Source organism: Pseudomonas sp. SZ40 (assembly GCF_052958135.1).
The window spans coordinates 228,561-285,032 of sequence record NZ_JBQWIF010000003.1 but is presented as its reverse complement, the minus strand read 5'-3'; the positions used below and the strand labels follow the sequence as shown (position 1 = coordinate 285,032).

The window sequence follows — 56,472 nt, the reverse complement described above, 5'->3', positions numbered from 1 at the left end:
GAGCCTGCCGAGGAAGGTGACCCCAGGCGTTTCGCCCGCCAGTTGCTCGTAGCGCTTGTACAGTTCGGCATTTTCCGGGCGCGGGATCGGGTAATAGGGGTCGCCTTCGGCCGACGGGTATTCGTAGGTGATGCTGGTTGCGGCGTGCTGCTGGCCGGTGAGGTGCTTGTATTCGCTGATGCGTGTGTGCGGCACCGCCTCGTCCGGGTAGTTGACCGTCGCCACCGGCTGGAAGCGTTGCTGGTCGAGGGTGTGGTGCTCGAACTTCAGCGAGCGGTAGGGCAGCTTGCCAAAGCAGTGGTCGAAGTATTCGTCGACGGGGCCGCAGTAGATCAGGTGCCCGTGCTCGACCTCGTCCCGAATCTGCCGGTAGTCGGTGTTCAGCCTGACGCTGATGTTCGGGTGATCGAGGATGCGCTCGAACATGCGCGTGTACCCGTGCAGCGGCATCTGCTGGAAAGTGTCGGTGAAGTAGCGGTCATCGGTATTGGTTCGCGTCGGCACCCGTGCGGTGACCATCTTGTCCAACTGCGATGGGTCCAGGCCCCACTGCTTGCGGGTGTAGCCGCGGAAGAATTTCTCGTACAGCTCGCGGCCGATCTGGTTGACCACCACGTCTTCGCTGGTGTGGATGGCGGCTACCGGCTCGGCACGACTGGCCAGGTAAGCGGCGGCGTCTTCGTCGCTTTGCAGGTTCAGTCCATACAGGGCATTGAGCGTGGTGCGGTTGATCGGCACCGGCACCTGCTGGCCATCGACCACCGCCAGCACGCGGTGCTCGTAGGGGCGCCATTCGGTGAAGCGCGACAGGTAGTCGACGATGCGCTGGGCATTGGTATGGAAGATGTGCGGGCCGTAGCGATGCACCAGCACGCCGGCTTCGTCGTAATGGTCATAGGCGTTGCCAGCGATGTGCGAGCGCCGGTCGACCACCAGTACGCGCTTGCCCAGGCCGGCCGCCAGACGCTCGGCGAGCACGCTGCCGGCGAAACCGGCGCCGACGATCAGGTAATCGAACGCCCGCGGGCTGTCTTCGTCATGTTGATGGTCGTTGCGCGATGCGGCGTTTCCGGGATTCAGCGGATGCATTCGATCATCTCCTTCATGTCGGCCTGGGTACGATCCCAGGACCTACCTGCGAGCACGCGGTCAGCGGCGCTGAACATGGCATCGTGATCGGCGGCCAGGGCGAGTGCCTGTTCACAGGCAGCGACGAATTCCTCGGCGGTACCGGCGATCAGCACCAGGCCGCAATCGCCGTAGCTGCGCACCACATCGTTGATCGGCGTGGACACCACCGGGCGGCCTGCGGCCAGGTATTCCGGGGTTTTGGTCGGGCTGATGAAGCGTGTCGACGGGTTCATGGCAAAGGGCATCAGCGCCACATCCCAGCCTGCCAGGTAGCGGGGCAGCTCATCGTAGGTCTTGCTGCCGAGGTAATGAATGTTGGCCTGTTCGGGCAGGCTGGCCGGGTCGATCTTGACCACGGGGCCGATCATCACCAGTTGCCAGTCGGGGCGCATCGTCGCCACGGTGCGTAGCAGCTCGATATCGAAACGCTCGTCGATCACGCCATAGAAACCCAGGCGCGGGCGGTCGATTTCGGCCTGATCCGGCGGATCGCTCTGGGCCTGGCGTGCAGCCGCGAAATGGGCGATATCCACGCTGCTGGCAAAGGCGTGTGCGTTGGCGTGCAGCGTGCGCTTGGCCTCCCAGATGCTGTGGCCGCCGGTGAACACCAGATCGGCACGGGCGAGCAGATCGCGCTCGCGCTCGACCAGTTCCGGCGGGGCGCCCTGGAAGGCCGAGAGCTCGTCCATGCAGTCATAGATGGTCACCCTTGGTTGCAGATGGGCCGAGAACGCCAGGCTCATGGGCGTGTAGTACCAGAGCAGCAGGTCATCGACCTCCAGCCTGGCCAGGTAGATGTCCAGCAGAGCGCGGATGGCGGTATTGCTCGCCTGGGTATCCAGGCCATGTGGCAGGCGCGGTACCAGCACCTGGACGCCTCGTTCATCGGCGCGCACTTCCAGCCAGGGCAGGGCTTCATCGCTGCCGATCGGCTCCTCGAAGAACAGTACGTTGTAGTCACGCACGAAGCGCGACATCAGGTGTTGCGGGCGCTGATAGACGAAGCTCCAGCGCAGGTGCGAGAGACACAGCAACGTGGGGATGGCGGGGTCGAAGATGACAGCGGCTTCGGCCTCGTTCGACGGCCTTTGCGACGTGCCGATCTGCCCTTGAAAGGATCCTGCCCAGCTCATGTTCGTGCCTCCTCGAGTAGCCCCACAAGCGAAGCGCCGGGGCTCTGGCACGGCCGTTTCGCTTAACCGGACGAGTGCGAGGGGTGGACGGTGGGTGGCTCTGGGCAGTTCAACAGATCGGCTGAAAGGTCAGCGAATCACGCGTTCATCCCTTGACCTGAACTAGTACGAAGCGGCCCTCGTCGGACCCTGTGTAGTCGATCTTCTTCCTGCCATGCAGGCGACCCGTGTCGTAGTGCACATCCATGGGCGGTTTCAACCGAGCGACCTGATCCCATAGGAGACAACCATGATATTGGTCACAGGAGGTGCCGGTTACATAGGCTCCCATGCAGTGCTGACGCTGCTGCAGGCCGGGCATGAGGTCGTGGTACTGGATAATCTGTGCAACAGCTCGCGAACGTCGCTGGAGCGCGTGGCGCTCATCGTTGGGCGCAGGCCGCATTTCATCAAGGGTGACATCCGCAATCGTGGCCTGCTCGACGATCTGTTCCGACGCTGGCCGATCACCGCGGTCATGCATTTCGCCGGTCTGAAGGCCGTTGGCGAAAGCGTTCGCGATCCGCTGCGCTACTACGAAACCAACGTGGCAGGCAGCATCACCCTGTGTCAGTCGATGGCCGACGCGGGCATCTTCCGGCTGGTGTTCAGCTCCTCGGCCACCGTGTATGGCGAGTCGGTCAGCATGCCGATACAGGAGGACTGCCCCACCGGCATTCCGACCAACCCCTATGGGCAGTCGAAGCTGATGGCGGAAAACGTCCTCAAGGCGCTCGCCCATTCCGATCCGCGCTGGTCGATTGCACTGTTGCGTTACTTCAATCCCATCGGCGCCCATGAGTCCGGGCTGATCGGCGAGGATCCCAACGGCATCCCCAACAACCTGCTGCCCTACATGCTGCAGGTGGCGGTCAGGAGACAGCCGCAGCTGAGCATTTACGGTGATGATTACCCCACCAGTGACGGCACCGGGGTGCGCGACTACATTCACGTGATGGACCTGGTCGAGGGCCACCTGCTGGCCCTCCAGCGGCTCGCGCACAGCCGTGGCGCCACGGTCTGGAACCTGGGTACGGGGCAAGGCTACTCGGTGTTGCAAATGGTCCGCGCCTTCGAAGCGATCATCGGCCGTGCGTTGCCCTTTCGCATCGTCGCCCGCCGCCCTGGCGATATCGCCCAGTGCTGGGCCGACCCCAGCAAGGCCAGGAGCGAGCTGCAATGGAGCGCCGCGCGGGGCCTGCATGCCATGCTCGCTGACTCATGGCGCTGGCAGAAGAGTAATCCCCAGGGCTATCGGGCGAGCGCAGCCAAGATGCCAGTGACGGAACTGGCCAGCTAGGTTCCGGTGCTCGGCGCCTGGAGCCCGGCTTCGTGCGCGATTTCACGGTCTTTGCCGAGCAACCTTGAGCGCCTGCCTGAGCCACTGGAGAATTTTACCCTTTGGCTTTCTGTGCCAATGCGCTCAACCACGGTAGGATGGGCGCCAGTTGCCGATACGGAGCGCGTGCTCCGCACGCCGATGGATCGCCGGGCGCTGTCGAGTGTCGATAGCAGAGACGCCGTGCATCATCCGATCAATCACCACCGCCTGAAGGATTACCGCGTGTCGCCAGCCAGCCTCAACCGCCTTCAGATGGGCTCCAGCCGTTCGCAAGGGTCCGCCCCACGATGATCATCAACGCCCTGGTTTTTTTCGTCACGCTGACCGCCATGGAAGGTGTGGCCTATTACGCCCACAAGTACGTGATGCACGGCTGGGGGTGGGGCTGGCATCGTTCGCATCACGAGCCGCGCGAAGGCTGGTTCGAGAAGAACGATCTGTACGCGGCGGTATTCGCCGGGCTGGCCATCGCGCTGATCGCCCTCGGTACCCAAGGCATGCACCCGCTGGAGTGGATCGGCGCGGGCATGACCGCCTACGGGCTGCTGTATTTCGTTGTCCATGACGGTCTGGTGCATCACCGCTGGCCCTTTCGCTTCGTGCCGCGCAGCGGCTACCTCAAGCGCCTGTACCAGGCACATCTGATGCACCATGCGGTGGATGGCAAGGAGCGCTGCGTGTCCTTCGGTTTTCTCTACGCGCCGTCTACGGCGCGTCTGAAGGCTCAGTTGCGGGCGATGCATGACGGGCCGCTGCGCAAGACGGATGCGGACGTTGCCACAGGTTCCCGGGGCGAGCCGGCCAGCGCGCGAAGCGACTCGTAACCGCCCGCCACAATCCGGTCAGTACGGCGCCGATCTTCTCCGCCTTGGAGGTGGAGATGCGCGCGTCCCAGGCGTGATCGCCAGCGTCCAGCACCTTCATGCCGATCTGCCGATAGACCGCCGCCGCCGTTGCCACCGCCCAGGCCGAGCGCCAGGGTAGGGCGCTGAGACCGGCTTGGGCGCTGGCGTAATAGGGTTCGGCCAGCTCCACCAGGCGTTGGCCGAGCACGGCGACGGCGGGGCGGTGATGAATGTCGGCGACCTGATCACGCGGCACGCCCAGTTCCTCCAGCCACTCTTCAGGCAGGTAGCAGCGACCCACGGCAGCGTCATCGACGATATCCCGGGCGATGTTGGTCAGCTGAAATGCCAGGCCGAGGTCGCAGGCGCGATCCAGGGTCGGTTCATCTCGGGTGCCCATGACCCGCGCCATCATCAGCCCCACCACCCCGGCTACGTGGTAGCAGTATTGCAACGTGTCGTCGATGCTCCGGTAGCGGCGCTCCAGCACATCCATTTCGAAACCTGCCAGGTGCTCCTGGGCATGCTGCTCGGGAATGTCGTGAGCGCGCACCACCTGGCGAAAGGCGGCGAAGGCGGGGTCGTCCAGTTGCGTACCGGCATACACCGCGCGGGTCTGGGCCTTGAGATGCGCGAGGCGCTGCTCGGCTTCCTGGCGGCTGATGGGCACCGCGTCGTGGCCGGCTTCCTGACCGTCGATCACGTCGTCGCAGTGGCGGCACCAGGCGTAGAGCATCACCGCGCTGCGTCGGGTCGGTTCGTCGAACAGCTTCGAGGCTGCCGCGAAGCTCTTCGAACCCACTGCGATACTCTGGTTGGCGTGCTCGATCAGCGCCTGATCGTCCGGGGCCGCGGCGTTCATGGCTGCAGGTCCTCGATCATCAGGCCGGCAGTGGCCTTGGCCGAGCCGATCACGCCGGGAACACCGGCGCCCGGGTGGGTTCCCGCACCGACCAGATAGACGTTTTCCAATTGCGCGTCGCGGTTGTGCGGGCGGAACCAGGCGCTCTGCTGCAGCACCGGCTCCAGGGAGAACGCCGAGCCCTGATAGGCATACAGCTCATCGCGGAAATCATTGGGCGTGAAGATCCGGCAGGTCACCAGGTCCTCGCGCAGCCCCGGGATGTAGTGTTCCTCGAGGTAGGCGAGGATGCGATCACGGTAGCGCGGGCCCTCGACCTCCCAGTCGATCGGCGCATTGCCCAGGTGCGGTACCGGCGACAGCACGTAATGACTGGAGCAACCCTCTGGCGCCAGGCTGGGGTCGGTCACGCAGGGGGCGTGCAGGTACAGGGAGAAATCCTCGGCCAGGGTCTGGCCGGTGAAGATTTCCTCGATCAGCTCGCGGTAGCGCGGCCCAAAGCACACCGTATGGTGCTGCAACTGCGGCTGTGGGCGCTTGAGGCCAAAGTGGATCACGAACAGCGAATTGCTGAAACGTTTGCCTTTCAGGCGACGGCCTTCCTGGCGGCCACGTGGATGGCTGGCCAGCAGCTTGGCGTAGGTATGCACCACATCGGCATTGGAGGCCACGCTGTCGGCGGCGAACTGGCGACCGTCCTGCAGACGCACGGCGGTGGCGCGATTGTTCTCGGTGTCGATGGCGGCCACGTCGGCATTCAGTTCCAAGGTGCCGCCGAGGTCTTCGAACAGCCTGACCATGCCCTGCACCAGCGCGCCGGTGCCGCCCTTGGGAAACCATACGCCCCATTCACGCTCCAGGGCGTGGATCAGGGTATAGATCGACGAGGTGGCGAAGGGGTTGCCGCCCACCAGCAGGGAGTGGAACGAGAAGGCCTGACGCAGTTTGTCGTGTTCGACGAATTTCGAGACCATCGAGTAGACGCTGCGCCAGGCCTGCAGCCGCGCCAGTTGCGGGCCGACTTGCAGCATGTCGCGAAACGACAGGAAGGGCACCGCGCCGAGCTTCAGGTAACCCTCCTTGAACACCGCACGGGAGTAGGCCAGGAAACGCTGGTAACCCTCCACGTCGGCAGGGTTGAGGGCCTGGATCTGACGATCCAGCTCGGCCTGGTCATTGGCGTAGTCGAACTGCGTGCCGTCCTCCCAGCACAGGCGGTAGAAGGGTTTGACCGGGAGCAACTCGACGTAGTCGGCAATGTTTCTGCCACTGAGCGCGAACAGCTCCTCGATGGCGCTCGGGTCGGTGATCACCGTTGGGCCGGCGTCGAAGGTGAAGCCCTGGTCGCGATAGACGTAGGCGCGGCCGCCCGGCTGGTCGCGTTTTTCCAGCAGTGTGGTGTGGATGCCTGCGCTCTGCAGGCGAATGGCCAGGGCCAGCCCGCCAAAACCGGCGCCGATGACGATGGCTGTTTTCGCTTGGTTCATGAACGAGTCTCGAAATGCCGCGGGGAATGGCGCACGGCCGCCCGCATGGCTTGATCAACGGGCACCGGCGGCTTGCCGACAAGAATTCGTGCACGGTCGTACCAGGGGTTGCTGCCAGCGTAGAAACGCTCGATCAGCCCTGCTGGCAGTCCGTAGAAGCGCTGCATCACCTGCCAGCGATCCTGGGGGCGCCCGGCCAGGAACAGCATGCGGTTGAGCAGGCGGTAGAAACCCTGATTGCGCCATTCGCCTCGCGCATGGGCGCGCAGGTCGTGGGCCAGGGTGGCGGCGTCACGCAACTGATAGTTGCTCAGCCACTCGGCCAGGCGGACGGCGTGGGGCAGGGAATAGCCGGTGGTGCAATGGAACAGCCCGGCGCGCAGCCCGGACAGCGGCTGGCCTGCCGCCTCGTTCCAGAAAGCGTCGAAGTCGCCGGCCAGGGTGATCGGCAGGATGCCCTGTTCCTCGCGCAGGCACTCGGCGATCTGCCAGCCATGCTGGCGGGCGTAGGCCGCGATGTGTTCGCGCAATTGCTCGGTGGAGGCACGGTGATTGTCGACGTAATGGGTGTCTTCGATCAGCAGCGTATCCGCCGAGAACGGCAGTACGTAGACGAAACGATAGCCATCGCCCTGGGGCACCCGCGCATCCATGATGATCGGTGCTGTCAGCCCATGGGGCTGCTCCAGGCGCAGCAACTGCCCGACGAAGGCCTGCTGACCGAGTACCAGATTGCCGCTCGGCCGGGCACCACGGCCATCGATCACCGCCCGGGCGACGAGCCGCTCGCCGTTTTCCAGCGTCACCTGGGTAGGGCTGATCTCGGCGATGGTGCTACCCAGGCGCAGGGACGAACCCAGCGCAGGGGTGATGACCTCGGCGAAACGCTCACCGGTGATGCTCGCATAACCGCTGTTCATCGACCGTGACAGATAGGGGAAGTGCACCTGATAGCTCGGCCAGCGTTTCACCACCAGAGGCTCCAGCCAGCGGTGCTGAGTCTCGCTCAGGTCGCCATCGTGGAACGACCACGTGTGGTTGCCGCCCAGGCACGGCTGTTCTTCGATGCACAGTACCTTGAGGTCCGGTCGCTGCTGGCGCAGGCGCCAGGCGATCAGCCCATTGGCGAGGCCGCCGCCAGCCAGGATCAGGTCATGGTTCATAGGTCGGCAGCCCGTACGGAGGTCGATTGCAGCAGCGCCGCCTCGACGATATCGGCCGCCCTGGGAACGCCGCCGGCCTGCTGCAGTTCGGCGATCAAGGGGTCGAAAACCGGCAAGGGCTGCGCGAGCAAAGCGCGCAATGCAGCTTCGATGCGCGAGACGCTGGCGCGGCGGCTCAACTGGCTGCCAACGCCGCGATAGGCCACGCGTGCGGCCACGCCCGGCTGGTCGAAGGCGATCGGCATCACCAGCATCGGCGTGCGCGCGGCGATCGCATCCATCACGGTATTCAGGCCACCGTGGGTGATCACCGCGTCAGCCTGCTCCAGCGCCCATTGCTGTGGCGCGAAATCGGTGACCCAGGTGGCGCCGCGCTCGATCAGCCGACGCTCCTGAGCGGCGTCGAGCTTGCCGCAGTGGGCGATCAGCAATTGCCCGTCCAAACGGCGGCAGGCACTGGCGATCCGTTCGAACAGGCCAATGCGGTCGCCTTGCAAGGTACCGAGGCTGGCGAAAAAGAACGGTCGTTTCTTGTCGATGGGCCACTCGCCTTGCTGTGGTGTAGCCGGGCTGCGTAGCGGGCCGACGGCATGGAAGTTGGCCGGCAGCTGGCTGCGCGGGAAATCGAAGCCGGCTAGGGTCTGGCTGATTTGCGCCAGGGGCGACAGGCACTCGTGCAGCGCAGTGCGCGGCGCGATGCCCAGGCGCAGAGCGGCCTCAGCGATCACCTTGCCCAGCGGCTTCATCAGCCAGTCGTAAACCTGGCTGCTGCCACGGTACATGTGCTGGCTGCGCTCGTCGCTGGCATAGGCGAACGGCATCACCGGCAGTGGCAGCCCTGGCTCGCGATTGACCGGCAGCGCACAGGCAACGGAAATGAACGGCAGGCCCAGGCTTTCGCCAACCAGCCCGCCAGCCGGTTCCATCTGGTCGCAGAGCACGGCCTCGATGCCGTTGTCGGCGAATGCTCCCGGCAGCTCGTTGCAGAGCATGGCCGTGGTGCCCGCCATCTGCTTGATGATTCGCCGCAGGCCCCAGGGCGTGTCCGGGCGCGCTGCCTGGCGCAGGGTCTGTTCGAGGCTGCCCGGTGGATGACTGCCGGCACCCACCGAACGGAAGCCGATGCGCGGGTCGCTGAGCCAGTGAGCGGCGTCCGACTGATGGAAGAAGGTCACCCGGTGGCCGCGCTCGATCAGCTCGACGCAAAGCGCCTGCAGGGCTTGGAAATGGCTGTAGTAAGGCGGCGCGATGACGGCGAAGTGGGTCATGCTTGTGTCGTTCGTAGTGAGCCGGTCGGGAGCAGTCGGGCATTGCGCAGCGCCGCCAGGTTGGCGGAACCGGTGCAGAAGCACGCCGTACGCAGTTGCCGGATGACGATCTGGAAGTGTTCGATCACCGCCTCGGTCGACAGCGTGGCACCTGCCAGCGCGCCTGCCGCCTGGCCGACGATATCGGCGCCGAGACGAATGGCCTTGGCCGCATCCACGCCATCCTGCACACCGCCGGAGGCGATCAGTGTTACCTGCGGCAGCGCATCGCGTATCGACTGCACGGCTGTCGCCGTGGGAATCCCCCAGCCGGCGAAGGCCATGGCTACGGCGCGATCCGCCGGGTTCGCCGCGCGTTCGCCTTCCACGGCCGCCCAGCTGGTGCCGCCGGCGCCCGCCACGTCGATGACCTGTACGCCAGCCTCGACCAGAGAGCGGGCTACCGAAACCGACAAACCGGCGCCGACTTCCTTGACGATCACCGGCACGGGCAGAGAAGCCGCCACGCGGGCGATTTGCGTCAGCACGCCGCGCCAGTTGCGGTCGCCTTCGGGCTGCACGGCTTCCTGCAGCGGGTTGAGGTGAATGATCAGGCCGTTGGCTTCCAGGGCGTCGACCGCACGGCGCGCCAGATCGAGGCCCTGCGGTTCCAGCAGTTGCGCCGCACCGATATTGGACAGCAGCGCAATGCCTGGCGCGTAGCGGCGCAGCTCGCGGGTCAGGCCCTGATCGTTGCCGGTTTGCAGGCTGACGCGCTGGGAGCCGACGCCCATGGCGATGCCCAACTCCTGGGCCGCTTCGGCGAGGTGGCGGTTGATGGCTTCGGAGCGGTTGGCACCGCCGGTCATGGAGCTGATCAGCAGGGGCGCCTGCAGGGCGATACCGAGCAGCGAGCTGCGCAGGTCGATCTGCCCATGGTCGAGCTCCGGTAAGGCACAATGTTCGAACTGCACGCTCGCCCAGCCGGCGCTGACACGGGTAGTCGCCTTGTGTCGATCCAGGACGATATCCAGATGGTCATCCTTACGCCGACTCAGGTCGTTATTATTCATGCAGGCTCCATTGCGCAGGAATCATTTCGGGGGGCACGCGGTCTGTCCAGAACGGAATGATCGAATAGAATATCGACATCCGCTAGGCTTGAATTGGCCACATTATCAGGCAACTGCACGTATTAGACGTTCCAACATTACAAACCGGCTTCTGTTGTGATCATTTCGGTGTCAGGATCCTGCGTTGCCGTGCCCTGACAGTACTTGAAAGCGTGTCCAAGTGTTGCGGGAATACAGAAGAAGAGAGGGAACGATGACAGCCTATGCGACTGCAACGATCGACAGCGGATTCACCGAGCACCTGCTGCAACTGCGCGGTGCCATCGAGGGCCGGCTCGATGAGCTGCTGCCCGCCGTCAGCAATGAACGGGACCTGGTAGCCGCTGCCGTCCGTGATGGTGCGCTGGCCCCTGGCAAGCGCATGCGGCCACTGTTGCTGCTGCTCGCCGCCAATGGCCTGGGCGCCAATCAGCGCCAGGCGCTGGATCTGGCCTGCGCCATCGAGATGGTTCACGCCGCTTCGCTGATTCTCGATGACATGCCGTGCATGGATGACGCCCAGATTCGCCGGGGCCGGCCCACCGTGCACCTGGCGTTCGGCGAAGACATCGCCATCCTCGCCGCCGTTGCCTTGCTGGCGCGCGCCTTTGGCGTGGTGGCGGGTATCGAGGGGCTGAGGCCTTTGGTGCGTACCCAACTGGTGGAAATCGTCGCCAACACGGTCGGCTCACAGGGGCTGGTGCAGGGCCAGTTGCAGGACCTGCGCGATGGCAAGAATGCCCGCTCCGAAGAAGAGATCGCCGAGACCAACAACCTCAAGACCGGGGTGTTGTTCAGCGCGATCATGGACATGGCCTACCTGATCAGCGACGCCCCCAAACCGGTGCGCGGCGTGCTGCAGCGTTTTGCCGTCGAACTCGGCCATGCGGTGCAGCTCTACGATGATCTGCAGGACGCCAACCCCAACAATGCCAAGGATCAGGGCAAGGACGACGGCAAATCGACCCTGCTGGCACTGTATGGGGAGGAGCGAGTGCGTGAGCGCCTCGATGGGCACCTGGCACGCGCCCAGATCTGTCTGGACGAAGCCTATCGGGGGGACGTGTACATAGGTCGCTTCCTCGGCATGCTCTTCGCCTGAGAACCGGGATTACCGAGGGAGCGCCTCGAGCGCACTCTGCAGTTCGGCCGCATCGCTGAAGCGCTGTTCGCGAATCACGCTGCCGCCTTCGAGTTCCAGCCATTGCACGGTTTCCCGGTCGCCTTCATAGCGGCCTGCGACCCTGCCGGTCTGATCGAGCATGATGCGGTACTTGGCCGAGCGCATGGCGGGTACCGCCACCATCTTCGCCAGCGATGGCATCTTCTCGATATCCGCGACGTAGACCACGTGGCGCGCCTCCAGAAAACCTTCCGGCTTCTCCTCCAGTGCGCCATTGACCAGGCGCGCGGTCGACATGCTGCGTGCCACCAGCACCACGCGGGCGCTGTCATTGAGGGTATAAGCCTTCTCGAACTGATCCAGCAGTGTCCAGGGCGTCGAGGGAGCCGGCGCGGTCGCGGCTTCGTCGGCAGCCCAGGCGGACGAACAGATGACGCTGAACAACAGAATGGAGAGAGACTTCATGGCAGGCCGCTTTGTCGAAAAATTCGCAGCACAATAGAGTGCAGGGGCGGTCGTTGCCAAATGTTTTGCGGTGCCTGTAGCGCAATTCAGCTGCCAACTGCTCCGCCGTGCGGTGGGTGAGACGTTCGAGGAGCGTAAAAGGCGACACGAGGACGTTAAATCGGCAAGCAAGGCTACCGCTCGCGGCAGTTGTTAATTAGAATCGATCTCGTTATTGGTCCTCGTAACGGGTGTTTGGCATGGTCGGTTCGGCTGTATCAAGTGAGCGGGCTTTTCACGATCTCTACCGTGATCACCGCAGCTGGTTGGAGCAGTGGCTGAGCAGGCGCATGGGCAACGGCTGGGACGCAGCTGATCTCAGCCAGGATGCCTTCATGCGCGTACTGGCAGGCTCGCAGGCGATCGCCGACCTGCAGGAACCGCGTGCCTACCTGAAAACCATCGGCAAGCGTCTGCTGATCAACCTGCACAAGCGCCGCAGCCTGGAGCAGGCGTATCTCGATGCGCTGATGCAATTGCCCGAGGCCAGCGCACCGTCCCCGGAGCAACGCTGGCTGGTGCTCGAAACCCTGCAGGCCCTCGACGAATTGCTCGACGGGCTGCCACGGGTGGTACGGCGCGCGTTTCTGCTCAGCCAGCTCGAAGGGCTGGGCTACCGCGACATCGCCGAGCGGCTCGACGTCTCCGAACGCAGCGTCAAGCGCTACATGGTGCAAGCGTATGAACACTGTCTGCTGGTCGAGCTGTGCTGAACCGCGAGATCAGTGACGACACCCGGCGTGTCGCGCGCTCCGCTGCACGCTGGCTGGCGCTGATCGAATCCGGCGAAGCCGGTGAGCAGGACCATGCCGCGCTACAGCGCTGGCGTGATCACAGCGCGACCCACGAGCATGCCTGGCAACGGATTCAGGCACTGCGCTCGCGCTTCGACGGGTTGCCACCCGAACTGGCCATGGCTAGCCTCAACCGTCCGGACCAGGGGCGTCGGCGCATGCTCAAGGGCATGCTCGGCCTTGCCGCCGTGGCTCCGGCGGCGTGGCTGGTCAGCCGCGAACTGCCAATCGATGCCTGGCGGGCCGATCTATCCACCGGCACCGGCGAGCGCCGCAGCCTGACCCTGGCCGATGGCAGCGTGCTGGAGCTGAATACCGCGTCCGCGGTGAATCTCGATGCCGGCAAGCGGCAACTGACTCTGGTGCGCGGCGAGATCGCCTTGCGGGTTGCCGGCGCATCCCCCTTCATCATCGACACCGACCAGGGCAGGGCAACGGTCGGCGCAGGGGAAATCTGCGTGCGTCAGCAGGAACAGGCCTGCGAGTTCTCGGTGTTCCGCGGTGCCGCACAGCTGCGGCCAACGGGGTACGACACGCTCGCCCTGCAGCCTGGTCAGCGGGTGCGACTGCGCGGCGGGCGCATCGAGTCCACCCAGGCCTTCGACACCGGGGCACCGGGCTGGCGTGACGGGGTGCTGATGGCCAACGATCAGCCCCTGGGTGATTTCCTGCGGGAGCTGGACCGCTACCGGCCAGGCATCCTGCGTTGGTCGCCAGCCCTCGAATCACTGCGCGTCACCGGCAGCTTCCGTCTCGCCGATACCGACCAGATCCTCGACCTGCTCGCCGCCAGCCTGCCCCTGGAAGTCCGCGCTCGCACCCGCTACTGGGTCACCCTGGTACCCCGCGAACGAGCGGCCTGACCCAGGCGTCTGAAGATCGAGACCTGACAACGGATCGCCCGCAAGCGGGCTCCTACGGTATTGGGGCGGCCACGAGGTGAATGTACGGCGCCAATGCGCTAGGCCCGCGGCCCCGGCAACGGGTGGAGATCTCGACCTGTAGGAGCCCGCTTGCGGGCGAGCGATGCTGGCCATTCAGGTAAATCGGCACCGAACAACGGATCGCCCGCAAGCGGGCTCCTACGGTATTGGGGCGGTTGCGAGGTGAATGTACGCCGCCAATGCACTAGGCCCGCGGCCCCGGCAACCCGTGGAGATCGCGACCTGTAGGAGCCCGCTTGCGGGCGAAGCGGTGCTGGCCATCCTGGTAGATCGGCACCGAACAACGGATCGCCCGCAAGCGGGCTCCTACGGTATTGGGGCGGCTGCGAGCTGAATGTACGGCGCCAATGCACTAGGCCCGCGGCCCCAGCAACGGGTGGAGATCTCGACCTGTAGGAGCCCGCTTGCGGGCGAAGCGATGCTGGCCATTCAGGTAAATCGGCACCGAACAACGGATCGCCCGCAAGCGGGCTCCTACGGTATTGGGGTGGCTGCGAGCTGAATGTACGGCGCCAATGCACTAGGCCCGCGGCCCCGGCAACGGGTGGAGATCGTGACCTGTAGGAGCCCGCTTGCGGGCGAAGCGGTGCTGGCCATTCAGGTAAATCGGCACCGAACAACGGATCGCCCGCAAGCGGGCTCCTACGGTATTGGGGGGCGAGGTGAATGTACGGCGCCAATGCGCTAGGCCCGCGGCCTCAGCAACGGGTGGAGATCTCGACCTGTAGGAGCCCGCTTGCGGGCGAAGCGATGCTGGCCATCTTGGTAGATCGGCACCGAACAACGGATCGCCCGCAAGCGGGCTCCTACGGTATTGGGGCGGTTGCGAGGTGAATGTACGGCGCCAATGCGTTAGGCCCGTGGCCCCAGCAACGGGTGGAGATCGAAACCTGTAGGAGCCCGCTTGCGGGCGATGCGCTTGTGGCCATGGCAATCGTCAGCCAGCGAAAATCGCCCGAGAGCGGTTCCTGCGCATGGGGTGTGAAATTTCTTCCCGCGCGCTGTCCCTTTTTTTTCACTGGCCTGTCATGGGTAGTAAGTGAATTAAAAAGAGAGTCTTGCCAATGCCATCCATGACACGTCATCGGCCTCGTCTGGTGTCATCCATTTCCTACTCGACGGTATGCCTGAGCCTGCTGCTCGGTTTTGGGGCGGTCGCACCGTTCGCCGCTCATGCCCAGAGCCAGGAGCGCAGCTATAACGTGCCGGGCAGCGACCTGGGGGCCGCGTTGAGCCGTTTCGCCAGTCAGGCTGGGGTGAGCCTTTCCGTCGATCCGGCGCTGGTCAGCGGCCACAGCACTCAGGGGCTTTCCGGCACCTACAGCGTCGACGAAGGATTCGCGCGGCTGCTGCAGGGCAGCGGGTTGCGCCTGCAGCCGGTTGGTGCAGAAGCCTATACCTTGGTGCCAGCCAGCGAAGGCGCCTCGGCCATGGAAATTGCCCCGACGGCGATCAGCGGCGTGACCGATCCAGCCGAGAGCCTGCAAGGCGAGCGCTACGCCGGTGGCCAGGTGGCGCGCCGCAGTTCCCAGGGGCTGCTGGGCTCGCGGGACTTCATGGAATCGCCACTGAGCATGACCACCTACACCAGCGAGGCGGTGAAGAACAATCAGTCGCGTACCCTGGCAGACCTGACCGCCAGCGACCCGGCAGTACGCTCGACCAACCCGGCGGGCGGCCGTTTCGAGCAGTTCACCATCCGTGGTTTCAGCCTGTTCAACAGCGACGTGTCCTACGGCGGGCTGTACGGCATCATGCCGACGTACTCCATCGACATGGAAATGGCCGATCGTGTCGACATCCTCAGAGGCCCCACCCAACTGGTCAACGGCATCTCGCCGCGGGGCAGCGTTGGCGGCGGCATCAACGTGGTGCCCAAGCGCGCCACCGACAAACCGATCACCGAATTCACCGGCAGCTATGCGTCGGACAGCCAGGTTGGCGGCGCCGTCGATGTCGGCCGTCGTTTCGGCGAGGACAACCGCTTCGGTATCCGTTTCAACGGGGTGAAACAGTCCGGCGATACCGAGTGGGATCACCAGAAGGTCAATCGCGAAATGGCCGTGGTCGGTCTGGACTTCCGCGATGAGCGCCTGCGCCTGTCGATGGATATCGGCCATACCGAACGCGACACCGACGCGCCGCAGGAGCGTGTACTTGTCGGCGCCAACGCGCCGGTTCCCAGGGCAAACGATGTTCGCCACAACTATGCCCAGGCCTGGAGCAAGGCCGAAACCAGCGATACCTTCGGTGCCCTGCGTGGCGAGTACGATATCGACGATTCGCTGATGGTTTACGGTGCCGTGGGCGCGCGCAAGAGTAACCATGACTTCCTCCGCCACAACGTGTCGATCACCAACGCCGCCGGTGACTTCACCATCCAGCCCCGTGATTTCACCCGGGACGAAGACGTGCGTACCGTCAACGCGGGCGTGCGTAAATGGTTCCAGACCGGCCCGGTCAGCCATGAGATCAACCTGGCAGCCGATTACTTCTCCATGGACTTCGAGAACGGCGGCGGGCGTTACGCCAACCGCGCGGGCAATCTCTACAACCCGGTCGCGACACCTGAGCCAACCGTACGGACTCGTGATGACGCCAAGGTCTACACCGAGAACCGTTTCAGCGGTGTCGCGCTCTCCGACACCATGGGTTTTCTGGACGATCGTGTATTGCTGACCCTTGGCGCCCGCTGGCAGCGGGTCAAGGTCGACGATTGGGAAAACGGCATCAAGGGCGAGACCGGCTACGACGAAGAGAAACTGTCGCCGTCGGTCGGCGTGCTGTTCAAGGCCACCGACCAACTGTCGCTCTACGCCAACTACATGGAAGGCCTGAGCCAGGGCAAGATCGCTCCGTCGACCTCCAACAACGAAGACGAGATATTCGCGCCCTTCATCAGCCGTCAGCTCGAGGCCGGTGCCAAGTACGACATGGGCAAATTCGCCATTACCGCTGCGGTATTCCGCATCAAGCAGCCGGCCTACGAGACTGCCGCGCCGCAGGCAGGCCAAACGCTGGGCACCTTCGGCCCCAATGGCAAGCGCATCAACGACGGCATCGAGCTGAACGTGTTCGGTGAGCCCATCGAAGGCTTCCGTCTTCTCGGCGGTGTGATGTACATCGACAGCGAACTGAAGGACACCAACAACGGTGGCGTCAACGATGGCAATCGTGCCCCGGCGACGCCCAAGTACAACGCCAACCTGGGTGCTGAGTGGGACGTGCCGACCCTCCAGGGCCTGACTCTGACCGCCCGTGGCATGTACAGCAGCTCCCAGTATCTGGATCAGGCCAACTCCAAGGAGATCGACTCCTGGGAGCGCTACGACGTAGGCGCTCGCTATGCCTTCAAGGTCGACGAGACCGATGTCACCTTGCGCGGCACCGTCGAGAACGTGTTGAACAAGCGCGACTGGATTTCCGCCGGAGCTTCGGATGACAGCGAAGCTGGCCTGACCATCTCCACCCCGCGCACCTTCATTCTGTCGGCGACCCTCGGGTTCTGACAGTTCGTAGCACCTCTGCGGTGAACGCCCGTGTACCGGGCGCTCGCCGCACACAATAAAACCAACCATTCAGGGATGAAGCGGGAAGCCTCGCAGAAGGCTGCCCCGTGCTTTGCGTGACCTGCCATTGACTGATGAGTGCAGTGCTGACGACTTTCAACGGCTCCAACCGGAGCCTCGAACAGATAGAGGCGAGCACCATGTTGAGTGAACGAGCGATACCATTGGACCGATTCCAGCGCGATTCGGCCCACAGCAACAACGCGGATTACCTGGAACGCCAGGAACGATTCGAATCCAACGTGCGCAGTTACCCGCGCAAGCTGCCCCTGGCCATTGCCAAGGCGCAGGGCGTGTGGGTGACCGATGTCGAGGGGCGTCGGTACCTCGACTGCCTGGCCGGCGCAGGAACCCTGGCGCTGGGCCACAACCACCCAGCCATCGTCGACAGCCTGTCGAGCTTTCTGGCTTCCGGGGTGCCCATGCACACCCTGGACCTCACCACGCCGCTGAAGGATGCCTTCAGCGAGACCCTGCTCGGCGTGCTGCCGAGCCAGGGCTATTGCCTGCAGTTCTGCGGCCCCTCGGGTGCCGATGCCGTGGAGGCCGCGCTCAAACTGGCCAAGACCGTTACCCGGCGCAGCAACGTGATCGCCTTTTCCGGCGGTTACCACGGCATGACCCATGGTGCCCTGGCAGTGACCGGCAATACCGGCCCGAAAGATGCCGTGGCCTCGCTGATGCCCGGTGTGCAGTTCATGCCGTTCCCCCACGAATACCGTTGCCCGCTGGGCATCGGCGGCGAGGCTGGTGCCCGTGCGCTGTCCTACTACTTCACCCAGTTCATCGAGGATGTCGAGAGCGGCGTTTGCCTGCCGGCTGCGGTGATCGTCGAGGCGGTGCAAGGCGAGGGCGGGGCCAACCCGGCCCCCAATCAATGGCTGCGAACCCTGCGCGAGGTCACCCGGCGCCACGGCATCCTGCTGATCCTCGACGAGGTGCAGGCCGGCTTTGGCCGCACCGGACGGATGTTCGCCTTCGAGCATGCCGATATCGAGCCCGACATCATCGTCATGTCCAAGGCGGTCGGCGGCGGCCTGCCACTGGCGGTACTGGCCATCAAGCGCGAGTTCGATGCCTGGCAACCGGGCGCCCATACCGGCACTTTCCGCGGCAACCAGATGGCCATGGCCAGCGGCATGACCACCCTGCAGATCATTCAGAACGATGCCCTGGCCGAGCAGGCCCGGGTGCGTGGTGACTGGCTGAAAGAGCGCTTCGATGCGCTGCGTGAGCGCTACCCGGTGATTGGTCAGGTGCGTGGTCGCGGGCTGATGCTCGGCCTGGAAATCGTCGACGAGCGTCAGCCTGCCGACGCGCTGGGCGCCCACCCCATGGATGCTGCGCTGTCGGCTGCCATTCAGAGCCACTGCTTCAGGCAGGGCCTGCTGCTCGAACGAGGCGGGCGCAATGGCAGCGTCATTCGCCTGCTGCCGCCATTGATCATCGACGAGGCGCAGTGCAGTGAAGTGATCGTCCGTTTCGAGCGCGCGCTGGACGCCGCGCTGGGAGGTGCCCGTGGCTGATCTGTCTGCACGCGCCGTGCGTGCCTACCCAGACCTCGATGCCCAGCCGAGCGACGTCACTCGCATCGACTCCGTGCGTGCCAGCCTGGCGCGGGTGGTCAGTGAAATGGCCGCCTCCCACGCGCTGCTCAACTGCCTGATCAAGGAGTTCGCGCTGCCGGAGAACTGCGCACGTTATGCCTGGCCTTCCCATGTAAGAGGTATCGCACCCGCCAGCTACCTGCGCGCCATTCAGGGCAAGGGCATGCCGCTGGTGATCGATCTGCCGCAAAGGCGGCAGTTTCTGGTGCTGGTGGATCGCCGCGATCCGCTCGGCAGCCAGCGTTACCTGAGCGACGTGTACACGCGCCAGGGCGATGCCGACTGGCGTTGCCCGCCGTTCGCCGAATTCGCCGCGCAACTGCTGGAGGCCTGCCAGCAACTGACCGGCTCGCGCAACGACGAATTGCTCGAACAGGTCATGCAGAGCCAGGGCGTTACCGCGGCCATCGTCGACAGCGCGCTGCAGGCGCAGGACCAGCACCCGCTGCGCGACTACCTGGCCAGCGAGCAGGGACTCTGGTTCGGCCACCCCAACCACCCGGCACCCAAGGCCCGGCTGTGGCCCGACCATCTGGGGCAGAAGACCTATGCTCCGGAGTTTCGCGCCCGGGTCGCGCTGCATGTTCTCGAAGTCCCCCGTGATGGCCTGCAGGTGCGCGGCAACGGCCTGAGCGATGAGCAGGTACTCGAAGGTTTCGCCAGCCAGGGCCTGGCACGCAGCGGGCGTGCGGCTATCTGTCTGCACCCGGTGCAGGCGCAGCTGTTTCTCGCCGACCCGCGGGTCAAGGCGCTGATCGCCCGTGGCGAGATCGTCGATCTCGGCCAGAAGGGCCCGTTGGCCAGCCCCACCGCCTCGATGCGTACCTGGTACGGCGAAGGCCGCGGTTATTTCCTCAAGGGCTCGCTCAACGTGCGCATCACCAACTGCGTGCGCAAGAACGCCTGGTACGAACTGGACAGCGCCATGCTCATCGACCGTCTGTTCACGCGCCTGCAGCGCGAGCACAAGGCCAGCATCGGCGGCGCTACCCTGGTCAGCGAGCCGGGTTCGCTGAGCTGGGCCCCGGCGCAGAGCAGCGCCGAGGACAGCCACTGGTTCCGCGAGCAGACCGGCGCCATCCTGCGCGAGAACTTCTGCCGCTACGCACCGCCCGAATCCTGCCTGATGGCGGGTACGCTGTTCGCCAGGGACCTGCAACTGCGGCCGCTGATCCATGGTTTCCTGCAGCAGGGATCGAAAAAGCCCAGCGACGACCATCTGCTGGGCTGGTTCGAGGCCTACCAGGCGCTGTTGCTGCGGCCGGTGCTGTCGCTGTTCTTCAATCACGGCGTGGTGCTCGAGCCGCACCTGCAGAACGCGGTACTGGTCCACGACAACGGCTGGCCAGCGCAATTGCTGCTGCGCGACTTCGAAGGCGTGAAGCTTACCGACGATCTGGGGGTGAGCTACATCGAAGAGGGCGTGCAAGAGCGCGTTCGCCAGTCGCTGACTTACTCGCGGCAGCAGGGCTGGAAGCGCATCAGCTACTGCCTGTTCGTCAACAACCTGTCCGAAGCGATCCTGGCACTGAGCTGGGACCGCCCGCACCTGGCGGCCAGCATGTGGCAACGGGTCGAGCGCCAGTTGTTCGCGCTGCGTGGTGAACTGGCACGGCCAGCACCGGAGCTGGACGCGCTGCTTGCCGGGGAACCGATAGCCTGCAAGACCAACCTCAAGGTGCGTCTCTCGGCCCAGGCCGACCGGCATGCCGGTTACGTACAGCTGGTGTGCCCGTGGGGCGAGGGGGCAGCCCATGGATAAGCTGCCCACGACAGTGCTCGACGCCATCGAGCAGGCCCGTAGTCGCGCGGCGGATCCCCTGGCGGTGTTCGTCTACGACCTCGATGCACTGGCGCGGCATGTTCGCGAGGTGATGGCCGAGCTACCGGCGGGCGTGGAGCTGTATTACGCGATCAAGGCCAACAGCGAGGCGCCGATCCTGCAGACGTTGTTGCCTCTGGTCGACGGCTTCGAGATCTCCTCCGGTGGCGAGATCGAGCGACTGCAAGCGGCCGCCAGCGACAAACCCTTCGTGTTTTCCGGCCCCGGCAAGCTGGACTCCGACCTGCGTGCGGCGCTGAACCATGGCGTGGCAGCGATCCACGTCGAGAGTCTCGGCGAGATCGACCGCCTGCAACGCATCGGCGCAGAGCTCGGCCGTGTGCAGGCGGTGTTCATCCGCATCAATCCGGAACTGCCGGCCACGCTTTCCAGCCGCCTGGCCATGGCCGGCACCGCGACGCCTTTCGGGTTGGACGAGGCCGACGTGCCTGAAGCGATCAGGCGGGTGGAAGCCTGCAGCCATCTGCGGCTGGAGGGCTTCCATGTGCATGCGATGTCCCATCAGCAGCAGGTGGAGCGCCACGAGCAGTTGCTCGATCTGTATCTGCAGCGCTGGACGCAATGGAAGGCCCTGGCCACGCGGCCTGGGACGATCACTCACCTGAACGTCGGCGGTGGCATCGGGGTGGACTACCTGAGCGGCGAGCGGTTCGACTGGGCGCGCCTGTGCCGCCACCTCGAGCAACGCCTTGGGGCGTTGCGCGACGCGCCGCTGGTACGCTTCGAGCCGGGGCGCTTCATCAGTGCGTTCTGCGGCTACTACGCCATCGAGGTGCTGGACGCCAAATCCAGCCACGGCCAGCATTTTCTGGTCTGCCGCGGCGGCACCCATCAGTTCCGCCTGCCGGTCGCCCAGGGCCATGACCACCCGGTGATCCATCTGCCAGCGACAGGCCGTGCACCGAGCGGTGCGCCTCGGCCATGGACCATCGTCGGCCAGCTGTGTACACCCAAGGACGTGCTCAGCCGTGGTCGTCAACTGGTCGATGCCGCCGTGGGCGATCTGCTGGTGCTGCCGCTGGCCGGTGCCTACGGCTACAACATCTCGCATGCCGATTTCCTCTGTCATCCGCGGCCTGAACAGCTGTTCATCGGGGCCGAGGGCCGCCGCGGAGGTGCTGGATGATGGCGCCGGCACGGGCTCCCGTCGTGGCGTCGCGCCGGCTGGTAGTGGTCGCCGTGATCCTCGGTACCACCACCGTGAGCCTCAACAACACCTCGCTGAATCCGGCATTGCCGGCCTTCATCGAGGCGTTCGAGCTGGGCCCGGTGATGGCCACCTGGATAGTCGCCGCCTTCATGGTGAGCATGGGCATGACCATGCCGCTGACCGGCTACCTGGCGCAGCGCGTGGGCCGCAAGCTCATGTACCTGGCCGGCCTGGCGCTGTTCGTGGCGGGCTCGCTGCTCGGCGCCATGGCCGACTCCATCGCCTGGGTGATCACCGCGCGGGTGGTGCAGGGCATCGCCAGCGGGCTGATGATTCCGCTGTCGCTGGCGATCATCTTTTCGGTCTATCCGAAAGGTGAGCGGGGTGCGGTTACCGGCCTCTGGGGCGCTGCCGTGATGCTCGCGCCTGCGGTCGGGCCACTGTGCGGCAGCCTGGTGCTGCAGGGGTACGACTGGCGTGCGCTGTTCCTGGTCAACGTCCCCATCGGTCTGCTGGCCTTCGGCCTGGGCGTCAACGTGCTACCGAGGAACGAGGCAGGGGCGGGCAAGCCGTTCGATCTGACCGGCTACCTGCTGGTCGCGGTCGGTATCGGCGTGCTCATGCTCACCGTGGGGCAACTTCGCCACATGCAGGCCCTGCAGGATCCGCTCAACCTGCTCGGTCTGCTGCTGGCGGCGGCTTGCCTGCTGGGGTTCGTCAGGCATCAGTTGCGCCACACGGCGCCCCTGCTGGAGCTGCGTATCTTCGCCCTGAAAGGCTACCGGTCGAGCGTGATCATCGCCGTGGTGCAATCCATCGGCATGTTCGAGTGCCTGGTGCTGGTGCCGCTGCTGGTGCAGATGGTGATGGGCCACAGTGCCATCTGGACCGGTATCGCGCTGCTCTGCACCGCCTTGTCGGCGAGCTTGTTCGGTCACTACGGCGGCAGGCTGCTCGATCGCCATGGGCCGCGGGGCATCGTTTCGCTCGGCTTGCTGCTGACCGGCCTGGCGACCTTCGCCCTGGGCACCGTCGACCACGATGTCGGGATGCTGGCCATCTGCCTGCTGATGGTGGTGCGCGGTGCCGGCCTGGGGCTGTCCTACATGCCGGTGACCACCGCCGGGCTGGACGTGCTGCCGGAGGCGCTGATCACACAGGGGGCGGCGATGAACAACATCTCGCGCCGTCTGCTGTCGTCACTGGCCATCGTGCTGGCCTCGCTGTGGCTGCAGATTCGCCTCGGCGATGAGTGGGGGGCAGCCCATGCTGGCGCGGTGCACTCCGGGGCAGCCCAGGCCGGTACGGCCAGCGCCATCGGCGAAGTGTTCATCGCCACCGCGGTTTTGATCCTGCTCGCGCTGCCGTTCGCCTGGCGCTTTCCGCATTCCCCTTCCAACGACCCGGTCGAGCAAGGCTCGGCCCTGTCCGAACACCGTTCATGAGGTGTCTATCCATGTCTTCCTTTTCTCCACTTCGTTTGCCCGAACTCATCGCCCATGCCCACGGCTGGCTGACTCCAGCGGACCCTCAGCGCTACCGCCAGGTGTCGCAACGGGTGATCGGGCAACTGCTGCAAACCCTGCTCTTCGAAGATGTCCTGAGCTATCGCTGCGAGCCACTCGCAGACGGCCGCCAGCGCTTCATCGTCGAAGGGCGCGATGAGCAAGCCCAGGCCGTGGTCGAGTACCGCTGCCTGGGGCTGCTCAGCGACAGTTTCGCTATCATCCGTCTGGATCCGGCCACCCTGCAGCGTGTCGATGCCCAGGGCCAGACCAGCCAGCCGGATCTGCACCAGGCGCTGGCGGAACTGCTTGGCGCCCTGGCCGACGGCCCGCACATGCCACGCTTCATTCAGGAACTGGAGCAGACGCTGCTCAAGGATCTGCAGTCGCGCACCCAGAGCTACCGGCCCGCCGCAGCGCCGCACACCCTGGATGCCGATACCCTGGAGCGGCATTTCATGGATGCCCACAGCTACCACCCTTGCTACAAGTCGCGCATCGGCTTTTCCCTGGACGACAACCGTCGTTACGGCCCCGAGTTCGGCCAGCCGCTGGCCGTGGTCTGGCTGGGTATCGCCCGGCAGCTGGGTTCCGCCAATGGCTCGCGGGGTGTGGATCTGCAGGCGTTCCTGACGGATGCATTCGGTCAGCAGCGCTGGGCCGAGATCGACCGCGCATTGGCCGAGCAGGGCCGCTCTCTGGACGATTACTGGCCGATCCCCGTGCACCCCTGGCAGTGGGAGCAGGTCATCGTGCCGACCTTCCAGGCCGAGCTGGCGAGTGGCGAGCTGCTTTACCTCGGCACCTCGGCGGCCGATTACCGGGCTCAGCAGTCGATCCGCACGCTGGCCAACGTCGAGGAGCCCACCAAGCCCTACGTGAAGCTCGCGCTGAGCATGACCAACACCTCCAGCACGCGCATTCTGGCGCGGCACACGGTGATGAACGGGCCGATCATCAACGACTGGCTGCAACAGCTGATCGCCACCGACGCCACGGCCCGGGAACTGGGTTTCGTGGTGCTTGGCGAGGTCGCCGGGGTGAGTTTCGACTACGCCCAACTGCCGACCATCCGGCAAAGCCAGGCCTACGGCACCCTCGGTGCGATCTGGCGGGAGAACCTCAATACGTACCTGAAACCGGGCGAGCAGGGCGTGCCTTTCAATGGCCTCAGCCATGTCGAGAACCGCTACGGCGAAGGTGACCAGCAGCCCTTCATCGATGCCTGGATCGCCCGCCATGGCCTGCACGCCTGGGTGCAGCAACTGCTGCGGGTCAGCGTGGCGCCCATCGTGCACATGCTCTATGCCGAAGGCATCGGCATGGAGTCCCACGGCCAGAACATCGTGTTGATCCACCGTGACGGCTGGCCGGAGCGTATCGCCCTCAAGGACTTCCATGACGGCGTGCGCTACTCGCCTGCGCACCTGGCCCGCCCGCACCTGGCGCCGCACCTGGTGCCGCTGCCCGAGAGTCACGCGCGGCTGAACCGCAACTCGTTCATCCTCACCGAGGATGTCGATGCGGTGCGGGATTTTTCCTGCGATGCGTTCTTCTTCATCTGCCTGGCCGAGCTGGCGATCTTCCAGCGTCAGCACTATGGGCTGGAAGAGGGCGAGTTCTGGCGCATGACCGCCGCCGTGGTGCTCGACTACCAGCGCGAGCACCCGCAACACGCAGCGCGTTTCGCGGTGTTCGACGTGTTCGCCGCCGAGTACGAAGTGGAGGAACTGACCAAGCGCCGGCTGCTCGGTGACGGTGAACGACGCTTCAAGCGGGTGCCCAATCCACTGCACATCCATGGGCCACGCACATGCTGAGAACCAATCGACTCAAGGCGCAACTGGCCACGGGCGAGGGGACCCGTGGCCTGATCGCGTCGATTCCCTCGCCGGCATCCATCGAGCTGATCGCCGAAGCCGGCTACGACTTCGTGATCATCGATCTGGAGCATGTGCTGATCAACCCGGAAACCGTCGAGCACATGATCCGCACCGCCGAGAGCTATGGGCTCACGCCCCTGGTGCGGGTGCCGGACTTCGACCGCAAACGCATGCTGCGGCTGCTCGACGGCGGCGCCCAGGGCATCGTTCTGCCCCAGGTGGAACGGCCGGAAGACCTGAGCGCGGCGATCCGCGCCTGCAAGTACCACCCGCTGGGCGAGCGCAGCCTGAATGCCGGTCGTCCCGGTGCCTTCGGCAAGGCCAGCCTGGCCGAGTACGTCACCCAGGCCAACGGCCAGATCATGGTCGTGGCCATGATCGAGAGCGTCGAGGGCGTGCGGCGTGCCGCCGAGCTGGCCGCAGTGCCGGGGCTGGACATGATCCTCGAAGGCGCTGCCGATCTTTCCCAGTCGTTCGGCACGCCCTGGCGTATCGACCAGCCCGCCGTGCAGGAAGCGCTGATCGATACCTGGCGCGCTGCCCAGGCTGCCGGCATCCCGTACTGCGCCATACCACGCCAGCCCGATGACCACCTGCGGTGGCTCGAACGCGGCGTCAATACCTTCGTGCTGGGCGACGAACGCGGCATCGCGTTCCGCGCCCTCCAGGCCAGACTGGCCGCCACCTCGACGAGAGGAAACTGATCTCATGACCACCACCAAGCAAGCCATCGCCAACGATCTGGTGATGCAGGACCTGATCGACTGCCTGCTCGCCGAAGACTTCTTCGGCACCCTCGACGCCAACCTCACCGAGCCTGCCGCCTGGCGTGCCGCTCAGCCCGACTCGCCTTTCGCCAGCGTGGAGGCGCCGCACAAGATCTGGCACTGGCACTACGACCCGGCCGAGCAGCGCGGCCTGGCGGTCGCCCTGCGGGCCGGCATCACCCAGGCCTGGGAGAAAGTGCCGGGAACCCCGGTGCTCGACGTGCAGGGCGGCAGCACCCGGCAGCTGAGCCCCGACGCGTTCATGGCTCTGGCCCTCAAGGGCGTGAAAGTCGATGCGGTCGATAACGACAAGGGCATCGAGCTGTTCATGGACGTGCTGCGTACCAGCGTCCGGCAGACCGCGCTGTCACTCGACCATCAGGTGCCTACGGGCGGCCTGCTGGAGAAGGACGGTGCCGCGTTCTTCCTGGCCATGGAGCAGTGGGGCTCGCTGCGCGATCGCCCGTTCCATCCCCTGGCCAAGGCCAAGCAGGGCCTGGACGATGCCCAGTACCGGCAGTATCAGGCGGAGTTCGACCAGCCATTAGCGCTCAACTGGGTGGCCGTGGCCAAGGGCAGTCTGACCTTTGGCGATGGCGTCGACGGCCTGGACAGCTGCCAGCCAGCCCACTACATCCTCGATACCGAGCAGCGCGCAGACCTGGATGCCGAATTGCGTGCCCTCGGCCTCGCTGACAGCCATGTCGCCCTGCCTGTGCACCCCTGGCAACTGGAGCGGGTGCTGCCTGCGCAACTCGGCGGCGCATTCGAGCGGGGTGATTGTCACCGTCTGAACTTCCAGAAGGGCAGCTTCAACCCCACGTCCTCCCTGCGTTCCCTGGCTTGCGCGGCGGCGCCGGCCGATCACATCAAACTGCCGATGGCCGTCTATTCGCTGGGCGCCTCCCGTTATCTGCCCGCCGTGAAGATGATCAACGGCGGGCTGAGCGAAGCGTTGCTGCGCCAGGGCCGGGAGCGTGACGAGGTGCTGCGAGAAACCCTGCACATCTGCGACGAAAGCAAATGGTGGGGGTACATGCCTGACGGCGGCACATTGTTCGACGAGGCGCCGCGGCACCTCTCGGCCATGGTTCGTGGCTATCCGCCGAAACTGCTCGCGGACCCCGCCAAGCGCCTGCTGCCCATGGCCGCGCTGGGCACACCGTTGCAGGACAGCGACCGGCATTTCTTCGACGACTGCATCCGCCAGCGCGGTCTGCCTGCGGGCCCGTCCTCGGTGCTGCAGTTGTTCGGCGAGCTGTGCGAGCTGTTCTTCGACGTCAACCTGCGCATGTTCCGCCTCGGCATGCTGGGCGAGGTACACGGCCAGAACGCGGTGCTGGTGTATGACGCGGGCACGGTCAGCGGCCTGCTGCTGCGTGACCATGACTCGCTGCGCCTGTACGTGCCCTGGCTGGAGCGCAATGGCATGCTCGACCCGCAGTACCGGATCAAGAAGGGCCACGCCCAGACGCTCTACCACGAGCGCCCCGAGGATCTGCTGTTCTGGCTGCAGACGCTGGGCATCCAGGTCAACCTGCGCGGTATCATCGACACCCTGGAGCGAGTCTACGACGTGCCGGCCGTACAGGCCTGGCGTGTGCTGCGTGACGCGCTGAACGGACGAATCGCCGCCGTGCCGTTCGACGACCAGGCCCGTGCCGTGTTGCGTGGCCAGTTGTTCGAGTCCGCCACCTGGCCGCAGAAACTCCTGCTGCGCCCGATGATCGAACGAGCCGGTGGGCCGGGCAGCATGCCGTTCGGCAAGGGGCTAGTCGTCAATCCATTGAATAGGATCGAGCTTGGAAGGTAATAAGGGATCGTTGTCCAGGCGCACGTTGATGCGCCTGTCCCTGGGAGCTCTCGCTGCAGGTGCAATCCCTCTGGCCAAGGCCGGGCCTGCACCGCAGCGGATCATCACGCTGTTTCAGGGCGCCACCGATACCGCGGTGGCGCTCGGCATTCGGCCGGCTGGCGTAGTCGATTCGTGGAGCGAGAAGCCCATGTATCGCTACCTGCGCCCAGCCCTGGCAGGCGTGCCCCATGTCGGCCTGGAAACCCAGCCGAGTCTGGAGGACATCGCCTTGCTCGCGCCGGATCTGATCGTCGCCTCGCGGTTTCGCCACGAGCGCATCCAGGGGTTGCTCGAGCAGCTGTGCCCGGTGGTGATGCTGGACGAGGTTTTCGAATTTCAGAAGACCCTGCGCGTGATGGGTGTCGCCACCGCGCGCAGGGTCGAGGCGGATGCCCTGCAGGCGAGCTGGGACGCACGCATCGCTGCGCTCGGGGCTCGTCTGCAGGCGCATTTCGGCGAGCGCTGGCCGCTCAGCGTGTCGGTACTGGATGTTCGCGAGGATCACTTGCGCAGCTACCTGCCCGACAGCTTCGCCGGCAGCGTGCTCGGTCAGCTCGGTTTCGTGTGGAACGAGCAGGGCCGCAATGCACAGGGCGTGTCCATCAAGCTCAGCAGTCGGGAAAGCCTGCCGGTGGTGGATGCCGACGCGTTCTTCGTCTTCGGGCGTGCCGACAGTCCGGGCGTACAGCGTCACTACCAGAGCCTGACCGCGCATCCGCTGTGGCAGCGCATGGCGGCGCCCCAGGCAGGGCGGGTCTGGTGGGTGGATGGGGTGGCGTGGATATTCTCCGGCGGCATTCTCGGCGCCAACCGCATGCTCGACGATATCGAACGCACGATTCTGCAGGGCGGCCAGTCATGAGCGGCGCCGTCAAACTCGGCATCGCGCTGCTGATGCTGCTGGCCTGCTGTGCGCTGAGCCTGTCCATCGGCGCCAGCTGGATCGCGCCACGCACGGTGTTCGCCGCGCTGCTGCACGCCGACCCGCTGAACATCGAGCAACTGCTGGTCAGCACCACACGGTTGTCGCGCACGCTGATGGCGGTGGTGGTCGGGGCCAGCCTGGCGGTGGCCGGCGCACTGATGCAGGCCATGACCCGCAACCCGCTGGCGTCGCCGGGGCTGTTCGGCATCAATGCCGGGGCCACTTTTTCGCTGATCCTCTGCCTGTCGCTGTTTTCCATCAGTTCTCCCGAGCAATGGCTGTGGAGCGCCTTCGTCGGTGCGGCGGTGGCCGGGGCGTTGGTGTGGCTGGTGGGCAATAGCGGGCAGGGCGCGCTCAATCCGTTGCGCATGGTGCTCGCCGGTGCGGCGATCACCGCGTTGTTCACCGCCTTCAGCCAGGCACTGCTGGTGATCGACCAGCAGGGTCTGGACACGGTGCTGTTCTGGCTGGCCGGCTCGCTCAGCGAGCGCAGCCTGGAAACCGCTCAGCCGTTGCTGATCTGCGCGCTGCTGGCCTTGCTGGTCGCCTGCCTGCTCGGTGCCCAGGTCAACGTGCTCAACGCCGGTGTACAGATCGCCATCGGCCTGGGCCAGCGTACCGGGCTGATTCGCCTGCAACTGGGCGTGCTGGTGGTGATGCTGGCCGGTAGCGCGGTGGCGCTGGCCGGTAGCATCGGTTTCATCGGCCTGATCGTGCCGCACGTGGTCCGTCGTCTGATCGGCATCGACCACCGGGTGATGCTGCCCGGCTGCGCGCTGCTCGGGGCCACGCTGCTGCTGGTGGCCGACATCCTGGCCCGGGTGGTGATTCTCCCGCAGGAAGTGCCGGTCGGGGTGATGACGGCGCTGTTCGGTGCGCCGTTCTTCATTGCCCTGGCCAGGCGTGGAGGCCGCAATGCTTGACGTGATGACTTTACGCTGGCGAGGGTTCTCGCGTCGCATCGAGCGCAAGGGCTCGTTGCGTCTGCTGCTGGCCGTGCTGTTCAGCGTGGCGGTGATGCTGCTGAGCCTGTGTCTGGGCAAGGTCGCGCTGTCGCCGCAGAGCGTTTTGCAGGCGCTGGCGGGCGAGGGCGGTGCGGCCTTGTCGTTCATCGTCGAGCAATTGCGCCTGCCGCGCCTGCTGCTCGGTGCGTTGATCGGCGGCGCCCTGGCGGTGTCCGGGCTGATCCTTCAGGCCATCGTGCGCAACCCACTGGCGTCGCCGGATCTGCTCGGGCTGTCCAGTGGCGCCAGTGCAGCGGCGGTGCTGTACCTGTCCAGCTTCGCAGCGGTGTGGGGCATGGGCGGCTTGCCGCTGGCAGCGATGCTCGGCGCCGGGGCCGCCGCGCTGGCGGTCTATGCCCTGGCCTGGAAGCAGGGCACGTCACCGCTGCGGCTGGTGCTGATCGGCGTCGGCATCTCGGCGATGCTGGCCGCAGCCACCACCTTCATGCTGGTATTCAGCCCGCTAAGCACCACCTTGTCGGCCTATGTCTGGCTGACCGGCAGCGTGTACGGCGCCGGCTGGCCCGAAGTGCGTGCCCTGGCGACCTGGTTGGCTTGCCTGCTGCCGATCCTGGTGCTGCTGTCGCGCCATGTGGTGGTTCAGCAACTGGACGAAGGGCTGGCGCGCGGCATCGGCGTACGCGTGCAGTGGCTGCGCGCCGCGTTGCTCGCCGTCAGCGTGGCGCTGGCGGGCTCGGCTATCGCCTGGGGCGGGGCCATGGCCTTCGTGGGGCTGATCGCTCCGCACATCGCCCGCCAGCTGATCCCCATCGGCTTCGCCGCCCAGGCCTGCATGGCGGCGTTGGTCGGCGCCAACCTGGTGATGCTCGCCGACCTGGCGGGACGCACCCTGTTTCTGCCGCTGGACCTGCCTGCCGGCATCTTCGTCGCCGTGTTCGGCACCCCCTATTTTCTGTACCTGCTGATCAAACAGCGGCAGTGAGGAATCATCGACATGACCGCGATTGCGAGCCGCAACCTGACCCTGGCGTATCAACGCCAGACCATCATCGATTGCCTGGACCTGGAATTGCCACGCGGCCAGGTCTCGGTGCTGATCGGCAGCAACGGCTGTGGCAAGAGCACGCTGCTCAAGTCCTTTGCGCGGTTGCTAAAGCCCCAGTCGGGGACGGTGATCCTCAATGGCGCCGACATCCAGCGCAAGCCGACCGCCGCCGTGGCCCGGGAGCTGGCGATCCTGCCGCAGATGCCGGTGCCGCCCGAGGGCATCAGCGTGCGCCAGCTGGTCGCTCTGGGGCGTTATCCGTACCAGAGCTGGATGCAGCAATGGTCCGCCGAAGACGAGGCCGTGGTGGCCCGTGCCCTGAACCGCACCGGCCTGGATGAGCTGGCCGAACGTCCGGTGGACGCCTTGTCCGGCGGCCAGCGGCAACGCGCCTGGATCGCCATGACCCTGGCCCAGGAAACCGAGCTGGTGCTGCTCGACGAGCCGACCACCTTTCTCGACCTGGCCCATCAGATCGAAGTGCTCGACCTGCTGCGCGAGCTCAACCGTCAGGAGGGCAAGACCATCGTCATGGTGCTCCACGACCTCAACCTGGCCTGCCGTTACGCCGATCACATGGTCGCCGTGCATCAGCGCACCGCCTATGCTCAGGGCCGCCCGGCGGACATTCTCACCGAGGCGCTGGTCAAGACGGTGTTCGATCTGGATTGCCGGATCATTCCCGACCCGTTCTTCCATACGCCGCTGTGCATCCCCTTTGGCCGGGACATTCCGCGATGAGCTTCAGCGACGCCGAATGGGCCAGCCTGTCAGTCGCGCTGCGACTGCGCCGCGAGGAGGAACGCGACCGTGGACGCAGCCTGCCGGCTGCCGAGTTGCTGGACGAAACCACCTGTATCGCGCTGCTGGATCAGCTCGGGCCGGTGATCCTTTCGCCGTCACGGCGCATCACCGCCTCCCTGCTGGGCAAGCGCCTGTCGTTCCTGCTCACCGGCGCCTGTCTGTACGCCATGTCGGCTTACGACAAGGGCCTGCAACTGTCGCTGGCCAACACCTTCATCGAGTATGGCCACGACGACGGTGTGTGGACGTCGTCGCTGCCGCTGCACAGCCTGGCGGTCAGCCGGCCCGAGCCGGGCGCTCGTGATGACTGGCGCGAGGCCGTGGCCACGCAGCTGTTCGCCGGGCTGCTGCAGCCCCTGTGGGATACCTTCTACGGCGTCACGGGCGTATCGCGGCGCATCCTCTGGGAAAACACTGCGGTGCGGGTGTACTCACTGTACGAGCGGCGCCTGGCCAAGCTCGACTGCGCCGAAACCGGCCGGCGCTGTGTCGAGGACTTTCACTGGCTGACGGCGCAGGCGCCGGGCAGCGTGTTCGGCCTCGACTACAACCCGCTCAAACACTTCAACCGGCCGCTGACGCTGGTCGACGACGGCGCGCGCGCCGTGCGCTTTCGCAGGACCTGCTGTTTCTACTACCAGGCCAGCGATCCGGTGGAGTATTGCTCGACCTGCCCATTGATCCGCCCGAGGGCCGCCAGATGACGTTCGCAGCATCAGCCAACAGCATTCCCGTTGCACTGCTCGATGCCTACCGAGGCATCGCCGCGTCGACCATCGGCCACTTTCTGCGTGAGGGCCACATTCACGGCCTGCCACCGCTGGTGGGCGACGTGCACGTCGTTGGCCGTGTCACCACCGTGCAGATCCACGCGCCAGATGGCAGCGTGCTGCGCGACGCCCTGATCGCCAGCCAGCCCGGTGATGTGCTGGTGGTCGCCAACCAGGGCGAGCAGGGCTGCGCCTGCTGGGGGGAACTGCGTACCATCGCCGCGCGCATCAAGGGCCTGGCCGCCGTGGTGATCGACGGCCCGGTGACCGACGTGCGCGCCCTGCGAGCGCTTGGCCTGCCGATCTTCTGCAGCGGCGTCAGTGCCTACACCACTCGCTCCCTCGGTGAGCACGGCGCGGTGAACGTACCGGTGACCATCCGCGGCGTCGATGTGCACCCCGGCAATTTGCTGGTGGCCGACGACGATGGCATCTACGTGCTCGCGGCCGAACAGGCCGCGGACTTGCTGGAACGCCTGCAGAACAAGGAAGCCGCCGATGCCGCACGGCGCGCCGAGTTGCAGGCGCGGCTAGACCAGGTGGTGGGCTGAAGCCCACCCTACACGCGTCCCGAATGGGGATCGCGTCAGCTACGCGCCCCGATCCGCCCTACGGCGGGAGAGGGGCACAGGTAGGGTGGGCTTCAGCCCACCGAGCCCACGACAAGCTGGCAGGACGACGGCTGGACAACGCTCTTTTTGTCCACCACGGCGGTCTCGGGCCCGTGCCCCTGGCTGATCATCCAGCGCAGCAGGCTGACCAGGGGCACCTTGTGGTCGCGTGTGGCACCCCAGATGGACTGGTCTTCGCAATACAGCTCGGTATAGCGGCTGAGCACCAGGTGGCGGCCATCGGCGTCGAGGCGCAGCTCGAGTTCGCGGCAGTGCAGCGACGCCTGGTCCGGCGTTCTTATTCGTCGATGCAGAAGCAGCACGTCGTCGTTGTTCATCATTGCACCCCATTGTCGCAGCCATGAGCCAGGTCCAGCTCGGCACCGAGTTTCCCTTCGCTCACGAAGTGCGCCCGGCGCTCGGCCACGGCGTTACGCAGCGCCACGTAATAGTCGGGCTCCTTTCTCAGCTCGTCGGTCAGCGGCAGGGCCTCCGCGCGGCCATCGACGATGCCGCCGACGGTATCCACCGTGCTGAGGGTTTGCACCGTATCGCTGTTGCTGCCGAACGGCGACACCGCGAAGCTCAGCACCTTGCCCGTGGCGTCGCGCAGGTTGCCGGTGCCCAGCAGTGGCAGTTCGACGATGGGGCCGTTGGCGATATTCCATACACCGAAGGTCTGGCCGAAGTCGGCGTCGTGGCGCTCCATGCCCAGCCGCCCGGACACATCCACCAGACCAACGATGCCCACCGTGGTGTTGAGCGCGAAACGGCCCACCGTGGTCACCGAGCGCCGACCGTTGCCCTGCAGGAGGTCGTTGATGAACACCTTGGGCTCGCCGAAGTTGGCCACGAAGTTGTGCACGCCGCTCTGCACGAAACCGGGCAGGTGCCGATAGCCGCGGGCGACCGGTGACAGCACGTAGTCGTCCACCGTCCTGTTGAAGGCGAAGATGCCGCGGTTGACCGGCTCGGCAGGGTCGCGAGGTTCGTAGGTGGCCGCCTGGCAGGCGGCACCGCTGCTGGCGGGTGGCGAGCTCGCGCAGCCACCTGCAAGCGCTACGGCAGCGGCGAGCGAAAGGGAGCGGACGAAGGGGGTAACGACAGTGATGGTCGGCATGCTGAAACCTCGATGGGGACTGCACCCATGCTGCCTCCGAGGTTTTGCTCGGGAATGTCTCAACTGTTGCGACAGCGCAGCTTTATTGCCGGATTGAAATATATGACGCGCCCGCGCCAATGGTTTTAGATAGCCGCTCCAGAACCTGCCGGCAGAGAGCCTTGCGTGATCCATTTACTGCTTGTCGACGATGACCTCGAAGTCCTCGCCCTGCTGAAGAAATTCCTCGAGCAACACGGCTATTGCGTCGATGTGGCAACCGACGGCGACAGCCTGTGGCAGGCGATGGAGCGGCAGTTGCCGGATCTGGTCATCCTCGACGTCATGCTGCCCGGCGAAAGCGGCCTGGTGCTCTGCCAGCGCCTGCGCAGCCAGCACGCGGTGGCGGTGATCATGCTCACCGCCATGGGCGAACTCAGCGACCGCGTGGTGGGCCTGGAGCTCGGCGCCGACGACTACCTGACCAAGCCCTTCGACGCCCGCGAGCTGCTCGCCCGGGTAAGGGCGGTGCTGCGCCGAACGGGGGAGGTCAAGAGCGTGCTGAACGACAAGCCGCGGCCAACCCTGGAGTTCGCCGGCTGGCAGCTGGACGTCACCCGCCGTGAGCTGCGCTCGCCGGACAAGGTGATGATTCCGCTCTCCGGCGGCGAATTTGAACTGCTTCTGGTGTTCGCCGAACATCCGCGCCGGGTGCTGAGCCGCCAGCAACTGCTCGACATGACCCGTGGCGAAGCCTTCGAGGCCTTCGACCGCAGCATCGACGTGCAGGTCAGCCGCCTGCGCCGCAAGCTGGAGGGCGATGTCAGCGCTTCACCGATGATTCGTACCGTGCGCAACAGCGGCTACCTGTTCACCCCCAGCGTGCTGGTGAAACGATGAAACTGCTGGAAAGGCTCAATCGCCCCAGCGATACCGTGGCCCGCTGGATCGCCCTGACCACCACGGCGGCGATGCTCACCGCATTGTTGTTGACCTGGCTGCTCAGCCAGCTGGCGGGAGTCTGGGCACGGCCACCCCTGCTGCAAACCGGCCTGCTGGAAAGCCTGGCCAGCATCAGCCGCATCATCGACGAAGCGCCACCCGAGCAACGGCCGTCGATTGCCAGGTCCGCCAGTGACGAGGTCTACACCACCACCTGGCTAAGCCGTTTCGACGATGCCGGGGTGCCCGCGCCGGACGACGACGCGGACTTTCGCTCCGGCGAGGACTTTCTGCGCAACCAGTTGCGCAACCCCAGCGCCAGGATCGTCGGTTACGAGCCAGCCGACTGGCCGGCCGATGACCCGCGCGCGGGATACGCCCTGCTGGTCGAGTTGCGTGATGGTTCCTGGGTGAAGTTCTCGGCTTTGACCCGCAACTGGGGCCTCGACGAGCTGCCGCGCAGCCTTGTCATCATCGCGTTGGTCCTGCTTTCGACCATCGTCGTCGCACTGGTCGCCACCCGCCATCTGGCCGCGCCCCTGGAGCGCTTCGCCCGTGGCGCGCGGCGCTTCGGCAGCGACTTTCGCGCGCCGCCGATTGCCGTCGAAGGGCCACAGGAAATCCGCCAGGCCATCGTCGCCTTCAACGCCATGCAGGCCCAGCTGCAGCACTTCATCAACGATCGCACGCAGATGCTCGCCGCCATCTCCCACGACCTGCGTGCGCCGCTGACGCGCATGCGCCTGCGCGGCGAGTTCGTCGAAGACCCCGACCAGCAGGCCAAACTGTTCCGCGATGTGGACGAGATGCAGGCCATGGTCAACAGCGCCCTGGAGTTCTTCCGCGACGACGCCCGCCTTGAACCGGCGACCGCCTTCGACCTCGCCGAACTGCTGCACACCGTGGTCGACGACTACAAGGATGCAGGCCTGGAGGTGCAACTGCGCGGCCCGAGCCGGGTGGTGTACGTGGGTCGCCCGATTGGCATCAAACGCATGCTCACCAACCTGCTGGACAATGCCATCAAGTACGGCCATGAACCGCTCATCGAGCTGGGAGAGGGCGCGCATGCGGTGGAGATCCGCGTGCTGGACCGCGGGCCGGGCATCGCCGAAGAGCATCAGGAGGAGGTCTTCAAACCCTTCTTCCGCATCGAAGGCTCGCGCAACAAACACACCGGTGGCGTTGGCCTGGGCCTGTCGGCCGCCCGTGCCACGGTACTCGAGCACGGCGGCAGCCTGACGCTGCGCAACCGCAAGCAGGGCGGCCTGGAAGTGCGAGTGGTGCTGCCGTTCGCCTGACGCCGGCTTACCTGCACGGCCGAAGCGCAAGGGGCATGGCGATCGACCTAGATGGCCAGCTCGCTGCGGTTGCGGCCATTGCGTTTGGCTTTGTAGAGCGCCTCGTCGGCCAGGGCGCGCAGCGTCTCGACATCATCGTCCTCAGCCTGGCTCGCCAGCGCGACACCGAAACTCGCCGTCACGGCGATGGGGTGATCCAGGCCGAGATCGAACGGCGCTTCGCTGATGGCACCGCGTATGCGCTCGGCGAAGTGCAGGGCAGCCTCGGCGCTCGATAGCCACAACTGGATGGCGAACTCTTCACCACCAATTCTGGCGATGCGCTCCTCTCCACGGATCTGCGCCTGGCAGCGCGCGGCGATGAGCTGCAGGAGCCTGTCTCCAGCCGGGTGCCCATAGGTGTCGTTGACGCGCTTGAAGTGGTCGATATCGAACAGGATGATCGCGCGTTGGCGGCTGTCGTCCTGTGCGGGCGCCTGGAACAAGCGGTCGAAGGCGCGGCGATTCGGTAGCCCGGTAAGGTGATCGGTTTCCGCGTTGGCCTTCAGTTCGGCGATCAGTTCATCACGTTCACGACGCACCACGTGGGCCTGCCGCAACTGACGCTCGAGCTCCTGCAGGGTCTCGAACACGCTGTAGCCATCGTCCGCCGAGACCGGGAGCGCCGTGCTGTGCGAATCGATGAGCGTCATGATCCTGTGCGTACCCAGCAGCAGCGGTTTGATTACCCGCCGCCTGAGCCACAGATAGCCGGCAGCCAGTAGCAGCAGGAGCGCGAATCCCGAGCCGGCAACCAGCAGCAGGTGGGTCATCGATGTTCGAGTCGTGCGCTGCAGGTCGGTCTTGGTCAGGCGCAAGGTGGTGTCACGCAAGGCGATGATGCTGGCCATGTGCGGCACATAGCGCTCCGCGAATGCGGCCGGGGTTGGTGCCGTGTGCCGGGCCAGGGCATCCATCACGTTACGGTGCAACTCCATTCCTTCACGGTTATACGCCTGTTGCATGCTTGCATAGGCAGTCTTCAACTCGCGTGTGGCCGCGCCACTGAAGTGGTTCGGCAGATTGTTCATGCCGAGGCCGAGCTGCACCTGCAATTGTTCGAGGCGGCCCTCCGTGAGCTGCAACTGGCGAATTTCCGCAGCGTGCAGAGGGCGCTGCTCGGCCAGCGCCGGGGTCAGCTGTGAGCCCCAGCGGCCAGCGACCTCTCTCAGCCGTGCAGCCCAATAGGTGTTGTACAGCGTGGCACCGATCTGCGGGGTGCGGCGAACCATGTCGCGGGCAAACCAATCGACGAGTGGGAACATCCGCTCCGTTGCCGCGATCATGGCCGAGACGGCCTCCGCGAGGCTCGCCGGGTCGCGCTGCCCGACCGGCTGCGACAGCAGACTGTCGACGCGTCCGCGCGCGCGCTCCAGGGCTTGGCTTATTTCCGCTACGGGGTAGGGCAATGCTTCGCAGGGTAGGCAGCCGGAAATCGCCACCTCGAGAGAGCCGAGCCGCTCGTCGCTCAGGGTTCGGGCACGCTGCAGTCGCTGCGGATCTCCACCGAGGCCGCCGAGCATGCCGTTGGTAGGCCCTCGCTCGGCGGATATGGCTTCCATGGTGCGCAATGCTTCTTCGAATACGCTCAGTTGCGTAAGGGTTTTTGCCTGTGCCCGGTAGGTGCGATAGAAGTCGGTAACGATCAGCGTAAAACTCAGCACAATGCCCAGGCTGACAACCACCAGCGTAGTATTGATCCACTTGTCCAGGCGTGTGGCGACGTGCAGCGGTCCGCCTGCCAGCATAGGTCACTTCCCATTCAATGCGCGTGATTCGATCGTGCGTTGGATTCCTCAGTATAGTGGCGCATGGCTATTTATCGATACCAGCCGAATGCCTCCCATGTTCGGGATGCACGCGGCTGGCCACTTGCCTTGGGGGACTGATGCCTAGCTGACAGCGCTCAGCTGACGGACCTTTCTTTCTGGCTGGCGAGGAAGGTGCCCACCGGAGGGCGAGCTGCGAAGTGTTTCTGCACGCCGTTGCAAATGGCGTCGGCGACGCGCTTCTGGTGGAGAGGGTCGCAGAGCTTGCGGCAATCGGCGGGGTTCGAGATGAAGCCGGTTTCCACCAGGATCGAGGGAATGTCCGGCGACTTCAGAACGGCAAAACCTGCCTGTTCGACGCGTTTCTGATGGACGCCGGCAACCTTGCCGACATCATCGAGAATGGTCTTGCCCAGATCCAGGCTGGTGGTGATGGTGGACGTCAGTGACATGTCCAGCAGTACCCCGGCCAGCACCGGGTCCTTGTTCTTGAGCGAAAGCAGATCCCTGGCGCCGAGCAGGTCCGCGCTGTTTTCACGCTCGGCCATCCAGCGTGCGGTGGTCGAGGTGGCGCCATTTTCCGACAGGGCGAATACCGAGGCTCCCGATGCGCTCTTGCGGGGCGCGGCGTCGGCATGCACGGAAATGAAGATGTCGGCGTTGTGGCGGCGCGCGACTTCTACCCGTTTTCGCAACGGAACGAATACATCCTGGTTGCGCACGAGTTGCGCCTTGAAGCCACGCTGGCGGTTGAGCTTCTGCGCGAGCAGCCTGGCGATGGCAAGGGCCACGACCTTTTCCTGCTCGCCCTGGCTGCCCAGGGCGCCAGGGTCCTTGCCACCGTGCCCGGCGTCGATCACCACTACCACGTCCCGCAGCGAGCGATTGTCGGCGGGCTGCTGCTCGGCGACTCTGTGCGTGACGGGGGCGTTGCCGTGCAGGTCCACGACCAGCCGGTGGCCCTCACTGCCGGCTGGGCCCAGGAGGAAGCTTTCCACCCGGGCAGGCTGCTTCAGATCGAGCACGATGCGCGTGCCAGCCGACTGAGCGCCGCTGCGAATGGCGCTGACCACCCGGCTGCCGACGGACAGCTCGTCGAGGCTGGTGAGAATGCCCGTATCGGTGAGATCCACGACCAGTCGCTCCGGGGCCTTCAGGGAGAAAATCTGGTATTTGGCCGGGCCGCTCAATTCGAATACCAGCCTCAGTTTCTCTCCATCGTCCCATGCGCGAGCGTGGAGGATTTTCTGCGAGGCGGATGCGGCCAAGGCCCAGGGGAGGGTGATACCGGCCAGGGCGAAGTGCAGTAGTTGACGTCTATGCATGATCATTCGCTTCCGAGCTAACGTAACTTGAAATGTTATGTTATTGCATTATCGCTCGGTATGTAAGGTGCTCCGATCAGACTCCTGTACCGTTCTCGCGGGCCTGGGGTACCGCGTGCCGATACCCCTGCCAGCGACGCCCACTGGGCCATTCAGGCACCGTCGTGGCCATCTCGCGCTTCACGCAGCGCCTGGCGATAGAGGGCGACCAGTTCCTCGACCAGGTCCTTGCCGAACAGATAAGCCACGCGTATCTCGAGGCTGTCGGTGCGTTCGTTCTTCTTGCCGAGCAGCTCGTTGAACAGACAGAGCAGCAGGTCCGCGCGTTGCTCGGCTTCGCTCTGGGCATCGAGTGATTGGCTGCCGGGCCTGGGAGTGGGGCGTTTTCGGCCGGGGAAGGGGGGGATGGGAGGGCGCGAATCAGTCATGACATCCCTCCCAAGTGATCGATTCTTCGTCGAACAAAAGAGGTTGGGCGAGATGATCGGCGTGCAGATCGAGGATGGTCACCTCGGCAAAGCCTTTTGCCGAAGTAACGTCGATCCACGCCCTTGCTTGTGCTGAGGTACGGGTGGCATGCATCATTCGAGTCCATTCAAAAGCATCCAGTAACTAGGAGATTACCATTCAATAGAGTGGTGTCAATAAGGAATTCTATTCAAATGACTGGTATTGGAGTTCGCCTGCGCGAAGAACGTGAGCGACTGGGAATGTCGCAGGTTGTTTTTGGTGAGCTGGGTGGCGTCAAAGCCAATGCACAAGGCAAGTACGAAAACGGTACGCGCTTTCCTGATGCCGCTTACCTTGCTGCTGTTGTAGATGCAGGTGTAGACGTTCTCTATGTCATCACCGGTGAGCACAAACTGGAGCGTGCCGACAGCATCTCGCCTCTTGAGGCCAGGCTTCTAGAGGATTTCAGGCGGCTGGAAAATGATCAGCGCAAGCACACCAGCACCATGGTCCATGCACTGGCCGAGATGGCGGGTCGCTACGACACCAGCGGGCCTGAGTAACTAGCGCGCGTAGAAGCTTCAGGCCAGCGGCCTAGGGCTTTGCCTCGCGCTCGGTAAGCTCGACCACCTTGGCAGCCGCATCCAGCTCACTGGTGAACATGAACGCCTCGCCATTATCGGCAACGACCTGGAACAGGGTGTCTCGATCGGGGTGGCGGTATTCAGCCGGGATATCGTCACCCTGTAGCTGTTTGAGGATTGCGGACATAGGGTTGCCTTTCTGAACGTGAGCCGTTCCGGTTCTGACGCCCGCGAGCCGGTGAAGTGCCTGCTGGATTTCCGTGCGTAACCCGGGCTCAGGTGCCAGCTCGCAGGCCTCTGGTAGAGCAGGGCGGTTCACTCGGGGTCGTCATCTCCCCGTGCTTCACTCAGCGCCTGGCGGTAGAGCACCACCATCTCATCGAGCAGGTCCTTGCCGAACAACGATGCCGCGAGCACCTGCAGCCCTTCCGGATACTCGCCTTTCTTGCTGATCAGTTCGTCGAACAGATCGGTCAGCATGCCTGCACGCAGCTCGGCATCGCCCTGGGCATCGCGAGGTGGGACGTAGTTCTTGGGGATAGGGCTGTGCCGCCGGGGGAATCGAACAACGCGGCTGCGTGGCTCAGTCATGGCGCACCTCCTGTGCGGAGGTGGTAAGGCCGGTTTCGCGGGCAAAGGGGTGCCCTGTTGTACACGCTGAATAGTGCATTTCCTTATGCTCCTCGAACATCTCGAAACGCCGTCATTGCGGTGATGACGGATCCTGCCGGCTGCGCTCAACGCTTGAGCGCCATAGGTTTACATGCCTGGTTGCCTAGTTTTCAGCCCCCCCTTTCCGGAACGGCCAATTGTGGCCTCGAACCCTTGCCCGGTAAGGCAGGCGTCGGCATAGTGGTGTGGATTCGTGCCATTGCATGTGGTGATGAGCGGTAAGCATGGTCCATTAAAATGGACCAGTCAAATTTACGGGTTCAATAAGTTGACAATTGGTGCTTTGATTTGACAATTGGAATTCGTCTCAAGGAAGAACGCTCGCGCCTGGGTCTCAACCAGACCGATATGGGGGCTGTCGGCGGCGTGGGCAAAACCACTCAGATCAACTACGAAAAAGGCGCCGGCGCCCCGGACGCCTTCTACCTGGCCGCCGTGGAGCGCCTGGGCGTGGATGTGTTGTACGTGGTGACCGGCGAGCGCCGGCCCGCGGCCGCGAACAGCATCAGCGGCGCCGAGCAGGACCTGCTCGAACACTTCCGCAAACTGCCGGAAGGCGAGCAGGGCTACACCACCACGATGCTGGCGGCACTGGCGCAGAGGGTTGGGCGCTAGGAAAGCGCTCTGCAGGGCGTTTCCTCATGGGCTCTTGGCGGCTCATCGCTATTGCTCCCGGATTCATTTGTGCTTCAGGAGTGCAACGTGCCTTATGAATTAGATGGCCGCCTGGTAATCGGCGTCGCTTCCAGTGCTGTCTTCGACCTGCAGGAGTCGGACTCGGTATTCCAGAGCCAGGGTGAAGAGAATTACCGGAAATTCCAGGAGCTGAATCTGGATAACCCGTTGCCCAAAGGCATTGCCTACCCCTTCATCAAGCGGTTGTTATCGCTCAATGACCTCAGCGCCGATCCGGCCGACCCCCTGGTAGAGGTGGTGTTGCTCTCGAAGAACGACCCGGACACTGGGTTACGCGTGATGAAGACCATCGAGCACTACGGGTTGCCGATGACCCGAGCCATTTTCATGCAGGGCAAGTCACCCTATGAATACATTCCTGCTCTGAACATCGCGCTGTTTCTGTCGGGTGACAAAACCGATGTCGAGTCGGCAATCAAGGCCGGTTACCCAGCGGGGCAGATGCTCGAGTCCAGGTTCGACGATGACGAGACCGACCAAAGCCTGCGTATTGCGTTCGACTTCGATGGCGTGCTGGCAGGTGATGAAGCCGAGGCGGTCATGCAGTCAGCGGGTTTGACCGAGTTTCACGCTCACGAAGTCAAGAACGTGATGCAGCCCCATCACCCAGGGCCATTGAAAGAGTTCATGGTCAGGATCTCGAAGATCCAGTCAGTAGAAGAGCAACACAAGAAGCTCAATCCTGGCTATGAGAACCGGATTCGCGTCTCGATCGTCACTGCCCGGAATGCACCCTCCCACGAGCGTGCGATGACCACCCTGAAAAGCTGGGGCGTGATGGCGAACGACGCATTCTTCCTCGGCGGAATCGAGAAGGGACGAGTGCTCGCGGTGTTGAAACCGCACATATTCTTCGACGATCAGCCAGGGCATCTCAAGTCAGCGAGTGCGGTCGCTCCCTCGGTGCATGTGCCCTTCGGTATTACCAATCAGGCCGTCATCGAGCCGCCACCTCCGGTTGATTCGGACCTCGCCGAAAACGCCCGCTGACACCCGGATCATTCTTCCTGACTGAACCCTGCCGCAACGGGTCATACGTCTACGACGAATGATCAGGACGACACGATGAAGCGCCTGCGGATCGCCACCTTCAATATCAATGGCCTCAACGCGCGGTTTCCGAACCTGCTGGCCTGGCTGGCGCGCGAGGCGCCGGATGTCGTCTGTCTGCAGGAACTGAAGACGCCTGACAAATCGTTTCCGGCCAAGGACATCGAGGCGGCGGGGTATGGCGTGGTGTATCAGGGGCAAACTGCCTGGAATGGCGTGGCGATCCTGGCGCGCGATGCGCAGCCCCTGGAAATTCGCAGAGTCTTGCCGGGCGCGGAATGGGACAAGCAGGCTCGCTACATCGAGGCAGCGGCGCATGGTGTGGTGGTGGCCTGCCTGTACCTGCCGAACGGCAATCCACGCCCAGGTCCGAAGTTCGACTACAAGCTCGCCTGGTTCGAGCACCTGATCGAGCATGCCCAGACCCTTCAGGCCCTCGAACACCCGGTGGTGCTCGCCGGCGACTTCAATGTGGTGCCGACCGACGTCGACATCTACAACACCCGCTCATGGTTGAAGGATGCCTTGCTGCAGCCGGAAAGCCGTGAGTGCTACCAGCGGCTGCTGGATCAGGGCTGGGTGGATGCGGTTCGCCATCTTCATCCCCGCGAACAGATCTTCACTTTCTGGGATTACTTCAGGCGCCACTGGCAGACCAATTCGGGGTTGCGCATCGATCATCTGCTGCTCAACCCCGCTCTGGCTCCCTATCTCGAATCTGCCGGAGTGGATACCTGGGTTCGCGGTGAGGAGCACCCGAGCGATCACGCGCCGACCTGGATCGAAATCGGCAGCCGCAAGCGGAGGCGTCGCTAGCCATCCGCTCACGGGCTCAGCCTTCTTCGCTTCCCTTGACCGCCAGGGAGTGCTCGGTGCCATAGCAGGGGAAGTACAGCTTGACGCTGGTGCCCTCGTTCAGCCGACTCTCCACGACCATCTGGCCATTCATGTCGGTGACCAGGCCCTTCACCATCGTCAGCCCCAGGCCTGGGCTCTTGTCAGCCGCCTTGGTCGTGTAGAAGGGGGTGAAGATGTGTTCCAGCACGTGGGGCGCGATGCCGGTGCCGTTGTCGGCAATATCGATCACCACATAGCGACCCGGTCTGAAATTGGCGTTGTGGTGGGGGAAATTGCTGCGGTCGAGGTGTGCATTGGCGGTGCTCAGGGTCAACACGCCGCCCTGAGGCATCGCCTCTCGCGCATTCACCACCAGGTTGAGAATGGCACTTTCGAGGTGCTGCCTGTTGGCCTTGAGAAAGGAGGTGTCCGACGCCAGCTTGAGATCGACGGCGATCTGCTCGCCAACCTCATTGCCGATCAACGCGCTCATGCCGAGCAGAATCTGGTTGGGATCGACTCGCTGGAGCTTTCTGCGGCGTGTGCGTGCGACCAGCAGCAGCTCCTCGGCCATCACCGTGATGCGATCCGTGGCTTCCTTGCACAGCGTGTAGTAGGCGCGCAGTTGCTCGGACCCGCCGCTGAGTATTTCCTTCTCCATCAATGACAGGCTCATCGACAGGCTGGTCAGTTGATTGGTGAAGTCCTTGCCGACGCTGCTGTCGACCTTGCCGGCCAGCTCCATCTTCTGCGCCTGGAACAGCGCGCTTTGCAGGTTGTCTTGCGCTTGCGCCTGTGCAGCGTGCTGACGCAGATCCTGAACGCTGTTCATGAAGCCAAGCATGGCGCCATCGTTGCCAAACAGCGGCACGATATTGGCGAGGATTGGAATCTGGCTGCCGTCACGCCGTTCGACCACCAGTCGCAGGTTGGTAACCGCCTTCTGGGTGAGCAGGACCGCAGCCAGGGGGGACTGGTCGTGGGGGATGTGAACCCCATCTTCGTTGCGCAGACGGTATGCGCCCGAGTACATGACGGGCCCTTTGCTCAGGTCTGGCGATTCGCCCCAGATCTCTGCCGCTTTAGGGTTGTAGGTGACCAGATTGCCAGCGGCGTTACACAGGTAAACGCCCACCGGCAGGAATTCGATGAGCTCGTGACCGAGTTTTCTTACGAGAGGGGCATCCGCTGGTAGCCGTAGACCAGTGGCTTGTGGTGTGTCCGCCATGTTGGCTCCGTTCGGCCATATAGCGCTAGGGTAGTCCCTAAGCACAGCAAATGCGACTGGCACGGCCCTGCAGGATGTGGTCGAGCGCAGCGAGACCCAGGGGCGATCCTGACATGAAATGGCGATGGGATCGAAGGCGCTCGGCATGCCGTGCCGGTTAGTCCGACGCCCTGCCGAGGTTGTGGCTGCGCTTCATTGGTTATGTCTTTTGGCGCTAAGCAAATAGCTTTTGGATATTTGCGGCGCTTTTCACAGGCAAGGAAAATGCCCGGTGGTTAAAAAATCTTGATGTAGGTCAAAGCCTTACTTTTAAAGGTGCCTTTTGAACACTTCCCTTAGCGGCCGGTTGGCCAAGGCGCTTTTCGACATCCATCCAGGTGAACGTGAACGTCAGCATGCCCGTGAAGGGGTGATGGATTACTTTGCCTGCCTGTTGCCTGTGCAGCTCGGCGTGCTTGCCGATTCCGGGCTGGTGCCTGTTCGCGACGTGTTCCCCGCAGCGGGCAGTACGGAGAACCAGGCGCTGCAGCTGGGTTACATGAGCCATGCGCTGGACTTCGACGACTATCACGCGACGTTTCGCGGGCACCCCTCCACGGTGGTGCTCTCCACACTGCTGGCGTTGAGCGGACGCTATCCGGGCCAGGCGTCTGACGATTTTCTCGATGCCTATGTGGTCGGCGTGGAACTGGCCGGCCGCTTGGGCAAGGCCATTGGCACCCGTCATTACGCGGCTGGCTTGCACAGTACCGCGACCCTGGGGGGGATTGCCGCCGCCGGTGCTGCCTGCCGCCTGCTGCGCCTGCCCCTGGAGCAGACCGAGGTCGCCATCGGCCTTGCCGCTACTCAGGCTTCGGGGCTGCGCGCCCAGTTCGGCTCTGCTGCCAAGGCGCTGCATGCCGGCTATGCGGCGCGCAGTGCGGTCAACAGCGTCGAGCTGGCCCGTAGCGGGTTCGCGGCGCAGCGCCAAGGGGTGCTGGAGGCGTTTCTCGCCACGCTCGGGTTCGGCGTGGCCCAGCCGGCTGACCTGCTGGCGGGCTGGGGCGAGCCATGGCGGATCATCGCGCCGGGGCTGGAGTTCAAGCGTTACCCCACCTGCGGCGGCACCCACAGCGCTGCCGAGGCGGCGTTCGTGTTGCGCGAGCGGATCGACACTGAACTGGACGCCGTGCAGCGCATCGAAGTGAGCTTCCCGCCGGGGGCCGATACCGCGCCGAACATCATCGCGCCGGTCAATGGCGTGGAGGCGCGCTTCAGCCTGGAGTACGTGATCGCCGATGCGCTGATCAACGGTGCGGTGTCCCTCGAACGCTACGGCGAGGCAGCGGTCGAGCCGACCATTGCCGCACTGGCTGCGCGGGTGAGCCGCGTGCCGGACCTGAATGCGCCGGCGGACGAGCTCGACCCGGACCTGCGCTTTCACCGGGTCACCCTGTTCATGGCCGATGGGTCTTCCCACAGCCATTGCGTGACCCGCAAGGAGACCGCCGCACTGCCCACCGACGTGCAGGCCAAGCTGCACAAGAATCTTCGATCGCTGCCTGATGAGCGGGTGTTCGCGATCAGTCAGGATCTACGCCTTGCAGACGATGCCGCGTTGCATCGCCTGATCTCACTCGTTGGCTTTCAATAAGGATTGGTTATGTCCGTGCAACAAACGTCGCCCCGTCAGTTACGCCTTGGTCTGTTCGTGCAGGCGTTGGGGCACCACGTGGGTGGCTGGCGTGCCGAGGGCGCAAAAGGTTCGCCCACCGATGTCGAGTGGTTCACCTGGATCGCCAAGACCGCGGAAGCGGGCAAGTTCGACATGTTCTTCGTCGGCGACGCCTTGGCTACCAGCGTGCATCGTCTGCCGTCCACCATGTCGCGCCTCGAACCGCTGACCCTGCTGTCTGCGCTGGCCGTGCAAACCAAGCACATCGGCCTGGCCGCCACGGCCTCCACGACCTTCGATGAGCCGTTCCACCTGGCCCGCGCGCTCTGCTCGGTGGACCACATCAGCCACGGGCGTGGCGCCTGGAACGTGGTCACGTCGTTTTCCCTCGACGCGGCCCGCAATTTCAGCCGCGAAGACCTGCCGTCCCACGCCGACCGCTATGAAATGGCTCGCGAGTTCCTCGATGTGGCCTTCAAGCTGTGGGACGGCTGGGAGGAGGGCGCCATCGTCCGTGAGAAGGACACTGGCCGTTACTCCGACGACAGCAAGATTCACGCGGCCAACCACAAGGGCAAGCACTTCCAGGTGCAGGGCCCGCTGAACATCGCGCGTTCTCCCCAGGGCCGCCCGGTGATCATCGAGGCGGGTTCTTCGCCTGCCGGCCAGCAACTGGCGGCGCAAACCGCCGAGGTGGTGTTCACCGCGGCGTCTTCGCTGGAAGAAGGCCAGGCGTTCTACAAGAGCCAGAAGCAGTTCGTGCGTGACGCCGGTCGCCACGCCGACCACCTGCTGATTCTGCCGGGGGTGATGCCGATTGTCGGGCGCACCCGCGAGCAGGCGCAGGAAGTCTGGAACCAGCTCAATGAGCTGGTGGATATCGACAACGGTATCGAGCAGCTGTCCGCCCGCTTCGGGGTGGACATGACCGCCTATCCGCTCGATGGCCCGGTGCCGGAAATCCCCGCGACCGAAGGCAGCCAGAGCCGCGTCAAGCTGCTCACCGAGCTGGCCGCCCGGGAAAACCTGACCCTGCGCCAACTGGCTGCGGTGGCTGCTGGCTCGCGCGGCCACCGTGTGGTGGTCGGGACCGCGGAAGATATCGCCGATGACTTCCAGCTGTGGCTGGAGCAGGGCGGTGCCGATGGTTTCAACATCATGCCCGCCGTGCTGCCTGACCAGCTGGAACTGTTCGTCGAGCTGGTGATTCCCGAGTTGCAACGCCGCGGCCTGTTCCGCAGCGAATACCAATACAGCACGCTGCGGGAAAACCTCGGCCTGCCCCCCGTTGAAGAAAACTTTGCCGCCGTTGCCCCGCTGGCAACCGAGAAGGAATAAGCCATGAAACGTTCTGCACTGACCGCTGCTGCATTCGCACTGCTGCCACTGTCCGGCGCCTTTGCCGCCGACAAGGGTGTGCCCTTCAACGCTACCGCCAAGCCGGAGGCCGATGCCGCGCTGCACGACAGCCTGCCGGAAGCGATCAAGAAGCGTGGCAGCATCATCGCCGGCACCAACCCGAACACACCGCCGACCACCTTCTACCAGGCCGACAACAAGACCCTGGCCGGGCGTGAAATCGACATCATCAGCGCCGTTGCCGATCGCCTTGGCGTGAAGCTGGAGCTGCGCGATACCGGCGGTTTCGACAACATCATTCCGGGCCTGAAGTCCGGGCGTTACGATGCGGCGATCTCCAATATCGACGCCAATGCCAAGCGTCTCGAACAGGTGGATTTCGTCGGTTACTACAATGCCTCCAAACTGGCGCTGATCGGCCGTAGCGATGCCAACCTGGGGCCGTTCAATACCTTCCCGGAACTGTGTGGGCAGACCGTCGGTGCCGGTGCCGGCACCTCTCAGGTGACCCGTCTGCAGCAAGCCAGCGAAGCCTGCGTGGCCGATGGCAAGCCGGCCATCAACGTGCCGATCTTCCCGGATCGTCCGGCTGGCGTGCAGGCGGTGATCAGCGGCCGTGTGCCGATGTTCTTCGGCCCGTACGAGGGCCTGCGCTACCAGGCCAGCCAGGTGAAGGCGCTGAAGCTGGCAGGTGAGATCACCATCGAGGACACCATCGTTTCCATCGCCCTGGCCAAGGACTCTGCGCTGGGTAAACCGATCCAGGCAGCGGTCAACTCGCTGATCAAGGACGGCACCTACCAGCAGATTCTCGACAAGTGGGAAATCGGCTTCGGTGCGGTCGAGTCCGCTGGCCTCAACGAAGAAAACATCAAATGAGCCCACGGCCTGACGACGACATCGCCGGGCTGCGCATCGTCAAACACCGTCACTGGGGGCGCTGGTTCAGCGCCCTGATCGTCTTGCTGCTGCTGTCGCTGGTGGCCACGTCGATGGTCAACAACCCGCGTTTCGAATGGGACGTGGTGGCGCAGAACCTGACGGAGGAGTCGATCCTCAAGGGCGTGCTGATGACCATCGAGCTGACGGTCATCTCGGTGGTATTCGGCTTTGCCGGCGGTACGCTGCTGGCGTTGATGCGCCTGTCCTCCAATCCGGTGCTGGTCAGTGTCAGCTGGGGTTACACCTGGTTCTTCCGGGCCGTGCCGATGCTGGTGCAGCTGTTCCTCTGGTACAACATCGCCGCGCTCTACCCGCAGTTGTCGCTGAGCCTGCCGTTCGTTGGCGAGGTGTGGAGCGCTGCCACCAACGAGATCATCAGCCCGTTCAGTGCGGCGGTTCTGGCGCTGGTCATTCACCAGTCCGCCTATGCGGCGGAGATCATCCGGGCCGGCATCCAGAGTGTCGGCCAGGGCCAGCTCGAAGCCGCCAAGGCGCTTGGCTATCGCCCAGGGCAGATCTTCCGCCAGACGGTGCTGCCCCAGGCCATGCGCACCATTCTGCCGCCGGCAGGCAACGAGGTGATCGGCCAGCTTAAAACCACCGCGGTGGTGTCGGTGATCGCACTGCAGGACGTGCTCTATTCGGCGCAGATCATCTATCAGCGCACCTATGAAGTGATTCCGCTGCTGCTGGTGGCCACCGCCTGGTACCTGGTGATGACCTCGGTGCTGTCGGTGCTGCAGCATTACGTGGAAGTGTGGTTCAGCCGCGGCAATGGCCCGGCACGCAGCAGCTGGTTGCGCCGCAACAAGGACACGCAGGAGTCCGAAGCATGAGTGAGTCCATCCGCCTGCGGGGCGTGCACAAGCAGTTCTCCGGCAACACCGTGCTGCACGGCATCGACCTGGACATCGCCGCCGGCTCGGTGACGGTGATTCTCGGGCCGTCCGGTTCCGGCAAATCGACCCTGCTGCGCTGCATCAACCACCTGGAAAAGCTCGACGGCGGCACCATCCATGTCGGCGATACCCTGATCGGCTACCAGCGCAAGGGCCAGGCCCTGTACGAGCTGCCGGAAAAGGTCGTGGCCCAGCAGCGCCAGCGTATCGGCATGGTGTTCCAGCAATTCAACCTGTTCCCGCATCGCACCGTGTTGCAGAACATCGTCGACGCCCCGATGCGCATCCTTCGTCAGAAGCGTGCCGAGGTGGAAGCGCGGGCCATGCAACTGCTCGAGCAGGTGGGCCTGGCGCACCGCGCGCACGCCTGGCCGCGCGAGCTGTCCGGCGGCCAGCAGCAGCGTGTGGCCATCGCCCGGGCACTGGCCATGCAGCCTGACGTGATGCTGTTCGACGAACCGACATCCGCCCTCGACCCCGAACTGGTCGGTGAAGTGCTGCAGGCGATGAAGCAACTGGCGCACTCGGGCATCACCATGGTGGTGGTGACCCATGAAATCGGTTTTGCCCGGGAGGTGGCGGACAATATCGTGTTCATGGACAACGGCAAGGTGGTGGAGGGCGGTGACGCCCGTACGCTGCTCGACAACCCTCAACACCCGCGCCTGCGCGAGTTTCTTGCCAGCGTGCTGTGACTGTTGAAAATCCTCGCCGGCTCATCGATCAGGCTATCCGGCGTGGTGGGCGGAGAGGGCAGTGGTGCAGCACATCTGTGCTATTGAGCCCTGTTGGAGCTGCTGATAGTTTTCATGGTTTGTCTTTACCCTGACGCAGCCGAGCGATTCGCGCAGCGAGTGCCAGGCGAAGGGCGTTCATTGCTGCCAGACAAGAGGCGCTTCATGGGTGAAATCAGTTGGCAACGTCGTTCCCTCAAGCGAACGACGCGCGTCGCGGCTGTGATGGTCGTGGCGTGGAGCGGGGCATTCGCGGGTTCATCGGCGGCAAGTGACGCGTCATCGGGTGCCTGCATTGCCGAGGCAGACTTCCGCCAGGGCAGTGTGGTCGAAACGCAGGCGCGGATCAGCAACGCGCCCGACGTGTTGGGTCACAACAAAACCGAAACCTGGGGCCGTCAGTCATTCGCAGATGCCAATCCGCTGGTTCAGGCACAAACGACGCTGATCAATAACGCCCCCGCCTTCACGGGTTACGTCTTCGTTGACCTCGTGGATGGCAAGATCATCCGCTATGGCAGCCAACACGGCAGCGGTGCTTCACTGGTCACTACCTACAACATCCCGCCACCGGCCGTTCCGATCGATCTTCAACCGGGGCAAAGCGTTACGGTCAGCTACCTCAGTAAAACCGTCACGGCCGGCCCGGGCGTAGAGTCCGAGATCACGGAGAAACACACCTACATCGGTCGAGAGACGATCACGACCCCGCTGGGCACCTTCGATACCTGCAAGTTCACCAACGAGATCTCCTCGGGGCCCACGTCCGGCAAGGATGGACGGAATCTGGCCGTCATCGAGAGCTGGTTCGCATCCGAGGGCTCTTATGGTGGCCGACTCCTGAAAACCTTCGTTCCTGCCCAGGGCGGGTTACCGGACGTGACCAACGAAATGGTCAAGATCACCGCCACCTCGCCGTAATCCACGTCAGCGTTGGGCGCTCGACTCGAGCCGTCCAGCGTGTTGCGATTTCCCAGGGCCTGCCTTGGCAGCGCCCCTGGGCAAATCCCGCCATTACCCGCTGACCGCTCGCGGTTACCCCATCCCGCTCAATGAGCGCCAGACCACACAGCCCGTCGCACAGAGGCGCTGCGCTGGCGGATTCGCTTGCTCCGAGGGAGCAGGAATGTTCCTCTGCAGTGCGCACTCCACGGAACCGTAGTCGCGCATCACGGGCCAAGAAGTCCGATTCCCTTTCGTTAAATGCCCTCTCTACCAGACCTGCGCACAGCGCTGCTTGGGCCAATTCGTAAACCGCGATACCCACGGTAGTACTTTCCACACAACCCACGTAGTGGTGCCCTCACCAGGTACGCATGCTCGACAGGAGGTCGTGGTATGCAATTCAGATCGGATATCAACGGCCTGCGTGCCGTGGCCGTTTTGCTGGTCGTGCTGTTTCATTTCGGTGTTGCGCCGGTTTCGGGCGGCTTCATCGGCGTGGATGTGTTTTTCGTGATCTCGGGCTATCTCATGACGGGGATCATCGTCTCACGCAGCCTGGCGGGTCGATTCAGCTTCGCCACCTTCTATCTGGAGCGCTGCAGACGCATCGTGCCGGCGCTGGCGGTGCTCTGTGTGGCGATGCTTGCGGTGGGGTGGTTCCTGCTGATGCCGGGGGAGTATGTCAGCCTGGGCAAACAGGTGATCGCCGCGCTGACATTCGTTTCCAATGTGCTGTTTTGGAAAGAGGCCGGCTACTTTCACGAAAGCGCTCATGACCTGTGGCTGTTGCACACCTGGTCGCTGTCGACCGAGTGGCAGTTCTATCTGCTTTATCCGATCTTGCTGGCCGTATTGGCACGCTTCGCCAGCCTCGCGGCCTGGCGCTGGGTGATTCTTGCTGCTGCTGCGCTGTCATTGGTCATCGCCGTACTGGGTTCGCTGCACTCGGCATCCGGAGCCTTTTACCTGCTGCCAGCGAGAGTCTGGGAGATGCTAGCCGGCGCGCTGGTGTATCTGTTCCCGCTGACGCTGGCAGTGACTCAGCGTCGTGCGCTGGCCTGGGTGGGCCTGGCGCTGGTTCTGGCGGCGGCATTGCTGGTCAATGAACAGGATCTGTGGCCGGGTTATCTGGCGTTGGTCCCCGTGGCGGGTAGCGCGTTGTTCATCGCCGCCGCGCACGAACGATGTGCGCTGACCGATAATCGCATTGCCCAGTATCTGGGGCGCACCTCGTACTCGGTATATCTGTGGCACTGGCCCATCGTGGTGTGGCTGGATTACTTCAGCCTGGAGAGCCAGCCAGCGTGGCTGGCAATCGGCATGCTGGCGTCGCTGGCGGCAGGGCATCTTTCCTACATGTTCGTCGAGCTTGGCGCCACCCGCAGCGCAGGCTTGCTACGACGTACCCAGCCTGCGGCCAAGCTGGGCATGCTCTTCGGCGTAGTGCTCGCGGCTATGCTGACGGTGGTGGCCAGCGGCGTTCCAGTTCGTCTCTCAGCCAACTTTCGCCAGGCCTCGGCGCAATTGTCGATGCCGATCATCACCAATGGCTGGTGCTTCTACAGCGTGGAGACCATCACCACGCTGCCGGTGGGCAATCGCGGCCAACTCTGCCGCCTCGGTGCACGGGACGGCGAGCTCAAGGCGCTGCTGATCGGCGACTCCTTCGCGGGGCACTACGCGCCGTTCTGGGATGCCATCGGCAATACCCTGTCCATCGACGTGCAATCGGTGGCCAGCGACTGGTGTTTTCCTTCCGAGGGCCTGGCCTTCACCGGGCCTACCAGCAGTCGCGCCTATGAGCAGTGCCAGCTGAATCGCGCCTATCTGAAGGCTGGCATCGAGCGATACGACCTGATCATTTTTGCCGGCTCCTGGGGCGTGATCCGCAACCAGCAGAAAATGGATGGCGTCTATCATGCGATACAGCTGACGTCGGGGAGGGCGCCCTTGCTGGTCGTGATGCCGACACCGACCAACTTCGACGTCAACGTTGCGGACCGCTATGCCCGCACGCTGCTCTTCGACATTCCCTTCGATATCGGCAAGTACGGCAAGCAGCGAGATGTGTCCGCACGCCTGGCCAACGCCGAGCTGCAGGCACAGGTCAGCGACGTGGCCAACATCATGTTCCTGGCCCGTGACGACCTGTTCCATATCGGCGGCGCGCCCTCCGACGTGACCCGCGACAACGTCCCGTTTGGTCTCGATGAATCCGGCCACCTGAGCATCTACGGCTCACAGCAGGCAGCAGAAGCCTTCAGCGAAACGGCCCGCTATCGCTCATTGGTAGAACGCTTGCAGCGGCTACGGTTGCAGCGGGCAGAGATGCAAATGGGAAGGGTGGGGATATGAGGGGCAGCAGTGGCGCCAGCCACGACCGCTGCAGCCCCGATACGCGTCCACGTATATGAGCATCAACCTGGAGAACCCTGTGTTCACGGCCTCGACCATCAGTGAGATCGATACCCTGGAAGCGCTCAACAGGCTCTTCGATATCGAGTACGGCCACGTTTTCATCAAGGACACCTACCACCGCCCGCTGCGCTCCTACAACCTCATCAATTCCGATGCCCGCTGTCAGTTCCTCAAGCACAGCAGGTGCTGCGATACGGCTCACCAGCGCGGTTACGTGGTGGAAACCACGGAAAACAAACTGGTGCTGATTGGCCACTGCTGCGCGCTCAAGCACTTGGGGCTGGACGATGAGCAGGTCCAGAACGATTTCAAGCGACTCACCGCTGCGGAGAAGGATGCACTGCGCCGCCAGCGCGTGCAGGCGTTGCTGGAGCGAAGAGAGGAACTCACCCTGTGTGCGAAAGACCTGCTCAAGGCGTTCAAGCACCTGCAGGCCGAGGCCAGCAGCGTTCTGGAGATGCTCCCCGCTGAACTGCTGCCGGTGCTGGTCGATCGCTGGAAACGCAATGCGCTGAAGGTGATGTGGGAATACATGACCATAAAGCACGGCAGGGACGAGCGCGGGCGCGCCATCACCGAGAAGGCCTGGTACCCCCATGAATGCGGAACCCTCAGGGGCCTGGGCGCCTGGCTGCAGTTCGATGAAACAACGCATCTCCAGCAGCTGTACGAGTTCCTACGCCAATTCAAGAGCATTCCGCTGAAGGTCGCGTTGAGCAATGCTGAACTGGCGTCGGCCGAGGCCGTGCTGAGCAGTATTTCGGCGCTTGATCTGATGGCCAGGGAGCTCGAACTGCAGCGCAAGCTGATCGCCGAGTTCTGCGCACTGGGCAACCTGATCATCCAGGTTCAGCTGTTCGCCAACAGGGACTTACGCGCCAGGGTCGTGGAAGCGGTGCATCGGATCGCAGGGCAGCCACTCACCATATCGGCCAACCGTTTCGTGGATGCCATCGATGAGGCCATCCGCACGCAATACAAGGCTGCGGGAATTCGCATCGCTACCTAGCGCCTGCCGGGGTGCCGTGACGAACGGCAGAACGGGTTGCGCGAACTGCCTGGGTTCGATGCGTTCGAAAGAGCTGTTCCGGGCATCGCTTCGCGCAACGCCGGGCTACATGGTCGTGACCATGTAGCCTGCGGTTGAGCACAGCGAGCCCCACGGCCTTTCCCTGCACTCGATCAAAGGAGCATCTACATGCCTTACGAACAGGCCAGCCTCTCCACGCGTGATGGCAACTGCGTGGTGCATCTGTTTACCCCGGTTTCCGAACGACCAAGCCCGGCGATCATCTTTTACCCGGACGCGGGCGGCATTCGGCCCGCTGCACTGGCGATGGCCGAGCGGCTGTCGGAGGCCGGCTACGCCGTTCTGCTGCCCGATATCTTCTACCGCTACGGCCCTTATGGCCCACTCGACCCCAAGGAAGTATTCAAGGGCGACGTGCGTGCCATCCTCGGGCCGCTGATGGCGACTACCGACAATGCCAAGTCGGTCGAGGATACCCATGCGTTTCTCGCTTACCTCGATGCACATGAAGGTGTTCTGACGCAGAAGATCGGCGCGGTCGGATTCTGCATGGGCGGCGGCATGGCGATCGCAGCCGGCGGCACCTGGCCGGATCGATTCGCAGCGGTTGCCAGCTTCCATGGCGGCAATCTGGCCAGCGATGCACCCGATAGTCCCCATACCTACGTGGCGGCCCTTGAAGCCGAGCTGTATATCGGTGCCGCCGAGAACGACTCCAGTTACCCGGCGGCCATGGCCGAGCGGCTCGAAAAGGCGCTCGCGGACGCCCAGGTTCGCTTCACCACCCGAACCTATCCCGCCGCCCATGGCTGGATGATGACGGACTTCCCCGTCTACGATGAACGCGCAGCGGAGGAGGGGTGGCGCGACATGCTGGCCTTGTTCGCCCGCAACCTTCGTTAGGTATTCGGGCAGATCCTGAATATCGCTGCGCAACCGCCGTAGCCGGTGGTCGCGTGCAGCGATACCCATGACCGGCGTTCACGGAACCTGCAGCCCAATGACCCGGCCACCCTCACGCTCGAGACGCGCCAGGTAGGTGTCGGTGTCGTGAATCTGGTAAGGAAAGTACAGGCCAGGCGCAGTGGGCGGCTTGCCATCGAGCCCGACAAGTCGATCGAGGATCAGGGAGACACCGATTGCGGTGAGTGGCGCCGCCCCTTCGGGGTGGAAAACGGCGTGCCGCGTGCTCAACTGCTGGCCTGAATGGTCCTCTCCGTTGAGCTCGATGATGATTTCAGTCGACAACCCGTGCCCCGCACGCCGGCTCGAACTCACGCCGCTGCCCAGGTTGAATTCGACACTGCGTGCACCGGTGGCCGTGGCCAAGCCCACCACGTCTATCGATGAAAAGCCCGTTGCCTGGATTTCGGTACCGTCGATGGCGCGGAATACAGCCTTGGCATCATCGCCTGCGCGCCACACATAGACCCCATCCTTGCGGGTGAGGGCGGCCGGCAACATCTTGTTCAAG

52 protein-coding genes (2 of these 52 running past the window's edge) are annotated in these 56,472 nt (G+C 64.3%); 34 read left to right on the top strand and 18 right to left on the bottom strand.

The window, feature by feature from the left end:
* Window positions 1-1,089 carry the 5' portion of a UDP-galactopyranose mutase gene (gene glf / locus ACT9T4_RS04985; protein WP_499115815.1) on the bottom strand. Its footprint begins 132 nt before the window's first position, so 1,089 of the gene's 1,221 nt are visible here — the first part of the coding sequence; the start codon lies at window positions 1,087-1,089; the stop codon falls past the left edge of the window.
* A complete protein-coding gene (locus tag ACT9T4_RS04980; protein ID WP_499115813.1) occupies window positions 1,077-2,264 on the bottom strand; it encodes a glycosyltransferase family 1 protein in 1,188 nt (395 codons plus the stop codon). Before ACT9T4_RS04980 ends, glf begins: the two co-directional genes overlap by 13 nt.
* Before the next feature lie 289 nt (window positions 2,265-2,553).
* Here ACT9T4_RS04980 and galE point away from each other — a divergent pair, with 289 nt between their 5' ends.
* Both galE and ACT9T4_RS04970 read left to right on the top strand, forming a co-directional pair.
* The gene (gene galE, locus ACT9T4_RS04975) at window positions 2,554-3,603 is read left to right on the top strand and encodes a UDP-glucose 4-epimerase GalE (protein ID WP_499115811.1); all 1,050 of its coding nucleotides are present in this window, start codon (window positions 2,554-2,556) and stop codon (window positions 3,601-3,603) included.
* A gap of 329 nt (window positions 3,604-3,932) precedes the next feature.
* On the top strand, window positions 3,933-4,469 hold the full coding sequence (locus tag ACT9T4_RS04970) for a sterol desaturase family protein (RefSeq protein ID WP_499115809.1): 537 nt from the start codon (window positions 3,933-3,935) through the stop codon (window positions 4,467-4,469).
* Here the strand turns inward: ACT9T4_RS04970 and crtB are convergent.
* The 5 genes from crtB to fni are packed head-to-tail and all read right to left on the bottom strand — an operon-like array spanning window position 4,351 to window position 10,322.
* Window positions 4,351-5,352, bottom strand: coding sequence for a 15-cis-phytoene synthase CrtB (gene crtB, locus ACT9T4_RS04965; protein ID WP_499115808.1), 1,002 nt, complete (start codon window positions 5,350-5,352; stop codon window positions 4,351-4,353). The genes ACT9T4_RS04970 and crtB overlap by 119 nt on opposite strands.
* Window positions 5,349-6,839 carry a phytoene desaturase gene (locus ACT9T4_RS04960; protein WP_499115806.1) on the bottom strand — a complete coding sequence of 497 codons (1,491 nt, stop codon included), beginning with the start codon at window positions 6,837-6,839 and terminating at the stop codon, window positions 5,349-5,351. The genes crtB and ACT9T4_RS04960 overlap by 4 nt, the downstream gene beginning before the upstream one ends.
* A complete protein-coding gene (gene crtY, locus ACT9T4_RS04955; protein WP_499115804.1) occupies window positions 6,836-8,002 on the bottom strand; it encodes a lycopene beta-cyclase CrtY in 1,167 nt (388 codons plus the stop codon). Before crtY ends, ACT9T4_RS04960 begins: the two co-directional genes overlap by 4 nt.
* Entirely contained in the window at window positions 7,999-9,270 is a 1,272-nt protein-coding gene (locus ACT9T4_RS04950) for a glycosyltransferase (protein WP_499115802.1), read from the bottom strand. The genes crtY and ACT9T4_RS04950 overlap by 4 nt, the downstream gene beginning before the upstream one ends.
* Window positions 9,267-10,322 carry a type 2 isopentenyl-diphosphate Delta-isomerase gene (gene fni, locus ACT9T4_RS04945; protein WP_042556733.1) on the bottom strand — a complete coding sequence of 352 codons (1,056 nt, stop codon included), beginning with the start codon at window positions 10,320-10,322 and terminating at the stop codon, window positions 9,267-9,269. The genes ACT9T4_RS04950 and fni overlap by 4 nt, the downstream gene beginning before the upstream one ends.
* Window positions 10,323-10,575: 253 nt before the next feature.
* On the opposite strand from fni, the gene ACT9T4_RS04940 reads away from it, so the two are divergent.
* A complete protein-coding gene (locus ACT9T4_RS04940; protein ID WP_042556734.1) occupies window positions 10,576-11,463 on the top strand; it encodes a polyprenyl synthetase family protein in 888 nt (295 codons plus the stop codon).
* A gap of 9 nt (window positions 11,464-11,472) precedes the next feature.
* On the opposite strand, the gene ACT9T4_RS04935 is transcribed toward ACT9T4_RS04940, so the two are convergent.
* A complete protein-coding gene (locus ACT9T4_RS04935) occupies window positions 11,473-11,949 on the bottom strand; it encodes a hypothetical protein (protein ID WP_052493877.1) in 477 nt (158 codons plus the stop codon).
* 239 nt (window positions 11,950-12,188) lie between these two features.
* Between ACT9T4_RS04935 and ACT9T4_RS04930 the strand changes: the two genes are divergently transcribed.
* From ACT9T4_RS04930 to ACT9T4_RS04855, 16 genes are all read left to right on the top strand, one after another.
* The gene (locus ACT9T4_RS04930) at window positions 12,189-12,701 is read left to right on the top strand and encodes a sigma-70 family RNA polymerase sigma factor (RefSeq protein WP_042556735.1); all 513 of its coding nucleotides are present in this window, start codon (window positions 12,189-12,191) and stop codon (window positions 12,699-12,701) included.
* A complete protein-coding gene (locus tag ACT9T4_RS04925; protein WP_156152823.1) occupies window positions 12,695-13,645 on the top strand; it encodes a FecR domain-containing protein in 951 nt (316 codons plus the stop codon). The genes ACT9T4_RS04930 and ACT9T4_RS04925 overlap by 7 nt, the downstream gene beginning before the upstream one ends.
* A gap of 1,145 nt (window positions 13,646-14,790) precedes the next feature.
* Window positions 14,791-17,235: a TonB-dependent siderophore receptor gene (locus ACT9T4_RS04920; RefSeq protein WP_179538135.1), complete on the top strand. Its 2,445-nt coding sequence runs from the start codon at window positions 14,791-14,793 to the stop codon at window positions 17,233-17,235.
* 200 nt (window positions 17,236-17,435) lie between these two features.
* Window positions 17,436-18,821 (top strand): diaminobutyrate--2-oxoglutarate transaminase, encoded by a 1,386-nt coding sequence (locus ACT9T4_RS04915; RefSeq protein WP_042556529.1) that lies wholly within the window; start codon window positions 17,436-17,438, stop codon window positions 18,819-18,821.
* 106 nt (window positions 18,822-18,927) lie between these two features.
* Window positions 18,928-20,664 (top strand): IucA/IucC family protein, encoded by a 1,737-nt coding sequence (locus tag ACT9T4_RS04910; RefSeq protein ID WP_499115825.1) that lies wholly within the window; start codon window positions 18,928-18,930, stop codon window positions 20,662-20,664.
* On the top strand, window positions 20,657-21,871 hold the full coding sequence (locus tag ACT9T4_RS04905; RefSeq protein WP_499115797.1) for a type III PLP-dependent enzyme: 1,215 nt from the start codon (window positions 20,657-20,659) through the stop codon (window positions 21,869-21,871). Before ACT9T4_RS04910 ends, ACT9T4_RS04905 begins: the two co-directional genes overlap by 8 nt.
* Window positions 21,868-23,340: a DHA2 family efflux MFS transporter permease subunit gene (locus ACT9T4_RS04900; protein WP_499115795.1), complete on the top strand. Its 1,473-nt coding sequence runs from the start codon at window positions 21,868-21,870 to the stop codon at window positions 23,338-23,340. The genes ACT9T4_RS04905 and ACT9T4_RS04900 overlap by 4 nt, the downstream gene beginning before the upstream one ends.
* 11 nt (window positions 23,341-23,351) lie before the next feature.
* Entirely contained in the window at window positions 23,352-25,220 is a 1,869-nt protein-coding gene (locus ACT9T4_RS04895; protein ID WP_499115793.1) for an IucA/IucC family protein, read from the top strand.
* Window positions 25,214-25,987, top strand: coding sequence for an HpcH/HpaI aldolase family protein (locus tag ACT9T4_RS04890; RefSeq protein ID WP_499115791.1), 774 nt, complete (start codon window positions 25,214-25,216; stop codon window positions 25,985-25,987). The genes ACT9T4_RS04895 and ACT9T4_RS04890 overlap by 7 nt, the downstream gene beginning before the upstream one ends.
* 4 nt (window positions 25,988-25,991) lie before the next feature.
* Window positions 25,992-27,863, top strand: a complete 1,872-nt coding sequence (locus tag ACT9T4_RS04885) for an IucA/IucC family protein (protein WP_499115789.1) — start codon at window positions 25,992-25,994, stop codon at window positions 27,861-27,863.
* Window positions 27,864-27,891: 28 nt separating this feature from the next.
* Window positions 27,892-28,767, top strand: a complete 876-nt coding sequence (locus ACT9T4_RS04880) for an ABC transporter substrate-binding protein (protein WP_499115787.1) — start codon at window positions 27,892-27,894, stop codon at window positions 28,765-28,767.
* Window positions 28,764-29,753, top strand: coding sequence for a FecCD family ABC transporter permease (locus ACT9T4_RS04875; protein ID WP_042556496.1), 990 nt, complete (start codon window positions 28,764-28,766; stop codon window positions 29,751-29,753). The genes ACT9T4_RS04880 and ACT9T4_RS04875 overlap by 4 nt, the downstream gene beginning before the upstream one ends.
* Entirely contained in the window at window positions 29,746-30,777 is a 1,032-nt protein-coding gene (locus ACT9T4_RS04870; protein ID WP_499115785.1) for a FecCD family ABC transporter permease, read from the top strand. The genes ACT9T4_RS04875 and ACT9T4_RS04870 overlap by 8 nt, the downstream gene beginning before the upstream one ends.
* A 12-nt stretch (window positions 30,778-30,789) precedes the next feature.
* Complete coding sequence (locus tag ACT9T4_RS04865; protein WP_179538141.1) at window positions 30,790-31,581, top strand: ABC transporter ATP-binding protein; 792 nt, start codon at window positions 30,790-30,792, stop codon at window positions 31,579-31,581.
* Entirely contained in the window at window positions 31,578-32,348 is a 771-nt protein-coding gene (locus ACT9T4_RS04860; RefSeq protein WP_499115783.1) for an IucA/IucC family C-terminal-domain containing protein, read from the top strand. Before ACT9T4_RS04865 ends, ACT9T4_RS04860 begins: the two co-directional genes overlap by 4 nt.
* Window positions 32,345-32,965, top strand: coding sequence for an RraA family protein (locus ACT9T4_RS04855; RefSeq protein WP_499115781.1), 621 nt, complete (start codon window positions 32,345-32,347; stop codon window positions 32,963-32,965). The genes ACT9T4_RS04860 and ACT9T4_RS04855 overlap by 4 nt, the downstream gene beginning before the upstream one ends.
* Window positions 32,966-33,057: 92 nt before the next feature.
* Here ACT9T4_RS04855 and ACT9T4_RS04850 read toward each other — a convergent pair whose 3' ends face one another.
* Both ACT9T4_RS04850 and ACT9T4_RS04845 read right to left on the bottom strand, forming a co-directional pair.
* Window positions 33,058-33,363: a hypothetical protein gene (locus ACT9T4_RS04850; RefSeq protein ID WP_499115779.1), complete on the bottom strand. Its 306-nt coding sequence runs from the start codon at window positions 33,361-33,363 to the stop codon at window positions 33,058-33,060.
* Window positions 33,363-34,145 carry an MlaA family lipoprotein gene (locus tag ACT9T4_RS04845; RefSeq protein WP_499115777.1) on the bottom strand — a complete coding sequence of 261 codons (783 nt, stop codon included), beginning with the start codon at window positions 34,143-34,145 and terminating at the stop codon, window positions 33,363-33,365. The genes ACT9T4_RS04850 and ACT9T4_RS04845 overlap by 1 nt, the downstream gene beginning before the upstream one ends.
* Window positions 34,146-34,310: 165 nt before the next feature.
* On the opposite strand from ACT9T4_RS04845, the gene ACT9T4_RS04840 reads away from it, so the two are divergent.
* Entirely contained in the window at window positions 34,311-35,024 is a 714-nt protein-coding gene (locus tag ACT9T4_RS04840; protein WP_042556503.1) for a response regulator, read from the top strand.
* Window positions 35,021-36,367, top strand: a complete 1,347-nt coding sequence (locus tag ACT9T4_RS04835; protein ID WP_499115775.1) for an ATP-binding protein — start codon at window positions 35,021-35,023, stop codon at window positions 36,365-36,367. Before ACT9T4_RS04840 ends, ACT9T4_RS04835 begins: the two co-directional genes overlap by 4 nt.
* A gap of 47 nt (window positions 36,368-36,414) precedes the next feature.
* Here the strand turns inward: ACT9T4_RS04835 and ACT9T4_RS04830 are convergent, their stop codons facing one another.
* The 4 genes from ACT9T4_RS04830 to ACT9T4_RS04815 all read right to left on the bottom strand — a co-directional run bounded on the left by ACT9T4_RS04830 (window position 36,415) and on the right by ACT9T4_RS04815 (window position 40,082).
* Entirely contained in the window at window positions 36,415-38,154 is a 1,740-nt protein-coding gene (locus tag ACT9T4_RS04830) for a GGDEF domain-containing protein (RefSeq protein ID WP_499115773.1), read from the bottom strand.
* A gap of 158 nt (window positions 38,155-38,312) precedes the next feature.
* Complete coding sequence (locus tag ACT9T4_RS04825; protein WP_499115771.1) at window positions 38,313-39,500, bottom strand: N-acetylmuramoyl-L-alanine amidase; 1,188 nt, start codon at window positions 39,498-39,500, stop codon at window positions 38,313-38,315.
* 152 nt (window positions 39,501-39,652) lie between these two features.
* Window positions 39,653-39,928, bottom strand: coding sequence for a hypothetical protein (locus ACT9T4_RS04820; RefSeq protein ID WP_499115769.1), 276 nt, complete (start codon window positions 39,926-39,928; stop codon window positions 39,653-39,655).
* Complete coding sequence (locus ACT9T4_RS04815) at window positions 39,921-40,082, bottom strand: hypothetical protein (RefSeq protein ID WP_156152807.1); 162 nt, start codon at window positions 40,080-40,082, stop codon at window positions 39,921-39,923. The genes ACT9T4_RS04820 and ACT9T4_RS04815 overlap by 8 nt, the downstream gene beginning before the upstream one ends.
* An 80-nt stretch (window positions 40,083-40,162) precedes the next feature.
* On the opposite strand from ACT9T4_RS04815, the gene ACT9T4_RS04810 reads away from it, so the two are divergent.
* Window positions 40,163-40,513: a helix-turn-helix domain-containing protein gene (locus tag ACT9T4_RS04810; protein WP_042556507.1), complete on the top strand. Its 351-nt coding sequence runs from the start codon at window positions 40,163-40,165 to the stop codon at window positions 40,511-40,513.
* A 31-nt stretch (window positions 40,514-40,544) separates the two neighbouring features.
* On the opposite strand, the gene ACT9T4_RS04805 is transcribed toward ACT9T4_RS04810, so the two are convergent.
* Together ACT9T4_RS04805 and ACT9T4_RS04800 are read right to left on the bottom strand one after the other, a co-directional pair.
* On the bottom strand, window positions 40,545-40,721 hold the full coding sequence (locus ACT9T4_RS04805) for a hypothetical protein (RefSeq protein ID WP_156152808.1): 177 nt from the start codon (window positions 40,719-40,721) through the stop codon (window positions 40,545-40,547).
* 128 nt (window positions 40,722-40,849) lie between these two features.
* Window positions 40,850-41,125, bottom strand: coding sequence for a hypothetical protein (locus ACT9T4_RS04800; RefSeq protein ID WP_499115766.1), 276 nt, complete (start codon window positions 41,123-41,125; stop codon window positions 40,850-40,852).
* Between the two features lie 369 nt (window positions 41,126-41,494).
* Between ACT9T4_RS04800 and ACT9T4_RS04795 the strand changes: the two genes are divergently transcribed.
* The 3 genes from ACT9T4_RS04795 (at window position 41,495) to xth (ending at window position 43,768) form a co-directional block, all read left to right on the top strand.
* Entirely contained in the window at window positions 41,495-41,821 is a 327-nt protein-coding gene (locus ACT9T4_RS04795; protein WP_042556509.1) for a helix-turn-helix domain-containing protein, read from the top strand.
* A gap of 87 nt (window positions 41,822-41,908) precedes the next feature.
* On the top strand, window positions 41,909-42,892 hold the full coding sequence (locus ACT9T4_RS04790; protein WP_042556510.1) for a 5'-nucleotidase: 984 nt from the start codon (window positions 41,909-41,911) through the stop codon (window positions 42,890-42,892).
* Between the two features lie 75 nt (window positions 42,893-42,967).
* Complete coding sequence (xth, locus tag ACT9T4_RS04785; RefSeq protein WP_499115764.1) at window positions 42,968-43,768, top strand: exodeoxyribonuclease III; 801 nt, start codon at window positions 42,968-42,970, stop codon at window positions 43,766-43,768.
* A 16-nt stretch (window positions 43,769-43,784) separates the two neighbouring features.
* On the opposite strand, the gene ACT9T4_RS04780 is transcribed toward xth, so the two are convergent.
* A complete protein-coding gene (locus ACT9T4_RS04780) occupies window positions 43,785-45,017 on the bottom strand; it encodes a two-component system sensor histidine kinase NtrB (protein ID WP_197077068.1) in 1,233 nt (410 codons plus the stop codon).
* A 322-nt stretch (window positions 45,018-45,339) separates the two neighbouring features.
* Here ACT9T4_RS04780 and ACT9T4_RS04775 point away from each other — a divergent pair, with 322 nt between their 5' ends.
* The 9 genes from ACT9T4_RS04775 (at window position 45,340) to ACT9T4_RS04735 (ending at window position 55,901) form a co-directional block, all read left to right on the top strand.
* Window positions 45,340-46,650 carry an MmgE/PrpD family protein gene (locus ACT9T4_RS04775; RefSeq protein ID WP_499115761.1) on the top strand — a complete coding sequence of 437 codons (1,311 nt, stop codon included), beginning with the start codon at window positions 45,340-45,342 and terminating at the stop codon, window positions 46,648-46,650.
* Between the two features lie 9 nt (window positions 46,651-46,659).
* Window positions 46,660-48,009 (top strand): LLM class flavin-dependent oxidoreductase, encoded by a 1,350-nt coding sequence (locus ACT9T4_RS04770; RefSeq protein WP_179538150.1) that lies wholly within the window; start codon window positions 46,660-46,662, stop codon window positions 48,007-48,009.
* Window positions 48,010-48,012: 3 nt separating this feature from the next.
* Window positions 48,013-48,909, top strand: a complete 897-nt coding sequence (locus ACT9T4_RS04765; RefSeq protein ID WP_499115759.1) for an ABC transporter substrate-binding protein — start codon at window positions 48,013-48,015, stop codon at window positions 48,907-48,909.
* A complete protein-coding gene (locus ACT9T4_RS04760; RefSeq protein ID WP_042556516.1) occupies window positions 48,906-49,808 on the top strand; it encodes an amino acid ABC transporter permease in 903 nt (300 codons plus the stop codon). The genes ACT9T4_RS04765 and ACT9T4_RS04760 overlap by 4 nt, the downstream gene beginning before the upstream one ends.
* A complete protein-coding gene (locus tag ACT9T4_RS04755) occupies window positions 49,805-50,566 on the top strand; it encodes an amino acid ABC transporter ATP-binding protein (RefSeq protein WP_042556517.1) in 762 nt (253 codons plus the stop codon). The genes ACT9T4_RS04760 and ACT9T4_RS04755 overlap by 4 nt, the downstream gene beginning before the upstream one ends.
* 204 nt (window positions 50,567-50,770) lie before the next feature.
* A complete protein-coding gene (locus ACT9T4_RS04750) occupies window positions 50,771-51,526 on the top strand; it encodes a hypothetical protein (RefSeq protein ID WP_499115756.1) in 756 nt (251 codons plus the stop codon).
* A 417-nt stretch (window positions 51,527-51,943) separates the two neighbouring features.
* Window positions 51,944-53,905, top strand: a complete 1,962-nt coding sequence (locus ACT9T4_RS04745) for an acyltransferase family protein (protein WP_179538155.1) — start codon at window positions 51,944-51,946, stop codon at window positions 53,903-53,905.
* A 55-nt stretch (window positions 53,906-53,960) separates the two neighbouring features.
* Entirely contained in the window at window positions 53,961-54,977 is a 1,017-nt protein-coding gene (locus tag ACT9T4_RS04740; protein ID WP_179538156.1) for a hypothetical protein, read from the top strand.
* Window positions 54,978-55,166: 189 nt separating this feature from the next.
* Entirely contained in the window at window positions 55,167-55,901 is a 735-nt protein-coding gene (locus tag ACT9T4_RS04735; RefSeq protein ID WP_499115754.1) for a dienelactone hydrolase family protein, read from the top strand.
* Window positions 55,902-55,979: 78 nt separating this feature from the next.
* On the opposite strand, the gene ACT9T4_RS04730 is transcribed toward ACT9T4_RS04735, so the two are convergent.
* Window positions 55,980-56,472, bottom strand: partial view of an NAD(P)-dependent oxidoreductase gene (locus ACT9T4_RS04730; RefSeq protein ID WP_499115753.1) — the 3' end only. 515 nt of this gene lie beyond the right edge of the window; the window shows 493 of its 1,008 coding nt (coding positions 516-1,008); the start codon falls outside the window, past its right edge — the gene reads right to left on this strand; it ends in the stop codon at window positions 55,980-55,982.

Excerpts from the sequence above, each read along its gene's own strand:
- ACT9T4_RS04980 (WP_499115813.1), bottom strand. The coding sequence starts at position 2,264 with ATGAGCTGGGCAGGATCCTTTCAAGGGCAGATCGGCACGTCGCAAAGG.
- galE (WP_499115811.1), top strand. The coding sequence starts at position 2,554 with ATGATATTGGTCACAGGAGGTGCCGGTTACATAGGCTCCCATGCAGTG.
- ACT9T4_RS04970 (WP_499115809.1), top strand. The coding sequence starts at position 3,933 with ATGATCATCAACGCCCTGGTTTTTTTCGTCACGCTGACCGCCATGGAA.
- crtB (WP_499115808.1), bottom strand. The coding sequence starts at position 5,352 with ATGAACGCCGCGGCCCCGGACGATCAGGCGCTGATCGAGCACGCCAAC.
- ACT9T4_RS04960 (WP_499115806.1), bottom strand. The coding sequence starts at position 6,839 with ATGAACCAAGCGAAAACAGCCATCGTCATCGGCGCCGGTTTTGGCGGG.
- crtY (WP_499115804.1), bottom strand. The coding sequence starts at position 8,002 with ATGAACCATGACCTGATCCTGGCTGGCGGCGGCCTCGCCAATGGGCTG.
- ACT9T4_RS04950 (WP_499115802.1), bottom strand. The coding sequence starts at position 9,270 with ATGACCCACTTCGCCGTCATCGCGCCGCCTTACTACAGCCATTTCCAA.
- fni (WP_042556733.1), bottom strand. The coding sequence starts at position 10,322 with ATGAATAATAACGACCTGAGTCGGCGTAAGGATGACCATCTGGATATC.
- ACT9T4_RS04940 (WP_042556734.1), top strand. The coding sequence starts at position 10,576 with ATGACAGCCTATGCGACTGCAACGATCGACAGCGGATTCACCGAGCAC.
- ACT9T4_RS04935 (WP_052493877.1), bottom strand. The coding sequence starts at position 11,949 with ATGAAGTCTCTCTCCATTCTGTTGTTCAGCGTCATCTGTTCGTCCGCC.
- ACT9T4_RS04930 (WP_042556735.1), top strand. The coding sequence starts at position 12,189 with ATGGTCGGTTCGGCTGTATCAAGTGAGCGGGCTTTTCACGATCTCTAC.
- ACT9T4_RS04920 (WP_179538135.1), top strand. The coding sequence starts at position 14,791 with ATGCCATCCATGACACGTCATCGGCCTCGTCTGGTGTCATCCATTTCC.
- ACT9T4_RS04915 (WP_042556529.1), top strand. The coding sequence starts at position 17,436 with ATGTTGAGTGAACGAGCGATACCATTGGACCGATTCCAGCGCGATTCG.
- ACT9T4_RS04910 (WP_499115825.1), top strand. The coding sequence starts at position 18,928 with ATGGCCGCCTCCCACGCGCTGCTCAACTGCCTGATCAAGGAGTTCGCG.
- ACT9T4_RS04905 (WP_499115797.1), top strand. The coding sequence starts at position 20,657 with ATGGATAAGCTGCCCACGACAGTGCTCGACGCCATCGAGCAGGCCCGT.
- ACT9T4_RS04900 (WP_499115795.1), top strand. The coding sequence starts at position 21,868 with ATGATGGCGCCGGCACGGGCTCCCGTCGTGGCGTCGCGCCGGCTGGTA.
- ACT9T4_RS04895 (WP_499115793.1), top strand. The coding sequence starts at position 23,352 with ATGTCTTCCTTTTCTCCACTTCGTTTGCCCGAACTCATCGCCCATGCC.
- ACT9T4_RS04890 (WP_499115791.1), top strand. The coding sequence starts at position 25,214 with ATGCTGAGAACCAATCGACTCAAGGCGCAACTGGCCACGGGCGAGGGG.
- ACT9T4_RS04885 (WP_499115789.1), top strand. The coding sequence starts at position 25,992 with ATGACCACCACCAAGCAAGCCATCGCCAACGATCTGGTGATGCAGGAC.
- ACT9T4_RS04880 (WP_499115787.1), top strand. The coding sequence starts at position 27,892 with ATGCGCCTGTCCCTGGGAGCTCTCGCTGCAGGTGCAATCCCTCTGGCC.
- ACT9T4_RS04875 (WP_042556496.1), top strand. The coding sequence starts at position 28,764 with ATGAGCGGCGCCGTCAAACTCGGCATCGCGCTGCTGATGCTGCTGGCC.
- ACT9T4_RS04870 (WP_499115785.1), top strand. The coding sequence starts at position 29,746 with ATGCTTGACGTGATGACTTTACGCTGGCGAGGGTTCTCGCGTCGCATC.
- ACT9T4_RS04865 (WP_179538141.1), top strand. The coding sequence starts at position 30,790 with ATGACCGCGATTGCGAGCCGCAACCTGACCCTGGCGTATCAACGCCAG.
- ACT9T4_RS04860 (WP_499115783.1), top strand. The coding sequence starts at position 31,578 with ATGAGCTTCAGCGACGCCGAATGGGCCAGCCTGTCAGTCGCGCTGCGA.
- ACT9T4_RS04855 (WP_499115781.1), top strand. The coding sequence starts at position 32,345 with ATGACGTTCGCAGCATCAGCCAACAGCATTCCCGTTGCACTGCTCGAT.
- ACT9T4_RS04850 (WP_499115779.1), bottom strand. The coding sequence starts at position 33,363 with ATGAACAACGACGACGTGCTGCTTCTGCATCGACGAATAAGAACGCCG.
- ACT9T4_RS04845 (WP_499115777.1), bottom strand. The coding sequence starts at position 34,145 with ATGCCGACCATCACTGTCGTTACCCCCTTCGTCCGCTCCCTTTCGCTC.
- ACT9T4_RS04835 (WP_499115775.1), top strand. The coding sequence starts at position 35,021 with ATGAAACTGCTGGAAAGGCTCAATCGCCCCAGCGATACCGTGGCCCGC.
- ACT9T4_RS04830 (WP_499115773.1), bottom strand. The coding sequence starts at position 38,154 with ATGCTGGCAGGCGGACCGCTGCACGTCGCCACACGCCTGGACAAGTGG.
- ACT9T4_RS04825 (WP_499115771.1), bottom strand. The coding sequence starts at position 39,500 with ATGCATAGACGTCAACTACTGCACTTCGCCCTGGCCGGTATCACCCTC.
- ACT9T4_RS04820 (WP_499115769.1), bottom strand. The coding sequence starts at position 39,928 with ATGACTGATTCGCGCCCTCCCATCCCCCCCTTCCCCGGCCGAAAACGC.
- ACT9T4_RS04815 (WP_156152807.1), bottom strand. The coding sequence starts at position 40,082 with ATGCATGCCACCCGTACCTCAGCACAAGCAAGGGCGTGGATCGACGTT.
- ACT9T4_RS04810 (WP_042556507.1), top strand. The coding sequence starts at position 40,163 with ATGACTGGTATTGGAGTTCGCCTGCGCGAAGAACGTGAGCGACTGGGA.
- ACT9T4_RS04805 (WP_156152808.1), bottom strand. The coding sequence starts at position 40,721 with ATGTCCGCAATCCTCAAACAGCTACAGGGTGACGATATCCCGGCTGAA.
- ACT9T4_RS04800 (WP_499115766.1), bottom strand. The coding sequence starts at position 41,125 with ATGACTGAGCCACGCAGCCGCGTTGTTCGATTCCCCCGGCGGCACAGC.
- xth (WP_499115764.1), top strand. The coding sequence starts at position 42,968 with ATGAAGCGCCTGCGGATCGCCACCTTCAATATCAATGGCCTCAACGCG.
- ACT9T4_RS04780 (WP_197077068.1), bottom strand. The coding sequence starts at position 45,017 with ATGGCGGACACACCACAAGCCACTGGTCTACGGCTACCAGCGGATGCC.
- ACT9T4_RS04770 (WP_179538150.1), top strand. The coding sequence starts at position 46,660 with ATGTCCGTGCAACAAACGTCGCCCCGTCAGTTACGCCTTGGTCTGTTC.
- ACT9T4_RS04765 (WP_499115759.1), top strand. The coding sequence starts at position 48,013 with ATGAAACGTTCTGCACTGACCGCTGCTGCATTCGCACTGCTGCCACTG.
- ACT9T4_RS04760 (WP_042556516.1), top strand. The coding sequence starts at position 48,906 with ATGAGCCCACGGCCTGACGACGACATCGCCGGGCTGCGCATCGTCAAA.
- ACT9T4_RS04755 (WP_042556517.1), top strand. The coding sequence starts at position 49,805 with ATGAGTGAGTCCATCCGCCTGCGGGGCGTGCACAAGCAGTTCTCCGGC.
- ACT9T4_RS04750 (WP_499115756.1), top strand. The coding sequence starts at position 50,771 with ATGGGTGAAATCAGTTGGCAACGTCGTTCCCTCAAGCGAACGACGCGC.
- ACT9T4_RS04745 (WP_179538155.1), top strand. The coding sequence starts at position 51,944 with ATGCAATTCAGATCGGATATCAACGGCCTGCGTGCCGTGGCCGTTTTG.
- ACT9T4_RS04740 (WP_179538156.1), top strand. The coding sequence starts at position 53,961 with ATGAGCATCAACCTGGAGAACCCTGTGTTCACGGCCTCGACCATCAGT.
- ACT9T4_RS04735 (WP_499115754.1), top strand. The coding sequence starts at position 55,167 with ATGCCTTACGAACAGGCCAGCCTCTCCACGCGTGATGGCAACTGCGTG.